Origin of the sequence: Gordonia sp. SGD-V-85 (genome assembly GCF_001456905.1) — a bacterium.
Classification (GTDB): Bacteria; Actinomycetota; Actinomycetes; order Mycobacteriales; family Mycobacteriaceae; genus Gordonia; species Gordonia hongkongensis.
In genome coordinates this window covers 1-57,671 of record NZ_LNQO01000022.1, presented here as the reverse complement: position 1 = coordinate 57,671, position 57,671 = coordinate 1, and the positions used below count along the sequence as shown (strand labels likewise).

Genomic DNA, 57,671 nt, shown 5'->3' with positions numbered 1-57,671 from the left:
AGAAGGAACAGAGCAATGAGCAAGAAGAGCAAGGCCTACGCGGCCGCGGCCGAGAAGGTCGACAAGACCAAGCTGTACAGCCCGCTGGAGGCTGTGGAGCTGGCCAAGGACACGTCGTCGAAGAACACCGACGCGACCGTCGAGGTCGCGATCCGGCTGGGCGTCGACCCCCGTAAGGCAGACCAGATGGTTCGAGGCACCGTCAATCTGCCACACGGCACCGGTAAGACTGCCCGTGTGATCGTGTTCGCCGCCGGCGACAAGGCCGCCGAGGCCGCCGCCGCCGGTGCCGACGAGGTCGGCGCCGAGGATCTGATCGAGCGCATCCAGGGCGGTTGGCTGGACTTCGACGCCGCGATCGCCACCCCGGATCAGATGGCCAAGGTCGGCCGTATCGCGCGTGTCCTCGGACCCCGCGGCCTGATGCCGAACCCGAAGACGGGCACCGTGACCACCGACGTCACCAAGGCCGTCAACGACATCAAGGGCGGCAAGATCAACTTCCGCGTCGACAAGGCTGCGAACCTGCACTTCGTCATCGGCAAGGCCTCGTTCGACCCGGCCAAGCTGGCCGAGAACTACGGCGCTGCCTACGACGAGATCATGCGCGCCAAGCCGTCGGCCGCCAAGGGCCGCTACATCAAGAAGGTCACCGTCTCCACGACGACGGGCCCGGGCATCCCGGTCGACCCGGCGGTCACCCGCAACTTCGCGGAGGCACCGCAGGCCTGATCTGATCAGGCGCACTGACACCCACGAGGGGCCCGGCATTCCGATGCCGGGCCCCTCGTGTCGTGTGCAATCACGCGTGGTCAGCGAGTATGCGTGCGAGTGCTGCTTCGACCGGGGTCAGCGGTGGGGTGGTGAGGTGCTCCGGCGGTGTTCGCGGATGGACCAGTTCGCGATAAGCGAGTTCGAGGCGCCGGCCGCGGTCGCCGTAGCCGACGGCGTCGGGGCGCGACCGGTTCGGGCGCGACTGGTCGCCGGACCTGGTGGCAGGTCTGTGGATCTCGTTGCGCACGGTGTTCAGGTGTTGTGCGAACCGCCGGGGTATGTCGGGTCGGCGGTTGAGGTGTTCGGGATTGGGTGGTACGCCGGGTTCGGCGTTCAATCGCCAGAGGCAGCGGCCTTCGTCGGGTCCGGATCGGGCGATGCGGGTGGTGTATTGGCCGGGTTGGTCGCCGACCATGCGGTTGTGTCGCGGGCAGGCGGGGGCGAGGTCGTCGATGTCGGTGAGTCCGCCTTTGGCCCAATCTTTGTGGGCGTGGTGGAGTTCGACCTGGGTGGCGGGCTGATCGCAGCCGGGTGCCGAACACACTTCCCCGTCGGGGCGGGCGAAGGAGACGAGGCGTTGTTCGCGGGTGGCCAGACGTCTGCCGCGCCCGAAGTGCAGGGGGACGGTGGTGGCGTCTTTGAAGATCGCCAACCATGGCTGGACGTCACCGGCCATCGCGATCAGGTCCCGGATGGGCAGCAGGGTTCCGGTGGCGGTGGTCGCGAGTCCGGCTTCGCGGATGAGGTCGCCGAGGTCGGCTTTGATGATCAGTTGCACGGGCAGGCCGCGGTGCGAGGTGCCGAGTGTTCCGTCGGCGAATCCGGCGGCGAGTGCGGCGTCGAGTGCGTCGTGATTGGTCTGGGCGAGGGTGCGGCCGTCGCGGTCGGCTGCGGTGGCCAGGGCTTCGGGGTCGGCGGTGCCGGCCGGGCCTTGGGGCGACTGTGGGTCGTCGGGGTTGTTGAGTCCGGGTTTGCCCCACACGGCGAACATCATGGTGAGTCGGGCGGCGAGTGCGGGTGTCAGGGTGCCCGATATTTTGGCGGTGCCGTCGGCGCGTTGCCGTCCGATCCACAGGCCGCGGCGTCGTTTCTGGTCGGTGTCATCGGCCAGGGTGCCGTCGGGGTCGAGGTGGGCAAGCAGCCGCGAGCCGAGTTGGGTGATGTCGGCCGGGGTGTGGTCGGTGGCGATCTCGGCCATCTGTCGTTCAGCGGCGACCTTGATGTCGTGGTCGACGGCGACCGGGATGCGGTCGAGGACGTCGAGGGTGGCCTGCACGTGCGCGGTGCCGACTGTTCCTTGTGCGAAAGCTTCGGCGAGGCAGGGGTATTCGGGTGGGAGGACCTCGCCGCCGAGGCTGGTGCGGTGGGCGGTGGCGTCCATCTGCTTACGGCGGCGCATCGGGTTCGAGACTCGTAGCCGGTGTGTCATGAACTGCATGAGGGTTCGGCAGCCGGCCTTGCGGGGTAGGTCGCGGGCCTCGACCTGATCGATCTGCCGGTCACCGGCAACGGTCAGACGCGCGATGGCGCGTTCGGTCTCCGCGGCGACGTCGATCAGTTCTTCGTCGGTGCACGAGGACAAGTCGACGGTCTGTAGTTCGTCGAGGTTCGCGTGGAGTTCGGCGACGAGTTCGGCCGCGCGGGACACGGGCGCGCCGTGGTCGGCGAGTGGTGTGGTGCTGGGCATGACGGTCACCTCCCCCGAAGAACCGTTGCTGCGAATGTACGTTCGAGTGTACACCCGCGTGGCCGGATGGCAATCCCAAAAAGCCATGTTGTGCAACGGTATTCGTCGGCTCGAACTTGTCGGTGCCTCATGGTAGGGGTGCGAACGCAGTCAGGTGTTGCGAACTTCGACGGTGGGTGCACTGGATTCCCATGGGCGGCGGCGCGACAATCGCCGCCGCCCCACGTGTTCAACGGGGCGTCCCGCGAATCACTCCAGCCAGTTGTTGCCCCCGAGGTCCAATTGTGCGACATCCAGGGACGGGGTGATACCGGATTCCGGTGCTAGGCCGTGGTTCTCGAGAACGCCGCGCATGATCTCGGCGGCGTCGATGTTGAGTGGGCTCGACACCCACATCGCGTACGGCAGGTTCACGAAGCGGTTCTCGCGCACCGCCTTCAGGTTCCGGCTCGCGGGATTCGATCGCAGGGCGGCGATCTTCTCGTCGACCGACTGGCCGGGATAGTCGACGAACACGATGACCTCGGGGTCCGCGGTAGTGAGGCGTTCCCAGCTCACGGCGGTCCAGGTGTCCTCGATGTCCTCGGTCGCGTTGCGCGCGCCCGCGGCGTCGATGATGCCCTGCGGGCCGCCGAAGGATCCGGAGGAGAAGATGGTGTCCGAGACGCTGTCGAAGACGAACACAGTCGGTTTCGCGGCGGGTTGTGGTGCGGCGCGCAGCTTCTCGAGGCGGCCGGCCACCTCGTCGGCCGCGGCGGCGCCCTGCTCGGGATTGCCGGTGATGTTGCCGATGTTGCGCAGATCGGTGTCGAGCGCGACCCACGGGTCCATGGTGCCGCGCTGCGCCTCGCCCTCGGTCTGCCGGCACGCCTCGGACAACTGGTACACGTCGATGCCGTGTCCGGCGAGGATCTCGGGTGTGATCCCGCGCGACTCGCTCATGCCGTAGTTGTATCCGGCATACAGCACTTGGGGTTTCGCCGCGACGATGTTCTCGAGTGTGGGACGTTCGGTCGCGACCTCGTTCAGGGTGTCGACCTGGGGTCCGTACTCGAGCCGCAGGACGTCCTTGTCCCGGGCGAGCGCGCTGACCGCCACCATGTTGTCACGGGCCCCGGCGGCGAGTGCGATCGCGATCATGCCGCCGTCGTTGACGAACAACCGGTCGAGGGGTTGCGGGTAAGCGACGTCGGCTCCGCAATTGGTCACGGTGACAGTGCTTTCCGACGCTGCGGTGCTGTCGGTTCCGCAGGCGGTGGCAGTTCCCAGGGTCAGAGCCGCCGCCACGATGGCGACGGTCGGGTGAACTCGGGACGTACGTATGGTCAAAGGATGTCCTCTCACGGGATGTCTTTCGTCAGAGTGCTGGGGGCGGGTGTGGTGGTGGGAGTGTTCAGGAGCAGATGGGGCAGGCCCGTCGACGGATGGTCGACGACGGTGCCGGACACCTCGAAGACGTCGGCCAGCAGAACCGGCGTCAGCACCTCGACCGGAGGTCCGTGCACGATGACACCGCCGTCGGAAACCACTGCGACGGCGTCGAAGTGACGCAGCAGCAGGTCGAGGTCGTGCATCGCCGCGACCACGGTGGCGTCGAGTTCGTCGAGGATCTCCATCAGTCGTAGTCGCCAGGCGGCGTCCAGGTGATTGGTGGGTTCGTCGAGCACCAGGATCGGGGTCTGCTGAGCGAGCGCGCGGGCGAGGACGACGCGGTGCCGTTCGCCGCCGGACAGCTGGGTGCACGAGCGGGTGCCCCAGCCGTCGAGCCCGACCTGGATCAACGCGCGATCGACCACCGTCTTGTCGTCGGAACTCCCGGTGGACCAGGCCGACCGGTACGGGGTCCGGCCGAGGCCGACCGCCTCGGCGACCGTCAGTTCCGCGGAGGGCTGTTCCTCCTGGCCGACCACCGCCATCGACATGGCGCGGCGTCGCGAGGGGATGCGGTGGAGGTCGTCTCCGTTCACCTCGACGTTGCCGGCGGCCGGGCGTTCGAGACCGCACAGCGTGCGCAGCAGGGTGGTCTTGCCGGAACCGTTGGGCCCGACTATGGCCAGTCGGGTGCCGGCGGGGACCGCGAGATCGACATCCCGCAGGACGACCCGGCCCCCTCGACGGCACGCAAGCGCGTTCGCGCGCAACGACATCGACGATGCGCGGGCGGGGTCGGTCACGAGCCTCCCCCGAACACGTACTGGCGTCGTCCCATGAGGAACAGGAAGATCGGTGCCCCGATCAGTCCGGTCACGATGCCCAGCGGCATCTCGCGCGGTGCGGCCGCCACCCGCGAGATCACGTCGACCCACACCAGGAAGAGCGCACCGCCGCAGACCGCCACCGGCAGCATCGCGCGGTGGGTGGCGCCGACCAGGAGTCGCGCCGCGTGCGGGACGATGAGACCGACGAAACCGATGCCGCCCGCCACCGCGACGAGCACGCCGACCAGGAGTCCCTGAACACCGAACAGCGCGTTGCGCATGGCGCGTACCGGCACGCCCAGCGACGTCGCGGTGTCGGTTCCGGCCGCGTAGGCATCGAGCCAGGAGTGGATGGCGAGCATGGCCACGACGGTGGCCAGCACGACCACCGCGGCGATCTGCACTTTCGCCCAGGTGGCGCCCGCGACGCTGCCGAGCATCCAGAACATCACGTTGTCGGCGGCGTGCGGGTCGGCGGCGGTGAACACCAGCAGCGACGACAACGCCATGAACGCCGACGACAACACCACCCCGGACAGGATGAGTCGCAGCGCGGTCAACCCGCCCTGGGCACGGGCCACCAGGTACACCGTGACGGTGGCGGCCAGCGCGCCGAGCAGCGCCCCGCCGGACAGCGCCCAGACGCCCAGACCCGCGAGCACGCCGAGGGTCATCACCGCGGTGGCCCCGACCGCCGCGCCGGCGGACACACCCAGCAGATACGGCTCGGCCAGCGGGTTGCGGACCAGGGCCTGCATGAGTGCGCCGGCCAGCGCCAGCCCGGCTCCGACCAGCGCGGCCAGCACGGACCGGGGCAACCGGAGATCCCAGATGATGACGGCGTGCGCGGAGTCGAGCTCGGCCCCGGTCATCCGGCCGACGACGGTGTGCCACACCTCGCCGACGGGGATGGTCTCCGCGCCGAAAGCGGTGGCCAGGGCGATGCTGAGGAGGGTGAGGACGAACAGTACTGCGGCTAGCGGCGTCGACGGGAGTCGCCGGACCGACGGGGCGGTCGCGCTCTCGGTCGTGCCGTCGGTACGACGGGACACGGGTGGTACTGCCTATCGGTCTGGGTATCTGTGCGCGAGATACACGATGGACTCGAGCGAGAACGGCCGGTAATCGGACTCGGGATCGTGGCGCCGGCGCCTTCCCGGGTCGCCCCGGTGTCCGCGCCGAATCCGTCCCCCATACCGTTGCGCGCCAGTCCCGGATTCACACCGGGTTCCCTGACACCCACGTGTGCGGGTGTGACCGTTCTCGGGGCTCACGCTATCAACATCGACCGCCGACCGAACGCGCGGTCGGCGGCGCAGCCCGGACAGCCGACACGCGAGCACCTACGCTGGGTGCCGACGATCGATGAACCCGACGCGGAAACGGTGAAGCGATGGACGTACGAGACACGAAGCTGGCCATCATCGGGGCGGGTGCGGTGGGCACCGCGATCGCCTACTCGTCCCTCATCCGAGGTGTCGCACGGACCATCGCCCTCCTCGACATCAACGCTGCCAAGGTGACCGCCGAGGTGCTCGACATGTCGCATGGCCTCGAGTTCGTGCCGCGGGCGGACATCATCGGATCCGACGACGTCTCGGTGTGCGCGGACGCCGACGTCGTCGTGTTCACCGCCGGCGCGAAGCAGAAGCCAGGGCAGTCGCGTCTCGAATTGGCCGAGGCGACAATCGGTCTGACACGCGCCATCCTCCCCGGGGTCTTGGCGGTGGCCCCGAACGCGATCTATGTGATGGTCACCAATCCCGTCGACATCGTCACCTACGCCGCCCAGGAGATCAGCGGGTTGTCACCGCACCAGGTCTTCGGGTCGGGCACGGTGCTGGACTCGTCCCGCCTGCGGTTCCTGATCGCGCAACACTGCGGGGTCGCGGTACAGAGCGTGCACTCCTACATCGTCGGCGAACACGGCGACAGCGAGATCCCGCTGTGGAGCTCGGCGTCGATCGGGGGCGTGCCGCTCACCTCGTGGACGCCGCTGCCCGGCCGTCCGGCGATGGACGCCGTTGCGCGCGAACGTATTCACCACGAGGTCGTACATGCCGCGTACACCATCATCGAGGGCAAGGGGGCGACGAACTACGCGATCGGTCTGGCCTCGACGCGCATCGTCGAGGCGATCCTGAACAACGAACACCGGGTGCTGCCGGTGTCGACGAGGGCGAACGGCATCGAGGGGCTCGACGGCGTGTGCCTCTCGCTGCCGACCGTCGTCGACCGCGGTGGTGCGCAAACCCGGCTCGATGTCCCGCTGTCGGACTCCGAGCGGGCGGGCCTCCTCGCCTCGGCGGAAACGCTGCGCGGGATGCAGGCGCGGTTCGGGTTCTGACGTCACACGGGGACGGTCCCGCGCAAGAACTCGAGCTGATCGGCGACCACCCGCTCGAAGTCGTCGCCGACGTAGATGTCGAAATGTCCTGCCGGATAACGAATTACCCGTGCTGCCGGGGCGCGGCGGGCGTACCGGGCAGTCGGTCCGGCCGGCGCCACGGTGTCGTCGTCGCAGATGCACACGAGCGTGGGGCAGGTCAGCCTTCGCAATGCCCGACCAGGCGTGTGCAGCGGGATCGTCAGCCCGATCCGGGCGGCGACCTCGTTGGTGAACTCCAGGTCGTCGGGCACCAGCGGCAAGTATCCCGACACCGCGTCGGGTGCCGTCATCAGGGCGGCCGAGCCGGACGCACCGGCGAGGCCGACGGTGACCGGCGGACGGCCCAGTGCCGAACCTGCAAGATCCGCGAGTGCGCGCACGGTCACCTTCGCCCCGGACACCACGCCCAGGGCGGCGGTGGAGGCTACTCCACTGGTGAAGGGGCACTGGGAGATCACCGCGGCCACCCGGCCGTCGCGTTCGCCCGCGACGAGGACGTGTCCGCCGCCGAAGGAGGTGCCCCACAGCACTATCCGTGAGGTGTCGACACCGCTGAGTGTTCGGGCGAAGGCGATTGCCGCGGCCCAGTCGTCGAGTTGGCGGCGGATAGACAGCAGCTGTCTCGGTTCGCCGTCGCTGTCACCGAAGTGGCGGTAGTCGAACACCAGGCACGAGTATCCCGCAGCGGCGAAGCGCTCGGCGAACGTGTCCAGGCGCATCCGCCGGACCGCACCGAGCCCGTGTGCCATCACGATGACCGGCGCCGGAGTGGTTCCCTCGGGCCGGTACCACCAGGCCCGGCATGTCGTCCCGGACGAATCGAACTCGACGTCGTTCCTGATCATCGTTTCCCCGCTGTCGGTGGTTTCCTGGCCGGACTGTACCAATACGCGTTGTCGAATGGCAGGCTTGCCGGAGGCTGTGGAAAGCGAGATGGAACCCGACGTCGACGCTGCTAGCGTCTGCCGTCGTGAAGAGATTGATAGCGGGGGCGTTGATCGCCGGAGCGGCAGTATTCGGATTGACTGTGGGCGCGGGTGATTCCGACGCCAAGATCAAGCCGGGCAACTACAAACAGCAGCAACTCATCTACGGATTCGTTCCGATGCCGGAGTCGAATGCGCGGGTCATCGGCAACGGCATGTACACCGACTACTACGGGATCGGGCCGTGGAATCTGCAGCGTCAGCAGATCCAGCAGACTCCACACGGCGGCGTCGTGGCGCACACTGCGGACCCGGTGATGCAGTGGTTCGCGCGTACGGAGTTTCGGCGCACCAAGAACGGATATGTCGGCACGATGTACAGCTGGGGCGTCCCGCTCGGCAGTGCGCTGCTGAAGGAACAGCCGCGTCGCTGACCCCGCGCCTTCCGATCCCGGGTCCGGCCGACGACGTGTCCGTCGGCCGGACCAATTTTCGCTTCTGATGCGTCCTTCGATGACCGGACCCCCTAGTGTCACCTCGTCACGATGAGGTGTCGGGGGACACACAGAAGAAGGTCAAACACGATGCGTTGCTCGCGAATGATGGTCCCCGGATTCCTGGCCGCGGCGTCGATGACGGTCGCTCCGCTGTTGGTTGCGGCACCCGCCTCGGCGGCCACCGATTACGCCAACTGCTCGGAACTCAACGCCGACTATCCCCACGGTGTCGGCCAGGCCGGCGCCGTCGACTCCACATCGGGTACGCCGGTCACGACGTTCACCGTCGACGACGATCTGTACGACGCCAACTCCGAGAGCGACCGCGACAAGGACGGCATCGCCTGCGAGAAGCGCTGAGCGTGAGTCACACTGGGTGACGTGTTCACCCAGGTCGAGGACGAGAACCGGCGGTTGCTCCGTGCGCGCGACGCCATCGACCGCTCCTACGCCGATGACCTCGACATCGCAACGCTCGCCCGCATCGCGCTGATGTCGCCGTCGCACTTCATCCGCCGGTTCCGGGCCGTGTTCGGGGAGACGCCGCACCGCTGCCTGCAGCGTCGGCGCATCGAGCGGGCCTGTGCCCTCCTTCGGACCACCGACGTCCCGGTGCTCGACGTCGCGTTGCTGGTCGGCTACGACAGTCCTGGCACGTTCGGCCGGACGTTCAGCCGACTCGTCGGCTTCAGTCCCATGGCCTACCGGCAGCGTGTCGCTCCGATTCCCGTTCCCGGTTGCTTCGTGCGCCGGTGGACCAGGCCGAGCGATGCTGCCACCGGGGTCCCGCGAGCGGCCGAAGTGAGCGATTTCGGAGAAGCGCCGACCGGGCCGCCGGTCGTATCGTCGGGCGCATGATCAACGGCATCGGTATCCATTCCGTCTACGTCCTCGATCAGGACGTCGCACTCGACTTCTACGTCGGCACACTCGGTTTCACGATCGACACCGACGTCGACATGGGTTTCATGCGGTGGTTGACGATCGCGCCGCCCGGTCAACCCGACCGGCTCATCCTGCTCGAGAAGCCCGGGCCGCCCGCGCTTTCCGACGAGACCGCCGCGAAGATCCGCGACCTCGTGACGCAGGGGGCGATGCCGGTGACGATCCTGTCGACCGACGATTGTCGCGGCACCCACGCGGCGCTCGTCGCACGCGGCGTCGAGTTCACCCAGGACCCCGAAGACCAGCCCTACGGCACCGACTGTGCGTTCCGGGACCCGTTCGGCAATGCGTTGCGAATGACCCAGCGCACCGCCGCCGACCGGCCGATCGGAGCCGACGACATCGGCCGCTGGGCGCCGGACGAGTGAGGTGGTCCGCCGAACATCCCGGCGGCCACGCAGGCGTTAGATTCGTGCCCATGGCGGTCCGACTCGACAAGTACCTGAGCAGCAACCACCCGGACATCGCGATCGCGGCGGCGTTGCTGTTCCTGGCCGGGCTGGTCGACGCCATCGCGTTCGTCGTGCTCAAGGGCAGCTTCGTCGCGTTCATGTCCGGCAATTCGACGATCCTGGGAGCGTCGACGGCCGCGGGCGGGTGGTCGACGATCGCGGTCGTCGCCGGACTCGTCGCGGCCTTCTTCGGCGGGGCCGTGGGCGGCGCGGCACTCGGTCGCTGGGGCGGACAGCACTCGCCGGTCTGGGTTCTCGTAGCCGTGACGGTGACGCTTCTCGCCGGCACCGTTGTCGCGCTGACCGCGTCGCCGACGGCCGGGATGATCGTGGTGGCGACGGCGACCGGCGCGATCAACTCGGCACTGTCGCACACCTCGACGGTGCCGGGCGGCTTGACGTACGTCACCGGCACGCTGGTGAAGTCCGCGCACGAGCTGGTCGCCTCGCTGGGTACCGATCGACCGTGGGCGTGGCTGGCGGTGTTCTGGTTGTGGCCGGTGTTCGTCCTGGGCGCGGTGTGCGGCGGTTTCGCAGAACGTCACTGGGGTGTCGCCGGGTTGTGGGCCGGGGTCGCGATCGCCGCCTGCACCCTCCTCCTTCGGGTTGCCGAGACGTTGTCTCGGGGCAATTCGCGCTCAGATGGAACCGATCTTGCCGCTGGATAGTCTGAGTTACATGCGCGACGACAAGCTGCTCACCCGGATCTCCGCCCTTCTCCGTCAAGCGGAGAACACCGACAACGAGCACGAGGCCGAGACCTTCATGCAGGCCGCCCAGCGGCTCGCGACGGCGTCGTCGATCGACCTGGCGGTAGCGCGGGCCCACGACCCCGCGGCGCGCAAGAAGGTCACCCCGATCAGTCGACAGATCGCGATCGGCGAGCCCGGCAAACGCGGACTGCGGACCTACGTGCAGCTCTTCGTTGCCATCACCGCCGCCAACGACGTGACCGTCGACGTGGCGAGCAACTCGACCTTCGTGCTCGCCTACGGGTACGAAGCCGACATCGACGCCTGCGAGGCCCTCTACACGTCGCTGATCGTGCAGATGGTCGCGGCCAGCGACGCCTACCTGCGGTCGGGTGCCTACAAGGGCGAGACGTTCGCGCGGGTCGTCACCCGCGGGAACGGGTGGCGAGCCCGGCGGGTGATCGAGGAGAAGCCGTTGTCGCCGATCACGGCGCGGCTCAACTTCCAGTCGGCGTTCGCCGAACGCATCGGCAAGCGTCTCGCCGAGGCCCGCGACGCGGCGCGTGCGGAGGCCCTGGCCGCCGAACGCGACTCCGGGGAGACCACGCGCTCGACGGCGGTCGCGTTGCGCAACAAGGAGATCGAGGTCACCGACTTCTACCGGACCGAGTCGAGCGCCCGCGGGACGTGGCGTCCGTCGAGCGCCTCGGCCGGCTACTCGGAGGCCGCACGCCGCGCCGGCGACCGCGCGGGACGTCGCGCGAAGATCGGTGCCGACCGCGAGTTCGGCGGTGCGCGTGGCGCTTTGGAGGGTTAGGGCTCCACGCGCGTGGGCGGGGCGTCCACCGGACTCCCGGGAGGCCGGTCGTACCAGGATGCAGACGGGTGCGGGACGAACGGTGTCGGTGTGCCGGCCCACCGCCGCACCCACCGGCCCAGACGACCCTCGTCCGTTGCCACGGCGTGCACGACGATGGCGGTGACGACGAGGATCAGCGCGAACACGAACAGCCAGCTGATCGCGACGAAGACGACACCGAGGGTGCCGTAACTGCGGATGGTGCCCGCCGCGAGCGTCGGCAGTGCGACGCGGCTGCCGGCGAGCAGGGCGGTGATGAGGATGCCGGTACCGAGGCCGTTGAGGACGAGCAGCTTCATCGGTACCTGCGACGACACCAGGAGCCGCGGGATCGCGGTGAAGGTGACCGACCAGATCAACACGGTCACGGCGACGATGAGCCCGATTCCCAGGACGCCCCGATCGCCGATGTGCATGCCAAACAGCGAGGTGGCCTCCACTCCGGTGGACAGACCCTGCACGGTGACCGCGGCGGGGATGAGGAAGACGACGACGACCCATCGCCAGAAGCTGCTCCACGGCAGTTTGGCGACGTCCCAGATCGACACATACATTCGGCCGAGAGCACGGGACAGGGAGGTGGCGCCGGCGATGGTCATCAGCGCACCGACGATGCCGAAGGTCGTCGCCGAGGTCGGGTCGTCGATCGTGGGCGTGTCGAGACTGCTGACGGGGATACCGAGCTGGGTCAGTGCGTCGTCGACGACGCTGGCGCCCGGCAGGGTGAGCACCAGGATCACGACCGGGAGGATCGAGGTGAAGGCCTGCGCGGCCAGGGTCATCGACCGGTCCGTGAGATTACCCCGAGCCATGTCGATGACGATGCGGAGCATCAGGGAGGCGCCGGGCAGTCGCATCACGCGCTCGCGTACGGCATCGAGGTCGGGACGGCGCATGAAGTCTCCCATCGGCTCCGGGGTGAGCTTCGGCCCGCTCGCTTCGCTCCCGGCGCCGTGGCTCCTCGGCCCGCTCGCTTCGCTCCCGGCGCCGGGTCTCTCATCATCGGCGATGCCGTGAGTGAACGGGACACCGGGCGCGCACGATTCTATGAGGCCGAGCACCTCGTGCATCGCCTGTTCGACAACGTGTCGTCGTCACGGACGGTGCAACTCGCCGGCACCGAGGTCACCCTCCCCGCGGAGGCGCGCTTCGCCTCGATCGACGCCGTCGACGACTACGTGGGCCGCGTGCTCGCGCTGCCGGGTGTGCGGTCGAGTTTCGAGCGCGCGTCGCACCCGGTATCGGTCCGCGAACGGCGCGGCCAGCGGTCCGCCCACTATGCGGCGCGGGTTCGCAGATCCGACGGTGTGCCGGTCGCCGCCGAGATCGCCATCCCGTCGGCGGCCGACGGACGCTGGGCGCTGCGTGAACTGGTGGTGCTGCACGAGCTCGCCCATCACCTCGACGGCACGACCGGCCCGGCTCACGGGCGCGGATTCGTGCTGACGCTCATCGAACTCGTCGGGCTCGTACTGGGGCCCGAAGCCGCGTTCGTCTATCGCGTCGTGCTGTCGGATTCCGGGGTGGGGTGAACGACAGGTCCACCCCGGTTCGGTGGTGGACCTGTCGATTCGCGGCGGATGTGTGCGCGATTCCTATCCCGCCTTCGCCTCCCGATCTGCGGCTCGCTGGAACTCGAGGTCGTCGGAGGCGCAGGCCAGACAGATCGGTGCGTGACCGGCGGAGGGGTCGCGGTCCATCTCGTAGGCGATGTAGCTGTCCTCGCAGCGGTGGCACCGGATGCGCGCCTCCCACATGTCGTCGACCTCGTCGCGGGGGTCATAGGGTCGCTGCATCGTGAACCATCCCTCGCGGCGGAACGCCAGGGCCGCCGCGTAGATGAGACCGGCCACGACGAAGGCGATGGGCGAGGCCCATACCGCACCGAACGTACCGCCGAAGAGGACGAGTGCGATGCCGATCACGGACGCGACCGCCCACGCGCCCATGCCTGCCGGGTTCACCGCCGGGACGCGACCCGGACGGAACTCCAGCGAATCGGCCGGGATCCTGCGCAGCCGCATCCAGCCGATGTGAGTCAGCGCGATGGCGACCCACCCCACGATGAGGACACCCTGGTACTGCAGGGAAGTGGTGATCCAGGACAGCACGTTTGTCAGCATCATCAGATAGACGATCACGGCGACGACGCCGACCCAGAAGGTCCGGGGCATCGAGAACTTGACGGTACGGGCGAAGAAGTTCTGGAAGTTGGTGGACGCCAGGTAGAAATTGCCGCTGTTGACCCGTGTCTGGCTGACGACGACCCAGAGCAGACCCCAGATACCCATCATGCCGACGATCCCGAGGATCGCCGACTCCTCCGAAAGAGGTCCGGCGATGGTGATGGTCTGTGCGAGGAACATGCCGACAGCCGCGTTGATCAGGAGCGTGACGACGTAGAACGGGGTGCCGAAGGACACGCGGGCGTTGAAGGTGGCATCCTGCGGGCGCCCGAATCGCGCGTAGTCCCAGGCCATCATGGTGACGACCCAGACGCCCATGTAGATCACGAAGGCGTACCACCAGCCCGGCACTCCCAGATCGGCCGCGGCCTCCGGCTCATAGGTGAGCCAGTCATTGCTGTAACCGTATTCAGCGATCGCCCACACCACCGAACCGACCAGTCCGACCACGTAGAGCGGCAGCAGGACCCCGTTGAGGCGGTCGAGCCAGGTGGCGACACCGCGCCATGCCAGCGGGGCCTGGTAGGCGACGACCACGAAGGCCCAGAACGCGATCGGCAGTCCGCCGAAGTAGGCGTGCAGGGCCGACGCGACGATCGCACCTTCGGCCACCACGTAATACGCGATGGTGATCCCGAACAGGGCTGCGGCGAAGGCGGATCCGGCGCGGCCGAACACGACGCGGGAGAACAGCGAGACGCTGGTGCCGGTCTGGTTGGCGAACTTGGCGGCGACGGAGTTGATGGCGCCGTAGGCCACCACCGAGAGTCCGATGCCGATGAGGGCGTCGGTGGCGCCCACGGACAGGGAGACAGTGGCGCCGACGACCACGAAGAACATCGCGCTCATCAGGCCGAACCAGGCCATCGAGACCGACGAACGAGACGTCCGCCACGAGTTGGGCACGATGTGCATGGAGTAGTCCTCGGCGGCGGCGCGTGCCAGGACCTGCGGATCGTCGGTGTAGGTGACGTCCAGGGGCGGAACTCCGCCCGCCCTGGAGGACGAGATGTCGAGAGTCATTGCTTTCCTTGGTGTTCGAGTGATGGTCAGATGCGAAGCAGCGGCGGGTGGATGGCGTCGATGCCACCACCCGCCGCTGGGTGTCATTCGGATTTCCCGGGAGTCGGGAGAGGTCAGACGGTCGCCGGCTCCGAGACCGTCAGCGTGCCGGGGACGAAATCGATGGTCGGGTCGTCGGTCCAGTGGATGACGGTGCGTCGCTGCAACATCTGCCGGAACTGAGACGTCGTGTTGGTCAGCACCTCACCGCTGCCCCAGTCGAGGATCACGCCGTACTGACGGACACAGTCCATCTCGTTGATCAGACCGGCGCGATACTCCTCGGAGACCGCTTCGGGATCGCGCTCGATCCATGCATGCCGATTGCTGCGGATGTACTCCCGCGCCCCGATGGTGGCTTCGAGATCGACCTCGTAGGCGAAGATCTCAGGATCGATCTCCCTGATGACCACGCCATAGTCCTTCTCCGCCCGGGCAATCGAGACATAACCGTCGATGACGTCCTCCAGAACCGCGTCGACGTCACGCTGGAGTGGGTCGCCGAGGCCGCCGCCACCGGCCGACGGGCGGGTGAACTCGTCGCCGGACTTGACGGGGACCGCGGCGAAGATCGAACCCAGATATTGCTCGTCGTCGGTGCCTTTGTTGAGCCAGACGCCGTGGGGGATGGATGGCAGGCCGCCCCACAGCCCCCAGGTCACCGACCGTTCGCGATCGCAGCAGTAGGACATGACGGTGTTGTCGCTGGCCCACAGTTTTCCGCCCTTTTCGGCACCGAGACCGCCGCGGAACCTGCCGGGCCCGCCGGAGTCGGGCACCAGGTCGTGGCACGACGTGAGAACCGGGGCGAGCCTTTCCTGTCCTTCGAAAGGCTGTGTGCCGTACTGGACTCCGAAGACGGCAGCGGATGCGTTGTAACCGTCGGCGCCGTTGCGGGCGCCCCAGCCGCCCATCATCCAGTCGTACCACATGAAATTCGGATTGCCTTCTCCGCGTTGATCGCGTCCGCCCACCAGGAGGTATTCCAGGTTGAACGTGCAGGCCATCGCGCGCTCGGGCTGGATGTCCGACCAGATCTCGAAGACCGAACTCATGATCTTCTCGAACGGGCCCGAACAGAAGCCGGCACACGGCGACGGCCAGTCGGCATTGACCACCGAACCGAGTGGCCCGAGGTCCGCCGCCACGACGCGGTAGAACCCGGAATTCAGTGGGATGTCCGGGAATTGCATCTTGGTGCCGGCGACGATGCCGGCGAACGACCCGCCGAATCCGGCGTTTAGCATCGACGAGATCGACGCGTGCGACTCGCTGAGGTCGTAGTGCACGGTATCTCCGGAGATCGTCATCCGCGTCTTGATCGGGATGAGGCCCTCCCCGCGCGCCGGGTCCTGGTCGATGTAGTCCTCGGTGTACCAGACCCCGTCGGGGAGCTCGGCGATCTTGGCGCGGGTGAGATCCTCGACGTAGTCCTGCACCTCCGCCATCGCGGTCTTGATGGTCTCGACGCCGTATTTGTCGCACAGGCGCTGGATCTCACGCTCGGCGACGCGGGTCGCCTCGGCCTGTGCCTGCATGTCGCCGATGATGTCGCGGGGATTCCGGGTGTTCTTCGCGATGAGATAGGCGACGTCGGTGAGGAACTGGTCCTTGCTCCACAGTCGGGTCGGCGGGATTCGCAGTCCCTCGCCCATGTGATCGAGTGCCTTGACGTTGAACGAGCCGGGAGTGGCGCCGCCGACGTCGGCCCAGTGACCGTTGGCCTGGGCGTAGCCGAGCAGTTCGCCCTGGTAGTAGATGGGTCGGATGATGCGGGTGTCGTTGAAATGGCTTCCGCCCTCGTAGACGTCGTTGATCACGAAGACGTCGCCGGGATGGATGTCGCCCTCGAACTGCCGGATGACCGCCTTGGCGGTGTAATGCAGTGTTCCGACGTGGGCAGCGATGTCGCCGGTACCCTGCATGACGGTGTTGCCCTCGGTGTCGCAGAGCGCCGAGGAGAAGTCCCGGGAGTAGATGACGAACGAGTAGCAGGTGCGCAGGATCTGCTCGGCCATCTGGTCGACGGTGTTGATGAAGGCGTTCTTCAGCACCTCGAAGGTGACCGGGTCGAGTGTTGTTGCCATGGTGTGGTTTTCCTGTTCTGTCAGAGAGGCTGGGAGATCACTCGGCGGCGGTGAGCAGGAGGTTGCCCCACTCGTCGACCCGCGCCGAGGTCTGTGGCGGGACCACCGTCGTCGAATCGAGCTGGTCGACGATGCACGGTCCGGTCAGCACGGCTCCGGGCGGCAGGCCGGCGCGGTCGTAGACCGGCGTCGCCAGACGGGCGACCTCGTCAGGGAAGAGCACGTCCCGCACCTCGAGGGGTTCCGGTGAGAAGGTCGCCGGATCGATCAGGTCGGCAGGCGCCGCGTCCATCCGGGGGGTGAGGCCGATGGCGCGCAACGAGATCCGGTAGATCTCGACACCGGTGTCCTCCGCGGCGAAGTTGTGCTCCTTCAGATGCGTCGCGTGGAAGGTCGCAACGACCTCATCCAGGCTCGTCAGCGGCATCGAGACCGGCACCGCGATCGCCCGCCACTGTCCCTCGTAGCGCATGTCGAGGTAGTACTCGAAGAGCATGTCGTCGGGGTCCACGTGCTCGGCCGTCAGACGCGCGCGTCCCTCCTCCTGCAACTCGGCGAAGGTGGCGGTCAGATGGTCGAGGTCGGCGCCCGCGGCGTCGGCGAGGTACATCCGGGTGATGTCGTGCTGGATGTCGACGAGCATGCAGCCCATCGCCGAGGTGACTCCCGGGTGCGGCGGGATGATGACGGTCGGGATGCCCAGGTCCTTGGCGAGATAGGCGGCGTGCAGCGGCCCGGCCCCACCGAAACCGACCAGCGCGAAGTCCCGCGGGTCGTGGCCCTTGCGGATGGAGATCAGCCGGATGGCGTCGGCCATGTTGGCGTTGGCGACCTTGATGATCGACTGGGCTGCCGTCTCGACGTCGAGACCCAGTGGCGCCGAGATCTTCTCCAGGGCGACCCGCGCCATCGACTCATCGAGCTCCTTCACTCCGCCCGCGAGCTTCTTGCCGACGGTGCCCAGGATCAGATTGGCGTCGGTGTTGGTGGCGAGCTCCTCGGAGACGCCGTAGCAGGCCGGCCCGGGGTCGGACCCCGCGGACTGCGGACCGTTGCGCAACGAACCGGCGTCGTCGAGCCAGGCGATCGAACCGCCGCCCGCGCCGATGGTCAGCACCTCGATGCTGGGGAAGCAGATCGGGTGGCCGAACGCGACGCTCCACATGTTCGTCGTCGCCAGCACGCCGTTGTCGGTGAGCGAGACATCGGTGGAGGTCCCGCCCATGTCGAACCCGATCGAGTTCTCGAACCCGCACGTGCGAGCGATGTGCCGGCTCGCGATGGCCCCCGCCGCGATGCCGGAGGCGGCCAGGCGGGCGCCGTACTTCTCGGCCATGGTCGGCGTCATGACCCCGCCGCCGGAATGGAGCAGCAGGACGTCGTTGTCGTAGCCGGCATCGGCGAGCCGGCCCTCGAGCGTCCGGGCGTAGGGGCCGATGATCGGGACCAGGGCGGCGTTGGCGACCGTCGTCGAGAACCGCTCGTACTCGAAGATCTCCGGCAGGACATCGCTCGACGTGGTGATGGACACACCCGGCAGTTCCTCGGCGAGGATCTCGGCCATCCGGTTCTCGTGTGCGGGGTTGGTGAAGGAGTTCACGAAACACACTGCCACGGTCTCGATCTCGCGTCGCCGCAGGATACGCGCGACCTCGCGCGCCGCGTCCTCGTCGAGCGGATCGAGGACGGTGCCGTCGTAACCGATCCGTTCGGGAACCGTCAGGCGGTGACGACGCGGGACCACCGGCGGGGCGACCTCCTGGTACGGGTCCCAGGACTCGCGGTCGCCACGCCGGATCTCGATCACGTCCCGAAACCCCTCGGTCGTCACCAGCGCGACCTTCGGGAACTTCCTCGTGATGAGGGCGTTGGTCGCGATTGTCGTTCCGTGCGAGAAGAATTCGACGTCCTCCCACGCGACGCCGGCCTGCTCCATGCCCGCCAGCACGCCCTCGATGGGATTGCTCTGGGTCGGATACTTGGCCGTGACGATCGCGCCGTCGGACTGCTGGATGAAGACGTCGGTGAACGTCCCGCCGATGTCGACGGCGGTGCGGACCTTGCCGGTCCGGCTGATGGCTTTCGTCATGGGCACTTCCTCGGGTGGTTCAGCGGTCTCGGTACGCCCATCACGAAACTCCGCGCGGCGGCGCTGAACAATTGGCTGACCTGCCAGTGGTGTGGCGCGCGGCGCTGGACGTTCACACGCGGGGGACCGCCCGCAGGCGCGAGACCTGCACAAACCGTCGTTCGCGGCGCGTAACGCGGAAATGTCGGACACGGACCGGAAACGTGATGTCACACAACGGAAACAACGACGACGATGCGCGGTCGGGTGGTGAGAACGACTGCGAGCGCCGATAATCGACGCATACCGGTGCGGCGAGGAGGCGAGGCGATGGCGACTGTGGGTGACGTCGTCGTCGGCGTGGGTCTGCTGGCGGTCACCCCCGGCGCCGCCGGTCGGACGCGACACATGGAGGTGTCCGGTACCTGCGAGGTCGGGCGGATCGAGCCTGCGGACGTCGGGGCGGGCGACATCGTGCACATGGGCTCGACGGGATGGCAATCGGCCGGGGCGCCGGAGGTGTTCGCGGCGATTCTGCGTCGATGCGCGGCGGCCGCCGTGGTGGTGGACACCGACGACGACAACCTCTCGGCCGAGTTCGTGTCGGCCTGCGTGAGCCACGGCGTGCCGATCTACATGCTCCCGAGGTCGAAGACGTTCCGCGATGTCGAGCTGCTCGTCGCGCCACATACCGCCGTCGACGACGCCGCTGACGAACACGGTCCGGTGGCGTCGATCCTGGCGTCCCTCGGGGCGTTTCACCGCGCGTCGGGAATCAGCGCGGCAGTGGTCCTCGACGGCGCGGTCCTCTCGGAGCCGTCGGCGGCCATCGACTCCGATCTCCTGCGGAAGTCCACCGCGTTGTCGCCCGCCGTCCTGCATGCGATCCCCGGGAACGCTGCGGCCCTGCACATCACCTTGCCGAGATCGAATGCGGCGCTGGTGCTCTCGAATCCGCGTCGCCGTCCACTCGAATCGACCCGGGTCCGCAAACTCGCGAACGACATCGACGCCCACGCGTACCTGCTGCGGGTGAACCGGACGATGCGCCGGCCGCTGGAGGGGGCTCTCGTCCGCGAGCTGATCGAGGCGCGCATCCCCTCGTCGGCGATGGATTCCTGGGTGGATTCCTTCGGTTACGGGTCAGGCGACCGCGTTCACTCGGTCGCGGTGATCATCGGGCCGCACGGTGACTCGTCGACAGCCCGGGTCGTGGACGCCCTCCACGATCTGGGTGCGGTCGCCGGCCTGGCGACCGTTGCGGCCGCACACGACTCGGTCGCGTACGCCCTGATCAAGACCGGCACGGAAAAAGACTCGGTGCCAACGGCTGGACGCGACTTCGACGCACATCTGCAGGTCTTCACCGACGTCTTCGTCGCCCGGCACCCCGAGCTCGCCGTCGGCGGCAGTTCCTACGTCATCCGGAGCAGCGATGACCTGACCAGGGGGCTCATCAACGCGCGGCAGATGGCCGAGCGGAACTCCCGCGCCGACGACGAGTCACCGGCCGCGATCGCACTGCCGGTGCCGCTCGCGGCGACGCTGCTGGCCGGTGATCCGGAACGGTCGGCGGCGCTGCGGCGTTCGCTGCTCGATCCCGTCCTGGCCTATGACCGGGAGAAGGACACCAGTTACGTGTCGACCCTCAGCACTTTCTTCGCACTCGACTGCCACTCCGGCGCGACGGCCAACGAACTGGGCATCCACATCAACACGTTGCGATATCGCTTGTCGCGCATCGAGAAGCTGACCGGACGCGGTTTGCAGTCGATGGTCGACCGCACCGACTACTACCTGGCCCTATGCGTCGGCGAGACGTCCCGCGGGCGGGGGGACCGGGGCCGGCGGCCGACTCCCTGACCACCACGGATCGGGCTGGCGTGCGGCGAAGTCGGCAATGACCTCGTACCTGCCACCCGCGGCACGACCGACGTAGGACGGATGCGAGCTGTAATGGTTGGCACGGAAGTAGAACGGCGCGCCTTCGGGATTGTCCTCGAAGCGGATGCCGATCAGAGCGCGGGACAGGGCGTCGACGTCGAGCGACTGGGCCTGCTCGGCGGCCATCGCGAGCGCGTGCACCGCGTTGAACGCCCCGACCTGGGCGGCGTGACTCCAGCGCTGACCCCGCACGTCGGCCAGCTCACGCCGGAACGTGTCGTTCACCTGCGACGAGAGCTCGGAGAAGTAGGTCGCGACCATATAGTGACCGTCGCTCACGGCGGTCGGCATGTGGGCCAGGTCCAGCTCGGTGGTGACGGTCGCCGCGATCGGCATCGTGTCCGGGCTCAATCCGCCGAGGTGGTACTGGGTGTAGAACGCCGTCGTCGAGTCGGTGCCGACGAGGTTGCAGACCACCACGTCGGGTCGCACGCGTGCGATGTCGTCGATGATCGATTCGAACCTGGTCTCGCCGAGGGGTGCGTAGCGGTCGCCGACGATCTCGATCCCGAGGTTTGGGGCGAGGCGGCGGATGGCCTCGGCCAGGACGCGCGGGTAGATGTAGTCCGAGCCGACGACGTACACGCGCCGACCGAGCGTGCCGGCGACCCACGTGAGATAGTCGGCGATGTACTGGTTGGGCGCCGCGCCACAGTAGAAGATCCGCGAGTCGGTCTCCTCACCCTCGAAGTAGGTGGGATACATCAACAACGAGGCGTTCGCGTGGATGGCCGGGGTCAGCGCCAGGCGGGCCGCCGAGGTGTACCCACCGACGATGGCGTCGACGTTCTCGGTGGTGCACAGATGATCCACCCCGCGGGCGGTCGACGACACCTCGGAGTGGTCGTCGTAGATCGCGACCTGGACGTCCGAGCCCAGAACGCCACCGCGCGAGTTGATCTGGTGGACCGCGAGCATCGCCCCGTCCAGGATCGACTGCTCCATCTCCGCCTGATTGCCCGACAGCGAATAGAGCATGCCGAGTCTCACGTCGGTCCCCGATCCGCGCGATCCGTGTGCATGGCAGCCACTATGCCAGCTGGGCCGCCCCTCGGCTCGTCCGGCGAACGACCTCAGCGCAGCCCGTCGCCGGCCAGCAGCGTCAGGTGGCTCGGGTGGTCGGGGTCGAGGACCAGGCGCTGGTGTCGGCGGCCGCGTGCCTTGATGAGGTCGGGCACGAGCGTCAGGTAGCGCGGGAGACTCGCGGCGTAGACGTCGACCCGGAGCCGATGGCCCGGCTGCAGGACCGCGTCGGTGGGGACGAGATCGACGTCGAGGCGGATCGGTTCGTCGGCGGGCACCGGCAGCTTGCGCTTGCGGGACAGATAGTGGTGCGCCGAGAGCAGGCTGCCGTCGTCGGCGTACGTCGACTTCGATTGGTCCAGTGCGCGATTCGACGCCGACAGCGCGCCGTTGGTCAGCACCACCGACGTACCGTCGGGTGCGACGTCGTTCACGGTCACCGCCCAGACGGCCTCGTGTGCCGTGGTGGCGACGTTGAGGCGCAGGTTCATCGCACCGCTGATCGGAGTGGCCTCTCCGACCGGCTCGGTGGTGAACGACAACGCGCCCCGCTCCTGGTATCGCGCGTCCCGGGCGAAGTCCGCGCCGAGGGCCAGCGTCGCCCCCGCGGTCACCTGGGTCATGTCCCGGGACCGGAGCCCCCGGGTGTCGGGCCGGACGTGTAGGGACGAAACACCCTGTGCGGGAGTGGTGCTCAGCGAACCGTCATGGACGCAATGGTCGGCGGTCGACGACGATTCGGCAGTCAGGTAGAGCCGCGTCGGGGCCACCCCGGGACGGGGGAAGCTCTGGCCCGCGGTCCACGCCCCGCCCTGCTGCAGCATGGTGACCGGCCCGTAGTACTCGATCCCGTTGCGGTGCCCCTTGAGCCAGCGGTCGAACCACGCGCGTTCGAGGACGTCCAGGCGCGGTGGAGCGAACTTGCCGCCGTATCCCGACCCCACGTCGAGGTGGTAGCCGTCGCCGACGATCATCTGCTTGCGGCCCGGCTCCATCTGCAGGCGTTCGTACACCCCGGTTGCGCTGCGGCCGAACAGATCATGCCAGGCACCGACGGTGAAGGTGGGAGCTTCGATGCGGTCGACGATCGGGTCGCGGTCGTCGAAGTACGGGTCGTCGAAGATGCGTGGATCGCGGGCGGTGAGGAACCCCCACAGCAGCGAGGGGATCTCGGTGGCCGGGGATTTCACCCGGTCGATCGCCCAGCGCACCGCGTCGCCGCGCACGAGGTCGCGGATCACGTTGGCGGGGTTGGGAACCCACTTGAGCATGTTGACCGCGGACAACCACACCGGGATGAAGGCCGACGGCATGCCGCCGGTGATGTAGATGTCGCGCACCAGGTCGTCGCAACCCTCCACGGCGAACACGGCTTTCAGCTGTGGCGGCCGCTTGTCCGCGGCCTGCAGCGAGTTGATCGCCGAGTACGACCAGCCGGCCATCCCGACGGTCCCGTCGCACCACTCCTGCTCGGTCACCCAGTCGATGACCTCCACCGAGTCCTGCTGCTCGCGAGGACCGAGGATCTGCCACTTGCCCAGGCTCGCACCGGTTCCGCGGACGTCGACAACCACCTGCACATATCCGCTGCGCACCAGGTTGCGGTTGATGCCGAAGACGTCGAAGACCCCGCCCGACAGGGTCTGAGTCAGCGTCGTGAGTCCCTCGAGGGCCGTGCCCGTCGCGTCCATCGACCGGGATGCGGTGTGCAGTGCCTTGCCGAGGACGGGGGCGTGGAGGGTCTGGTCGATGAAGTCGATGGCCGCGCGGTTGTACGGGTTGATGTTGATGACCGCGGGATAGGGGGTGAGGATCGTCTGCCCGAACCGGTTGGCGGGCCGGATGACCGTGGCGCGCAGGACCACGCCGTCGCTCATGGTGATGGAGACGTTCCGGTCGATGACGACGCGCGGGTAGAGCTGCTTGCCGTCGACCTGCTCGCGCCAGCGGATACCGTCGGCGCCGCCGGTGGGATCACCGAGGGGGAGGGTGCCGAAATGCGGCGCACCAGTGGTGCGGGTTCGCGTCGACGGAGCGACGCGGGCGCGCGGCTGTGTGGGATCCAGCTGGTACGTCATGGTGCATCACCCTGCCTGGGATGAGGTGTCGCACCCGCGAGTTGTTGCACGGATCGAGACGGCCGGGTGGACACCGACACCCCGTCGTGTCGGTCGCTTGCTTCCCGGCCCGTCCGCTGGCTGCGGATTACAGTGTGGTCCAGGTCACTTCACGTAGTCGCTGAAGGATAACTCAGCGGCGGTATCGGATGGCTAACGAGGGGGCGTCTTTTGGTCATGCCTGCGTGTGTTCCTGGTCACATTCAGGTAAACCCAGGTCGATGGCGGCCGCCGCCTCGAGCACCATCCACGCCGACAACTGCACCGACAGATCCCGCTCCGGGACCTCGGACGGATTGACGGCGCCCGCCACGAACTGGGCTTTCGTGCCGGCGTCGGTCGGGATCACCGCGGTTCGTCGCCAGTCGCTGGAGAAGATCACCCGTCCGGCGACCTCGGTGCGATGAGCCCACGCGGCGTCCGCGCTTCGGGTCACGATCCGGGCTGCCCGCGTACGGAGTTCATCCGAACCGTCGACCTCGGGCAGGTCGGTGGCGATGAGTGCGAGGTAGCGGGCCAGCACGCCGTGGAAGAGGCCGCCGTCGCCGCCGCCTCCGCCGTTGATCACCCCGTCTGTGCAGGAGTGGTGCTCGACGGCGCCGAGCAGCCGGGCCAGCCGGTCGAGGTGCCGGCGATCTCCGGTCGCCCGCAACGCCTCGAGTTCGGCGCCCAGCACGACGCCCTGGCAGTAGGTGTAGGTGCCGGTCTCGGGTTTCAGTGAACCGTCGGGCAGCTTCTTGAGACCGTCGATGACCAGATGGGTGTCGGGATCGACGAGGTTGGCGTCCATCCAGTCGCACATCGCCACGGCGCGTTCGACGTGACCCGTGCGTGCCAGCAGGATCGCGGCCGGGCCGTTGGCCGGTGCGTTGAAGAACTGATCGGCCTTGCGCCAGGGGATGCCGCCGCCGTCCGCGGGCACCCAGGCGTCGAGCATCTGCGCGGCGAGGACGCGGAGTCCGCTCGCATGGTCGAGGTGTAGATGCCGGTCGGCGCGTTCGATGGCCAGCCCCAGCCACGCCATGTCGTCGTAATAATTGTTGGTCCAGCGGCCGCCGTTGCGGATCCGGATGCCGCGCAGCAACCGGTTGGCGTCGTCGGCGACGTCGGGGTCGAAGGAGCGGTCCGAGCCGACACGGTGGATCGCGGCGTCGACGAGCAGGTCGACGAGGTGTGCCTGCCACCAGTAATGCCAGGATCCGAACTGGGCCTGCACGCGCCCGATGGGCCAGGCGACGGCTCCGGCACGTGTCCCCGGCAGCCAGAAGGCCCGCTGCAGGTGCCGGTCGTAGATGGCGTCCGCGGCGGCCTGTGCGCGGGCGTTGGGGTCCCGCAGGTCCGACGATTTGGATTGTTCGTCCACGTCCGCGTAGCCTAGTCGTCGATGTGATGCACACCCGTGTGTCGTATCGGTTCAACCAGAGACCGTTGGTCGTCGGGATTTCCCGGACGAAGGCGCGACGAGGTCGCCGGCCCACGCAGGATGAACGAGGAATGTCGCTCGACACGATCAGTGTGTGCGTTCACGCCCCGTGCCTGTGTGCCGGGGCGTTTGTCGTCTCCGCCCTCGATCGCCTCCCGATGCCCGTCGCTCTTTTGTTGGACTCGACCAACTCATAGTGACGAGGAGAGGAGGCGAAGTATGGCCAAGTCCGAAAAGGTCGCCGCAGTTGCGGAGATCGCGGAGCAGTTCAAGAGCTCCACGGCGACGGTTGTCACGGAATACCGTGGCCTGTCCGTCACCCAGATCAGCACGTTGCGACGTTCCCTCGGTGAGGGTGCAACCTACTCCGTCGCCAAGAACACCCTGGTGAAGCGTGCCGCTGCTGAGGCGGGCGTGGAAGGGCTCGACGAGCTGTTCACCGGTCCGACCGCCATCGCCTTCATCGAAGGTGAGCCGGTCGTGGCCGCGAAGGCGATCAAGACGTTCGCCAAGGACAACAAGGCGCTGGTCATCAAGGGCGGGTACATGGACGGCCGCGCGCTGTCCATTGCCGAGATCGAGCAGATCGCCGACCTTGAGACCCGTGAGGTCTTGCTGGCCAAGCTCGCCGGTGCCATGAAGGGCAACTTGGCTAAGGCCGCCGGTCTGTTCAACCAGCCGGCTTCGCAGGTGGCGCGCCTGGCCGCGGCCCTGCAGGAGAAGAAGAACGAAGCCGGCGAGACCGAATAGGTCGTCCGCCGCACCACACCAATCCCCGAACCGTACGGGGATGAACACCAAAGCCCCGTACGGGGACTGACAGGAAGGACGCCAACCATGGCGAAGCTCACCGCTGACGAGCTCATCGATCAGTTCAAGGAACTGACCCTGCTGGAGCTCAGCGATTTCGTGAAGAAGTTCGAAGAGGTCTTCGAGGTCACCGCTGCGGCTCCGGTCGCCGTCGCCGCTGCCGGTGCCCCGGCTGCCGGTGGCGCCGAGGCCGCTGCCGAGCAGGACGAGTTCGACGTCATCCTCGAGGGTGCCGGCGACAAGAAGATCCAGGTCATCAAGGTCGTCCGCGAGGTCGTCTCGGGCCTGGGCCTGAAGGAAGCCAAGGACCTCGTCGAGAGCGCTCCGAAGGCCCTGCTGGAGAAGGTCGACAAGGAGGCCGCCGAGGCTGCCAAGGCCAAGCTCGAAGAGGCCGGCGCCAAGGTTTCGGTCAAGTAAGACCGACTCACGCGCAAGCGTTTCACGAGCCCGGGACAGCATCGCTGTCCCGGGCTCGTTGCTGTCTGCTGTCTGCGCCCCTCGCCCTCGGTCCGCGGCGAACTCGTCGGCCTGCTGCGGCTTCGGCCGGCGGTCTCCCCGGATTGAAGTCGCACGCGACATCGATCCGTCGGTGCGACCTCGATCGAAGTCGCACCGACGGACTGACATCGCATGCGACTTCGATCCGGGGGCTCGGCGCACGGTGCGCAGGGGGAAATCCGGAATGGGATGCAACCGAGACGGGGTCGTGTGCGTCCAAGACGCATGGCCTGGTTCCCTGCTGACAGTTTTCCCACCGACCGCCACGGGCTGATCCGTCGAGAGGCGACACTCCGGGCGGGTATCGGCGATGGCGTGGTCACCACTGCAGTCGCACGGGGAGCACTCGTCCGTCTCGCGCCGGGCGTGTGGATCGCCGCGTCGGCGGAGTTCGACGGCCCCGACGGCGCCGACAGGCTCTATCGGAAGCGGTCGATCGCCGTCGCCACCTCCGCGCGAGACCGCGGTGTCGCGACCCTCAGCCATCAGTCCGCTGCCGCTCTTCTCGGCCTCGCGACACTGCATCCTCAGCGTGAGACGGTCCACCTCACCAAGCCGTCGAGTTCGAGCGGCGGGTTCGTCCGTGGGCACCGCCACGTCCACAACGGCCCACTGGGCAGAGATGAGACGGTGGTCGTCGAAGGTGTCCTGGTCACCCGCGCCGAACGCACCGCGGTGGACATCGCCATGTCCGGCGACTTCGCTCAAGCGCTCGTCGTCTTCGACCAGGCGCTGCGCATGGGGGCGGATCCTGGGCTGATGTCCGCGATGGTCGACAGCCGCGCAGGCTGGCGCAACGTCGGTGTCGCACGTCAGGCGCTGGATGTTGCCGACGCGCGCGCCGAGAGTGTCGGTGAGTCGTGGAGCCGAGCGCAGATGGTTCTGGCCGGACTGCCGACGCCGCGCCTGCAGCACACGTTCCAGACGCCGCACGGCGAGGCGCGGGCCGACTTCGACTGGGATGGACGAATCATCGGCGAGTTCGACGGTCTTCAGAAGTACGGACTCGTGGGTCCGGGCGAATCCCCGCGGGATGTGTTGATCCGAGAGAAGCGGCGCGAGGACGCCCTCCGCGCCCAAGGGATCGTCGTGATCCGTTGGACGTGGGCGACACTGGAATCCGGCGAGCTCGTCGGCCTCTTGCGGCCATGGCTGGCGAAGTTCGGTCACACAGCTGCCTGAGCCGCACCTCCGCGCCAACGCCGGAGACCGAGCAACCGATATCGTTTCCGACATCATTCCGACGCCACCGCCCATCGACTTCGAGGGTGGTCATCGGGCGTCGGATCGTGTTCCACAGGTGGAGCCCAGGTCTGCGGTGGCCGTCACATCGAGGGGCCGGCCCGACTTCCCTCACCGCGAACCATCGGATATTGTCATCGTCGCGGCGAGAGTTACCGGGCGGTAGGTTTCCCGCAGCCATCACCGAGAACCACGCGGCGGCGTTGTGGGCGGGGACGGGTCGGTTAGAGTGACCCCAACCACAGATGCCGCCGGTTGGTGCGCGGTCACACCGTGGCCGCCTCGGGGGCAGCGATCGTCTGGAGGAAGTTGTGGGTGTTGAGGTCAGCGTCGAAGGACTCACCAAGTCGTTCGGTTCGCAGAACATCTGGCGTGATGTCACTCTGACCCTGCCGGAGGGGGAGGTCTCGGCGCTGCTGGGGCCGTCGGGTACCGGTAAGTCGGTCTTTTTGAAGACCCTGATCGGTCTGCTGCATCCGGAGCAGGGGTCGGTGATCATCGACGGGACCGACATCACGCAGTGTTCGGCCAAGGAGCTCTACGAGATCCGCAAGCTGTTCGGTGTGTTGTTCCAGGACGGTGCGCTGTTCGGTTCGATGAGCCTGTTCGACAACATCGCGTTCCCGCTTCGTGAGCACACGAAGAAGAAGGAGAACGAGGTCCGCGACATCGTGATGGAGAAGATCGACCTCGTCGGTCTGACCGGTGCCGAGGACAAACTCCCGGGCGAGATCTCCGGCGGTATGCGCAAGCGCGCCGGTCTGGCGCGCGCGCTGGTCCTCGACCCGCAGATCATCTTGTGCGACGAGCCGGACTCGGGTCTGGATCCGGTGCGTACCGCCTACATCTCGCAGCTGCTGATCGACATCAACGCCCAGATCGACGCCACGATCCTGATCGTGACCCACAACATCAACATCGCGCGGACGATCCCGGACAACATCGGCATGTTGTTCCGCAAGGAACTGGTCATGTTCGGTCCGCGGGAGCAGTTGTTGACCTCGGAGCAGCCGGTGGTCAAGCAGTTCCTCTCCGGTGACCGGTTCGGTCCGATCGGTATGTCCGAGGAAAAGGACGAGGCCCTCGTCGCACAGGAGGCGGCGATGGCGGCTGCGGGTATCTCCGGTGGTGGTACCAAGGAGGACTTCACCGAGATCATCCCGCAGGTGCAGCCCAATCCCGGTATGCCCGAACGCAAGGCGATCGCCCGGCACCGCGAGCGTGTGCACGCGATGCTGCCCGACCTGCCCCAGAACGCCCAGGAGGCGATCCGCCGCAGCCAGGAGCAGGAAGACCAGATCCGCGAGGAGAGCCGCGCGCACGCCGACAACATGACGAACGGCAATGGCCCGTCCGGCAACAACGGTTCCGGCAGCGAGTGGACCACCGCGCCGGGCAACGTCGCCGTCGCGGACTCCAAGACCGATGTCATCGACTACGGCGGCAGCGATGCCCCGACCGAACAGTGGCACACACCCGGTGATGCACTGACCAAGCCCAGCCATCGTGCTGATGGGAACGAAGGGCGGACACCCTAGGGATGAGCAGTGCCACCACGCGTGGCGTCGACCGAATCGCGCAAGCCGGGACAGGTGCCCTGTCACAGACCGGCAATATCGTTCAGCTCTTCGTCGATGTTGCACGCCAGACCTTTGTGCGCCCGTTTCAGTGGCGGGAGTTCATCCAGCAGGCGTGGTTCATCGCCAGTGTGACGATCCTGCCCACCGCACTGATCGCGATTCCGTTCGGCGCGATCGTCTCGCTGCAGACGGGTTCGCTCATCAAGCAGCTCGGTGCGGAGTCCTACACCGGCGCGGCCAGCGTGCTCGTCGTCATCCAGCAGGGTTCACCGCTGGTGACGTCGTTGCTGATCGCGGGTGCGGCCGGGTCGGCCGTCGCCGCCGACCTCGGGTCGCGCACCATCCGCGAGGAGATCGACGCGATGGAGGTGCTCGGCATCAACCCGATCCAGCGCCTCGTCGTACCGCGTGTGCTGGCCATGGTCCTGGTCGCGATGCTGCTCAACGGACTGGTCGCCGTCATCGGCATCGGTGGTGGCTACTTCTTCAACGTCGTCGTCCAGGGCGGAACGCCGGGCGCCTACCTCGCGTCGTTCGGCGCGTTGGCGCAGCTGCCCGACCTCTGGGTGTCGACCCTGAAGGCCGCGATCTTCGGTGTCCTCGCCGGTGTCGTGGCGTCGTACAAGGGCCTCAACCCCAAGGGCGGTCCGAAGGGCGTGGGTGACGCGGTCAACCAGAGCGTCGTCATCACGTTCCTGCTGCTGTTCCTGGCGAACCTGATCATCACTGCGGTCTACCTGCAGGTCGTCCCACCGAAGGGGAGCTAGACGTGACCGAAGGTGGGGGCGGTGTGACCATCGCCAAGAGCCGGCCCGAGTACTACATGTACGAGGCCCGCAAGCAGCTGGGCAAGCCGCTGAAGGTGCTCGACGGCGCCGGCGAGCAGATGTCGTTCTACGGCCGGACGCTCGCGTGGATGCCGAAGACGATCGTGCATTACACGCGCGAGGTCCTGCGCCTGCTCGCCGAAGTCGCGTTCGGATCGGGCGGACTCGCGGTCATCGGCGGCACCATCGGCGTGATGGTGCTGATGTCCGGGTTCACCGGCGTCGTGGTCGGCCTGCAGGGGTACGCCGCGCTCGACCAGATCGGGTCGCAGGCCCTCACCGGCTTCCTCTCCGCCTACGTCAACACCCGTGAGGTGGCGCCGCTGGTGGCAGGTCTCGCGCTGTCGGCGACCGTCGGCTGCGGCTTCACCGCCCAGCTCGGCGCCATGCGGATCTCGGAAGAGATCGACGCGCTGGAGACGATGGCCGTGCCGTCGATCCCGTTCCTGGTGTCGACCCGCGTGATCGCCGGTTTCATCGCGGTCATCCCGCTGTACGTGCTCGGCCTGCTGTCGGCGTACCTCGCCTCCCGCGTGGTGACGACGGTCTTCAACGGCCAGTCCGGCGGCTCCTACGACCACTACTTCAACCTGTTCCTGCCACCGGCCGACGTCTTGTGGTCGTTCGGCAAGGTGCTGGTCTTCGCGTTCGTGATCATCCTCGTGCACTGCTACTACGGCTACTACGCCTCGGGCGGTCCCGCGGGTGTGGGAGTGGCCGTCGGGCACGCGGTTCGAGCGGCTCTGGTGCTGATCGCGGTCCTGGACTTCTTCCTCGGCCTGGCGATCTGGGGCACCACGACAACGGTGCGAGTGGGAGGTTAGCGTGACGCTGCTGCGTAAACGGTTGCTCGGACTCGTCTTCTTCCTCGTCGTCGCGTTGTTCCTCACCTTGACGATCACCAAGTTCAACAAGACGTTCACCGAGTTCACCGACGTCACGTTGCTGACCGACTCGACCGGCAACGCGCTGCCGGCGAACGCCGACGTCAAGGCCCGCGGCATGACCGTCGGCGAGGTGCGCGAGGTCAAGCCCGGACCCGACGGTTCCGTCGAAGTCGTGTTGGGACTCAACCCCGATCAGGCGTCGACGCTGTCGGCCGAGACCACCGCGCGCATCCTGCCGAAGACCCTGTTCGGCGAGCGCTACGTCGCCCTGCAGGTGCCGGAGGACAACTCCGGGCCGACGCTGAGCAACGGTGCGACGATCCAGACCGACCAGAGCGGCAACGCGCTGGAGATCCAGCAGTTGTTCGACAAGCTGCTCCCGGTCCTCGAGGCGATCCCGCCGCAGGATCTGAACGCCACGCTGACCTCGCTCTCGTCGGCGTTGTCTGGCCGCGGCGAGCAGCTGGGCACGACGCTGGAAGAACTCGACCAGATCTTCGGCGAGATCAACGAGAACCTGCCCGAACTCGAGGGCACCCTCGAGGGGCTGGCCAGCTTCTCGCAGACCTACTCCGAGGCGCTGCCCGACGTGGTGGACGCGCTCGACTCCCTGCGCACGACGACGAACACCATCGTCGAACGTCAGGACGACCTGCGGACCCTCATCGCCACCCTGGGTGTCGCGTCCGACGACCTGACCGGCTGGCTGCGTGCCAACCGCACCGACCTCATCGACCTGGCCGTCGACTCCGAGGAACTCCTCGTCGGGCTCGCCAAGCAGTCACCGGCGTTCGTGTGCACCTTCCGCAACTTCGCGGGTCTGATCCCGGAGTCGCGCAAGATCGTCGGCCAGGGCACCGACAATCCGGGTGTGCGGGTGAACCTGCAGTTCGTCAACCCCCGTGGCCGTTACCTACCGAACCAGGACGAACCCCGCTTCATGGACCTCGATCCGCCCGCTGTGTGTTACGACCCCAAGATGGGTGGCGACCGCCCGTTCCCGCGGTACCCGGGTGGTTCGCTCGCCGACGGCAGCTACCAACCGCCGTCACGTAACCCCGGTCCGCGCACGATGCCCGAGTTGCCGCAGCCGCAGTTCAGCGGCGTGCCCGCGGGGTCGGTCTCGGCCGCGTCGGGTGCGAAGCCGGTCGCGGTGGAGTCCAACCCGTTCGACGACCCGGACTACCGCAAGCAGCTGCAGGTCATCTACGGCGCCACCTCGGGCAAGGCGCCCGAAGAGGTGCCCACCTGGGTGACCATGATCGGCGGCGGTGCGCTGCAGGGTGCGAAGGTCGACATCAAATGAAGTCGATCGTCGGACCGCTGATCAAGTTGGTCATCTTCGGCGTGGTCACGGTGGTGACCACGAGTCTGCTCGCCGTCACCATCGCCAATGCGGGCGGTGACGGGGACGCGAAGTTCAACGCCGTCTTCACCGACGCCACGCTGCTCAACCCGGGCGACGACGTGCGCATCGCCGGTGTGCGTGTGGGACAGGTCGAGAGCGTCGAGGTCTACGACCGCAACAAGGCGAAGGTCGCGTTCAACGTCGACCGCGACCGGCTGCCGGACGGGACCCAGCTCTTCATCCGCTACCGCAACCTGACCGGGCTCCGGTACCTCGCGCTCGAGCGCGGGGCGGGCGATCCGTCGCAGACGGTCGCGCAGGGGCACACCTTCGGCCTGAACCCGGGCGTCAAGGACACCCACCCGCCGGTCAACCTGACCGAGCTGTTCAACGGATTCCGTCCGCTGTTCCAGCAGCTCTCGGCCTCCGACGTGAACAAGCTGACCGAGCAGATCATCGCGATCTTCGACGGTCAGGGCGGTTCGATCACCCGTCTGGTCAGCGACACCGCCGATCTGACGAACGCGATCGCCGACAAGGACAAGGTCATCGGTGAGCTGATCACGAACCTCACCAAGGTCCTCGACACCGTCAACCGCAACGACGAACAGTTCACCAGCCTGCTCGACAACACCGAGAAGCTCGTGACAGGCCTTGCGGCGCAACGCGGTTCGGTGGGTTCGGCGATCACCTCGGTCTCCAACCTGACCTCGGTCACGGCGAACATCCTCGGTGCGACACGGCCGTCCATCCAGGGCGACATCGCCGGCCTGAAGTCGCTCGCCGACCAGATCAACGCGCGCGACGAGGACATCGAGGAGACGCTGACCAATCTGCCGATCAAGCTCCAGAAGATCGGCCGCGCAGCGACATTCGGTTCCTGGTTCCAGTTCTACCTGTGCGGTATCGACGTGGTGGCGGGCAACGGCAAGTCGCCGGTGCTGACGCAACCGCTGGTCCCGCTGCCCGACATCAACCATGTGCTCTACACCAGTGCGGCGACGCGCTGCTGGGCCGACGACCGGCCAGGGGGGTGACCACGATGGCAGACAACAACGATCCGAACCCGCGTGACCCGAATGTGAACGACGACGAACGCGACGCGGCTGACGCCCCGGTGCAGCATCCGCACCGGCGCTTCGGCGGCCGGCGCAGCCCGGTCAGCATCGGCGCCATCGGCATCCTCATCCTGATGATGCTCGGACTCAGCTCGTTCTATCTCGCCGAACTGCCGCTGCTCGGCGCGGGTGCGCGCTACACGGCGAAGTTCACCGAGGCCGCCGGCCTCAAGCCGGGCAACGAGGTCCGCGTCGCGGGCGTGAAGGTGGGCGAGGTCGACGACGTCACCCTGGACGGTGACCGCGTCAACGTGACCTTCCGGGTGGAGAACACCTGGATCGGTGACCAGACCCAGGCGACGATCCAGATCAAGACGATCCTCGGTCAGAAGTTCCTGTCGCTGAATCCGCGTGGCAGCGAGCCCGCCGATCCCGACGTCCCGCTGACCGACACGGTCGCCCCGTACGACGTCATCGAGGCGTTCTCCGGTGCGGCCGAGCAGATCGGCGAACTCGACAACGACCAGCTGGCCGAGTCGATGCGCGTGCTGTCGGACACCTTCTCGGGGACCGCGGGTACCACGGGACCGGCGCTCGACGGCATCGCCCGTCTGTCGCAGACGATCTCGAGCCGCGACCAAGAGGTGCAGCGACTGCTCGCCGCGACGAAGGACACCTCGAAGATCCTGGCCGACCGCAACGAGGAGTTCGTGCGCCTCATCGGCGGCGCCGGTCAGTTGCTCGACGAGCTGAACAACCGCCAGCGCAACATCTCGGCGTTGCTGGCCAGCACCACGAGCCTTGGTGATTCGCTCACCGGCATCGTGCGCGACAACGAGGAACAGATCGGACCGGCACTCGACGCGCTGAAGGGCGTGAACGAGCTGCTGCAGCGGCAGAACCAGAACATCCGTGACTCGATCAAGTACATGGCGCCCTTCTACCGCCTGTACGCGAACGCGCTCGGCAACGGTCGATGGTTCGAGACGTCGGTCGTGAACCTCCTGCCGCCGGCGCTGCCGCAGCAGAACACGACGCGGCCGCCGAACAAGCAGGCCATGGAGAACCAGGCCGGAACGGGGGTCGGCTGATGACCGCACCAGACCTGACCCAGAACTCGGGTCCCGGTCGATGGTTCACGCCGCGGCACATCGTGGTGCTCGTGATCGGGCTGATCCTCGCTCTCATCGTCGCGGGTGCGCTGTGGTGGGTGTTCACCTCGGTCGGCACCACCAAGATCACCGCGACCTTCAAGCGGTCGGTCGGCATCTACGAGGGCTCCGATGTCCGGGTGCTCGGGGTGGCGGTCGGCAAGGTCGACTCGGTCACGCCGGAGGGCGACACCGTCAAGGTGACGATGACCGTCGACCGCGGTGTCGAGCTGCCCGCGGATGTTCGTGCGGTGCAGATCATCCCGTCGGTCGTCGCGGACCGCTACGTCCAGCTGACCCCGGCCTACACGGGTGGGGAGAAGGCGCCGCGCGACCTCACCCTCTCCGTCGACCAGACGATGGTCCCGGTGGAGGTCGACCAGATCTACGCGAGTGTCAAGGAGCTGTCCGACGCTCTCGGACCCGACGGCGCCAACAAGACCGACGGCACCGGCCGGCAGGGTGCGGTGAGTGAACTCGTCACCACCGGCGCGGAGAACCTCGAGGGCAACGGCGAGAAGCTCGGCGCGGCCATCGAGGGATTGTCGAAGGCGTCGACGACGCTCAGCGACTCGCGCGGCAACCTCTTCGACACCGTCAAGAACCTGAACGTCTTCGTCGGCGCGCTGCGTGAGAACGACGCCCAGGTGCGGCAGTTCAACACGCAGATGGCCTCGTTCAACCAGTTCCTCGCCGGTGAGCGCGAGCAGCTCGCGGCCGCGCTGAACAAGCTGTCGATCGCTCTCGGCGACGTGGCGACCTTCCTCGCCGACAACCGTGAGCAGATCGGGGAGACGGTGAAGGACCTGCAGCCGACGACCCAGGCCCTGCTCGATCAGAAGAACAACCTCAAAGAGGTCCTGACCGTGCTGCCGATCACGGTGAACAACCTGATCAACGCCTACGACGCCGAGTCGGGCACGCTGTCGATGCGCCTGACGATCCCGGACCTGCAGGATCTGATCGGTGCCCAGTGTCGCCTGCTCGACCTCGGCAAGCTGCTGCCGGGCAACCCGGCCGCCGATCAGTTCAGCGACACCCTGCGGCCGCTGATCAGCCAGTGCGAGGAGATCGGTGAACAGATCCAGGAAGGCGTCCTCGAGCCGCTGCTGCCCGTGCTGCCCTTCGGCATCATGAGCAACAACAAGCTGCAGCGTGCGCCGGTGCCGGGCACCGTCCCGGGCAACCCGGATCCGGAGATCGGCAACCCGCCGTCGGAGCGGGCCCCGGCCTCCTCGTCGACCACCCCGCGACCCCGGGGAGGCAACTGATGAACCGCACGTCGATGCGTACGGCGATGGCCGGCGCCGCGCTGTCGCTGACCCTGCTGGTGACCGGTTGTATGTCCAACGGCATCCAGTCGATCCCGCTGCCCGGCGGCGTCAACACCGGCGACAACGCGCGCACGTACAAGATCCAGTTCGACGACGTGCTCGACCTCGTACCGCAGTCGATGGTCAAGCGCGACGGTATCCCGGTCGGGCGCGTGACCAAGGTCGAGGTGCCCAACGATCAATGGTTCGCCCAGGTCACCGTCGAGGTGCAGAACAACGTCGACCTGTCCGACGAGGCCGAGGCGAGCGTGCAGCAGACCTCGCTCCTCGGTGAGAAGTTCGTGTCGCTCACCGAACCCGACGGCAGTGCCGACGCGCCGCGCCAGAACCCGGACCAGCCGATCCCGGTGTCGCGGACACGGACCGCCACCGATATCGAACAGGTCTTGGGAGCGCTGGCGCTGCTGCTCAACGGGGGTGGTCTCAACCAGCTGCAGCCGATCGTCACCGAGCTCAACAAGGCACTCGACGGCCGGACCGACAAGGTTCGCGACCTGATCGGCGAGACCGAGGACCTGATCGCCGGCCTCAACCGTCAGCGCGACGACATCATCACCGCGATCGACGGGCTCGCAGAGCTGTCGACGCGTACCGCCGCGCAGACCGCGCAGATCGACCGCATCCTCAAGCAGTTGCCCGCGGGCGTCGAGGTGCTCGAGGAGCAGCGGCCGCAGTTCGTCGAACTGTTGACCAAGCTCGACGAGCTCGGTCAGGTCGGTACCGACGTGCTGGGCAAGTCGCGCAAGGCGCTGATCAACGACCTGAAGGCGTTGCGGCCGGTGCTGACGCAGCTCGCCGCGGCGGCTCCGGATCTGATCACCGCTGCGCCGCTGATGCTCACGCATCCGTTCCCGGACTGGTTGCTGCCGGGCGTGCGCGGTGACTCGACCAACCTGTTCATGACGCTGGACCTCCGCGTGCTCAATCAGCTCGAGGCGCTCGGTGTCGGCCAGGGGACCCCGAGGTACGTCCCGCCCGCTCGGGTGGACGTGCCGGTCGACCGGCGCAACCCGTACTACCGCGGCAACGGCCCGCGCTACGGCTGGCCGACGATCACGCTGCTCCCGCCGGCCCCGAATTCACGTCCGGGACCGAACACCCCGCCGTCGGGTGGCACCTACCCCGCCTCGTTCTCGCGGCCGGCCGATGCGGCCGGACAGATGCCGACCCCGGCGGTGCCCGGACAGGGCATCCTCGACGGTCCGCTGGCCGCCATGGGGCTCGCTCCGGCGGCGCCCGCCGGGAACCCGGCATCCGACCCGTCAGGAGGTGGACGATGATCGGCAAGCTCGTCAAGATCCAGCTGATCGTGTTCGTCGTCGTCGGCCTGGTGGCGCTGGTCTACGTGGGCGCGAAGTACGCCCGTCTGGACAAACTGGCCGGTGTCGGCATGTATACCGTCACCGCCAAGCTGCCCGACTCCGGCGGCATCTTCACCAACGCCGAGGTCACCTACCAGGGTGTGCCCGTGGGCCGCGTCGGCAAGCTGACGCTCACGCCCGACGGTGTGGACGTCGCTCTCGACATCGACTCGGGCGGGCCGGAGATCCCGGCGTCGGCGACCGCGGTCGTCGCGAACCGGTCGGCGATCGGTGAGCAGTTCGTCGATCTGCAGCCGACGTCGTCGGAGGGGCCGTACCTGAAGGGCGGCGACACGATCACCAAGTACGTGCTGCCCGAGCCGCTCGAGGACGTGGTGGCCTCGGCGATCGACTTCACCGATTCGATCCCGGTCGACGACCTGAACACGGTCATCACCGAACTCGGCAACGCGTTCAACGGCCAGGGCGAGAACCTGACCCGCCTCGTCGACTCACTCGGCAAGCTCTCGCGGGCCGGCGTCGACAACCTGAGCGAGACAGTGGCGCTCATCCAGAACTCGAACGTCGTGCTCGACACGCAGGCCGACCAGTCCGACGCGATCCTGACCTGGTCGCGCAACCTGAACCTGGTGACCGCGACCCTCGCCTCGGCCGATCCCGACCTGCGGCGACTGCTCACCACGGGCACGTTGTCGGCGACGCAGATCTCGGAGCTGATCCAGAAGAACGGAAACGACCTGTCGAAGGTCGTGAAGGATCTCGCCGAGGTGGCCCGCACGATCGAGCCGGCGACTTACACGACGTCGACGACGTTCGCGATGCTCTCCGCGCTGTCGGCGGGCAGCCACGCACCCGCGCCGGGCGACGGCCAGATCCACTTCGGTGTCGTCCTCGAGACGAACAACCCCGCGGCCTGTACGCGCGGATACGAGAGCACCGACGCGGTGTTGGCCGAGGCTCGTCGCCAGAACCCGGACTTCGACGTCCACTACGACGACTTCGCGTTCAACACCGAGGCGAAATGTACTGTGCCGTTTGGTAATCCGACGGGTGTCCGCAGTGCCGAGCGTGCCCAGTACGCCAACCCGGCGTACCCGCAGCCGTGGGACAACACCCCCAAGAAGGATCCCGACAAGCTCAACCTCAACCCGCTCGCCCAGCAGCTCGCAGCGCTGCTCGGCGTCCGGCCGCGCTAGACCCGACCACCCGACGAGCGTCGCCGCCCCTGATCGGACCTCCCACGGTCCGAACCTCGGCCTTGGCTTGCGCTCAGGAGCGATATATACAGTGTGTTCCCGATGACTGGCACCGCAGAACCGACAGAGAACAAGCCCGGCGGCCCCCGTCCCGCCCTGCGGCGGGCGGCGAAGTCCGCACCGTTCGCCCTGGCTGCCGTGGCGGTCGTGGTCGGCGTGGTGCTCGTCGCCGTGTTCGGTGTGCGGGCCTACAACGTCTACTTCGACGAGTACCCGGCGCAGGAGACGCGCGACGCCGCCACCCAGGCCGCCGAGCAGGCCGTCCTCAACATCACGACGATCGACCCGGCCGACGTCGACGGCTTCCGCAAGCGTGCGGAGGCGTCCCTGACCGGGAAGGCCAAGGACGAGGTGCTCGGCAGTGAGAAAGACGGTGAGGGCGGCAACGTGCTCGACATGCTCGGGACCGCCGGACCGAACACCGCCAAGCTGAGCGCGCGGCTGTTGCGCAGCGCACCGAGCGAGGTCGACGCCGACGAGCAGAAGGCCAAGGTGCTCGTCTACGTCGTGACGACGCTCGAACGCCCCGGCCAGCCCGGGATCGACGAGACACGCGGCTTCGACGTAAGCATGACCAAGGACGGCGACACCTGGAAGGCCGAGAACATCCTCGGTCTGGAGGGCATCGCCTACGCCGACGGCGGTGGCGCACCTGCCCCCGCGGCCCCGGCCCCGGCTCCGGAAGGGGGCAACTGATGGCACCGGACCGCGGTAAGAAGAAGCCCACCCCGAAGCGCCGCCCGACCCCGAAGGTCGCCGGCCGGACCTCTCCGCCCTCTGAGGTGCGAGAAGCCCCCCTGCCCCCTGAGGTGTCGGACGAAGCGACAACCCCTCTGCCCCCTGAGGTGCGAGGAGCGAAAGCCGCCGGGCCGAGCGAGCGAAGCGAGTCGAGGTCGACGAGCCACGAAGGGCCTGGTGACGGCACCGCCGAAGCCAACCCCGCCGAGGCCGACCCCATCGAGGCCGACACCGCTGGCGCCGACACCGTCGACCTGGAGAAGCCCACTCCTGCGGAGTCGACCACACCCGAGCCCACCAAACCCAAGACCAAACCGGTCGCGCGGGTCTCGACCCTGCGCCGCGGAGACACCCCGGCGCCGGCCGGATCGCCCGACAAGCCGAACCGGCCGATGGGCCGACGTCCCGGCAAGCGGGACCGGCGGGGGAGGGGTGCCTCCCGCAATCCCCTCGGCATCCGTACCGGAGTGCTGGCGGGCATCGCGGCCGTGTTGTTCGTCATCGCCGCCATCCTCGCGTTCCATCCGGGCGCCGAGATCGGGCCGAACAAGGCGTTCGTGGACCAGGAGTCGACATCGCAGCTCACCTCGCAGGCCCAGGAGCGGATCTGCGCGGTGTTCGGGTATGACCACACCGAACTCGACGAGTGGCAGCGGCGGGCGCAGGACGCGCTGACCGGGCAGGCCCGCACCGAGTTCGACGAGACGCTGAAGGCGCAGCGCGAGCTGATCACGCAGACCAAGACGGGTGCGGAGTGCCGGGTCGACGCGATCGGCGTCCGGGACCTCTCCGGCGCCGACGACGGCGCGACCGCGACCGTCATCGCGAACCTGGTGGTGAGCGAGACGCAGAACAGCATGGCCACCAACAGCGGTGCACCGCGCGCCCAGTTCGCGATGGTGCGTGAGGGCGACCAGTGGCGGATCCGGGCGGTCGAGCCCTTCTGATCGAGGTGCGTCGCCCCCTCATCACCAGGTCGGACGCCGAGTTCGACACCGACTTCGCGAAATTCGCGCGTAGCGCTTGACGTGGAGGCGATGTCGGGCCAGGCTGTGACCAGCGATCGACGTGCAGGCAGCCACCCGCGCGAAATCGCTTTCCAGACGGCTTGACAAAGTGCGTCTATTTTCTGCTACAGTTGGACGTTGCGCTGGCTGCCTCCTGTCCATCTATCGATCCTTCTTCGGCCACTCTCTAGACGTGTGTGCTGCGGTGATCGCCGATTCCAGGGTGTCACCAGCGAACGGCCCATCAAGCCACGTACTGCACATCTAGGTTGTGAATAACGTCGTGTTGGAAGGACGCATCTTGGCAGTCAACCGCCAGTCCACCTCAACAATCCCCGGCGCGCCGCATCGCGCGTCGTTTGCAAAGATCAGCGAGCCGCTGGAGGTCCCGGGCCTCCTCGACCTCCAACTCGATTCGTTCGAATGGCTCGTCGGTTCGCCGGAGTGGCGCGCGAAGGCGATCGCCCGCGGCGACGAGAACCCGACCGGTGGCCTCGAGGACATCCTCCACGAGCTGTCCCCGATCGAGGACTTCTCCGGTTCGATGTCCCTGTCGTTCTCCGAGCCGCACTTCGACGAGGTCAAGGCCTCCGTCGAGGAGTGCAAGGACAAGGACATGACCTACGCGGCGCCGCTGTTCGTCACCGCGGAGTTCATCAACAACAACACCGGCGAGATCAAGTCGCAGACCGTCTTCATGGGCGACTTCCCGATCATGACCGAGAAGGGCAGCTTCATCATCAACGGCACCGAGCGTGTCGTGGTGAGCCAGCTGGTCCGCAGCCCCGGCGTGTACTTCGACGCCTCGATCGACAAGACCACCGAGAAGACCCTGCACACCGTCAAGGTGATCCCGGGTCGCGGTGCGTGGCTCGAGTTCGACGTCGACAAGCGCGACACCGTGGGTGTGCGTATCGACCGCAAGCGCCGTCAGCCGGTCACCGTGCTGCTCAAGGCGCTGGGCTTCACCGCCGAGGAGATCACCGAGCGGTTCGGTTTCTCCGAGATCATGATGTCGACGCTGGAGAAGGACAACACCGGCAACCAGGACGAGGCGCTGCTCGAGGTCTACCGCAAGCTGCGCCCGGGTGAGCCGCCGACCAAGGAGTCCGCGGAGAACCTCCTGGAGAACCTGTTCTTCAAGGACAAGCGTTACGACCTCGCCCGCGTGGGCCGTTACAAGGTCAACAAGAAGCTGGGTCTGACCGGCAACCCGATGGTGGGCGAGTCCACGCTGACCCGCGAGGACATCATCGCGACCGTCGAGTACCTGGTGCGTCTGCACGAGGCCGACCCGCACACCACCACCTACATGACCGTCCCCGGTGGCGTCGAGGTGCCCGTCGAGGTCGACGACATCGACCACTTCGGCAACCGTCGCCTGCGTACCGTCGGCGAGCTGATCCAGAACCAGATCCGCGTGGGCCTCTCGCGTATGGAGCGTGTTGTGCGTGAGCGCATGACCACTCAGGACGTCGAGGCGATCACCCCGCAGACCCTGATCAACATCCGTCCCGTCGTGGCGGCGATCAAGGAGTTCTTCGGAACCAGCCAGCTGTCGCAGTTCATGGACCAGAACAACCCGCTGTCGGGTCTGACCCACAAGCGTCGTCTGTCGGCGCTGGGCCCGGGCGGTCTGAGCCGTGAGCGTGCCGGCCTCGAGGTGCGCGACGTGCACCCGTCGCACTACGGCCGCATGTGCCCGATCGAGACCCCTGAGGGTCCGAACATCGGTCTGATCGGTTCGCTGTCGGTGTACGCGCGGGTCAACCCGTTCGGATTCATCGAGACCCCGTACCGCAAGGTCGTCGACGGCGTCGTCTCCGATGACATCGAGTACATGACCGCCGACGAGGAGGACCGCTTCCTCATCGGTCAGGCGAACACCAACTTCGACGGCAGCGGACGCATCACCGATGAGCGTGTCCTGGTGCGCAAGAAGGGCTCCGAGGTGGAGTTCGTCGGCGCGACCGATGTCGAGTACCTCGACGTCTCGCCGCGTCAGATGGTGTCCGTCGCGACCGCGATGATCCCGTTCCTCGAGCACGACGACGCCAACCGCGCCCTGATGGGTGCGAACATGCAGCGTCAGGCCGTGCCGCTGGTGCGCAACGAGTCGCCGCTGGTCGGTACCGGCATGGAGCTGCGTGCCGCGGTCGACGCCGGTGATGTCATCGTGTCGTCGAAGACCGGTGTGGTGGAAGAGGTCTCGGCCGACTACATCACCGTCATGTCCGACGACGGCACCCGCGACACGTACCGGATGCGCAAGTTCGCGCGCTCCAACCACGGCACCTGCGCCAACCAGCGTCCGATCGTGGACGAGGGTCAGCGCGTGGAGTCCGGCCAGGTCCTCGCCGACGGCCCCTGCACCGAGAACGGTGAGATGGCGCTCGGCAAGAACCTGCTCGTGGCGATCATGCCGTGGGAGGGCCACAACTACGAGGACGCGATCATCCTGAGCCAGCGGCTCGTGGAGGAGGACGTGCTCACCTCGATCCACATCGAGGAGCACGAGATCGACGCCCGCGACACCAAGCTCGGTGCCGAGGAGATCACCCGGGACATCCCGAACGTCTCCGACGAGGTCCTCGCCGATCTCGACGAGCGCGGCATCGTGCGCATCGGTGCCGAGGTCCGCGACGGCGACATCCTGGTCGGCAAGGTCACCCCGAAGGGTGAGACCGAGCTGACCCCGGAAGAGCGTCTGCTGCGTGCCATCTTCGGTGAGAAGGCCCGTGAGGTCCGCGACACGTCGCTGAAGGTGCCGCACGGCGAGACCGGCAAGGTCATCGGCGTGCGCGTGTTCAGCCGCGAGGACGACGACGACCTGGCTCCCGGCGTCAACGAGCTGGTCCGCGTGTACGTGGCCCAGAAGCGCAAGATCCAGGACGGCGACAAGCTCGCCGGTCGTCACGGCAACAAGGGCGTCATCGGCAAGATCCTCCCGCAGGAGGACATGCCGTTCCTGCCCGACGGCACCCCCGTCGACATCATCCTCAACACCCACGGTGTGCCGCGGCGTATGAACATCGGCCAGATCCTGGAGACCCACCTCGGGTGGGTGGCCAAGGCCGGCTGGAACATCAACGTCGCCGAGGGTGTGCCGGAGTGGGCGTCGCGTCTGCCCGAGGACATGTACTCGGCCGAGCCCGACACCAACACCGCCACCCCGGTGTTCGACGGCGCCCGCGAGGAGGAGCTGACCGGACTGCTGTCCTCGACGCTGCCGAACCGCGACGGTGAGGTCATGGTCAACGGCGACGGCAAGGCGACGCTGTTCGACGGTCGTTCCGGCGAGCCGTTCCCGTACCCGGTGTCGGTCGGCTACATGTACATCATCAAGCTGCACCACCTGGTCGACGACAAGATCCACGCTCGTTCGACCGGCCCGTACTCGATGATCACCCAGCAGCCGCTGGGCGGTAAGGCGCAGTTCGGTGGTCAGCGCTTCGGTGAGATGGAGTGTTGGGCCATGCAGGCCTACGGTGCCGCGTACACGCTGCAGGAACTGCTGACCATCAAGTCGGACGATGTGGTGGGCCGCGTCAAGGTCTACGAGGCGATCGTCAAGGGCGAGAACATCCCGGAGCCGGGTATCCCCGAGTCGTTCAAGGTGCTGCTGAAGGAGCTTCAGTCGCTGTGCCTGAACGTCGAGGTGCTCAGCTCCGACGGTGCCGCCATCGAGATGCACGACACCGACGACGAGGACCTGGAGCGCGCCGCTGCCAACCTCGGCATCAACCTGTCGCGCAACGAGTCGGCCACCGTCGACGATCTCGCCAACTGATCTGACCCTCACCCGGCCGGGTTTCGCCCCGGCCACTGACAACAGAGCTCTGGAAAGGTAACAAGTGCTCGACGTCAACTTTTTCGACGAACTGAAGATCGGCCTGGCCACGGCCGACGACATCCACAACTGGTCATACGGTGAGGTCAAGAAGCCGGAGACGATCAACTACCGCACGCTCAAGCCGGAGAAGGACGGCCTGTTCTGCGAGAAGATCTTCGGCCCGACCCGCGACTGGGAGTGCTACTGCGGCAAGTACAAGCGCGTCCGCTTCAAGGGCATCATCTGTGAGCGCTGCGGCGTCGAGGTGACCAAGGCCAAGGTGCGCCGTGAGCGCATGGGCCACATCGAGCTGGCCGCCCCGGTCACGCACATCTGGTACTTCAAGGGTGTGCCGAGCCGGCTGGGCTACCTGCTCGACCTGGCGCCGAAGGATCTCGAGAAGATCATCTACTTCGCCGCCTACGTGATCACCGCGGTCGACGACGAGCTCCGTCACAACGAGCTCTCGACGCTCGAGGCCGAGATGGAGGTCGAGAAGAAGGCTGTCGCCGATCAGCGCGACGTCGACCTCAACGAGCGTCAGCAGAAGCTCGAGCAGGATCTCGCCGAGCTGGAGGCCGAGGGTGCCAAGGCCGACGTGCGCCGCAAGGTGCGCGACGGTGCCGACCGCGAGATGCGTCGTATGCGCGACGCCGCCCAGCGTGAGCTCGACGGTCTCGAGGAGATCTGGGACAAGTTCGTCAAGCTCGCCCCGGGCGACCTCATCATCGACGAGAAGCTCTACCGTCAGCTCGAAGAGCGCTACGGCGAGTACTTCCAGGGTTCGATGGGTGCCGAGGCGATCAAGAAGCTCCTGGAGACCTTCGACATCGACGCCGAGGCCGAGTCGCTGCGCGAGACCATCCGCAGCGGCAAGGGCCAGAAGAAGCTGCGCGCGCTCAAGCGACTCAAGGTCGTCGCGGCGTTCCAGCAGTCGGGCAACTCGCCGCTGGGCATGGTCCTCGACGCCGTGCCGGTGATCCCGCCGGAGCTGCGTCCGATGGTGCAGCTCGACGGTGGCCGCTTCGCGACCTCCGACCTGAACGATCTGTACCGCCGCGTCATCAACCGCAACAACCGCCTCAAGCGACTGATCGATCTGGGTGCTCCCGAGATCATCGTCAACAACGAGAAGCGGATGCTGCAGGAGTCGGTCGACGCCCTGTTCGACAACGGTCGTCGTGGCCGTCCGGTCACCGGGCCGGGCAACCGCCCGCTGAAGTCGTTGAGCGATCTGCTCAAGGGCAAGCAGGGTCGTTTCCGTCAGAACCTGCTCGGCAAGCGCGTCGACTACTCGGGCCGTTCGGTCATCGTGGTCGGTCCGCAGCTCAAGCTGCACCAGTGCGGTCTGCCGAAGCTGATGGCTCTCGAGCTGTTCAAGCCGTTCGTGATGAAGCGTCTGGTCGACCTGAACCAGGCGCAGAACATCAAGTCGGCCAAGCGCATGGTCGAGCGTCAGCGCCCCGCGGTGTGGGACGTCCTCGAAGAGGTCATCGCCGAGCACCCGGTTCTGCTGAACCGTGCACCGACGCTGCACCGCCTCGGCATCCAGGCCTTCGAGCCGCAGCTGGTGGAGGGCAAGGCCATTCAGCTCCACCCGCTGGTGTGTGAGGCCTTCAACGCCGACTTCGACGGTGACCAGATGGCCGTGCACCTCCCGCTGTCGGCGGAGGCACAGGCCGAGGCGCGCATCCTGATGCTGTCGTCGAACAACATCCTGTCGCCGGCGTCGGGCCGTCCGCTCGCCATGCCGCGTCTGGACATGGTGACCGGTCTGTACTACCTGACCACCCTCAAGGAGGGTGCGGCGGGCGAGTACACCCCGGCGAACGGCGACGACGTCGAGCGTGGTGTCTACTCGACCCCGGCCGAGGCCATCATGGCCGTCGACCGCGGTGTGCTGACCGTGCAGTCGCGCATCAAGGTGCGTCTGACCGACCAGCGTCCGCCGGCCGACATCGAGGCCGAGCAGTTCCCCGACGGCTGGAAGTACGGCTCGCCGTGGGACATCGAGACCACGCTGGGCCGGGTGCTGTTCAACGAGCTGCTGCCGATCGAGTACCCGTTCGTCAACGAGCAGATGCCGAAGAAGCGTCAGGCCGTGATCATCAACGATCTCGCCGAGCGCTACCCGATGATCGTGGTCGCCCAGACCGTCGACAAGCTGAAGGACGTCGGCTTCTACTGGGCCACCCGTTCGGGCGTCACGGTCTCGATGGCCGACGTGCTGGTGCCGCCGCAGAAGGCGGAGATCCTCGACAAGTACGAGGAGCGGGCCGACGGTCTGGAGCGCAAGTTCCAGCGCGGTGCCCTCACCCCGGACGAGCGTCGTGACTCCCTCGTGGAGATCTGGAAGCAGGCGACCGAAGAGGTCGGCGCGGCCATGGAGGCGCACTACCCGGACGACAACCCGATCCCGATGATCGTGAAGTCGGGTGCGGCGGGCAACATGACCCAGATCCGCTCGCTGGCGGGCATGAAGGGTCTGGTGACCAACCCGAAGGGTGAGTTCATCCCGCGTCCGATCAAGTCCTCGTTCCGCGAGGGCCTGACCGTGGCCGAGTACTTCATCAACACGCACGGTGCCCGAAAGGGTCTGGCCGACACCGCGCTTCGTACCGCCGACTCGGGTTACCTGACCCGTCGTCTGGTGGACGTGTCGCAGGACGTCATCGTGCGCGAGACCGACTGTGGCACCGAGCGCGGCATCACCACGACCATCGCCGAGAAGCAGGCCGACGGCACGCTCATCCGTGACGCGCACGTCGAGACCTCGACCTACGCCCGCACGCTGGCGCAGGACGCGGTCGACGCCGACGGCAACGTCATCGTCGAACGCGGTCACGACCTGGGCGACCCGGCCATCGAGGCCCTGCTCGCCGCCGGCATCACGCAGGTGAAGGTCCGTTCGGTCCTGACCTGTGGGACCGGCACCGGTGTGTGTGCGATGTGCTACGGCCGTTCGATGGCCACCGGCAAGCTCGTCGACATCGGCGAGGCCGTCGGTATCATCGCGGCCCAGTCGATCGGTGAGCCCGGTACCCAGCTGACGATGCGTACGTTCCACCAGGGTGGCGTCGGTGACGACATCACCGGTGGTCTGCCGCGTGTCCAGGAGCTCTTCGAGGCCCGCGTCCCCAAGGGCGTCGCGCCGATCGCGGAGGTCTCCGGCCGGGTGCGCCTCGAGGACGACGACCGCTTCTACAAGATCACCCTCATCCCGGACGATGGTTCGGAAGAGGTTGTCATCGACAAGATCTCGAAGCGTCAGCGTCTGCGCGTGTTCAAGCACGACGACGGTTCCGAGCGGCTCCTCGCCGACGGTGACCACGTCGAGGTCGGCCAGCAGCTCATGGAGGGCTCGGCCAACCCGCACGAGGTGCTCCGCGTCATGGGTCCCCGTCAGGTGCAGATCCACCTGGTCAACGAGGTCCAGGAGGTCTACCGCAGCCAGGGTGTGTCGATCCACGACAAGCACATCGAGACCATCGTGCGTCAGATGCTGCGTCGCGTGACGATCATCGATCACGGTTCGACCGAGTTCCTGCCCGGTTCGCTCGTCGAGCGCGCCGAGTTCGAGGCGGCCAACCGTCAGGTCGTGACCGAGGGTGGCGAGCCCGCCGCCGGACGTCCGGTCCTGATGGGTATCACCAAGGCCTCGCTGGCGACCGAGTCGTGGCTGTCGGCGGCGTCGTTCCAGGAGACCACGCGTGTCCTGACCGACGCGGCGATCAACAGCCGCAGCGACAAGCTGATCGGTCTGAAGGAGAACGTGATCATCGGTAAGTTGATCCCGGCCGGCACCGGTATCAACCGCTACCGCAACATCCAGGTTCAGCCGACCGAGGAAGCTCGTGCCGCGGCGTACGCGGTGCCGTCCTACGACGACACCTACTACAGCCCGGACGGCACCTTCGGTGCTCCGGCCGGCGCTGCGGTGCCGCTGGACGACTACGGGTTCTCCAACGACTACCGGTAGGCGCTAGGACAAGACGACGCGGCCCCCGCACTCATCGCGAGTGCGGGGGCCGCGTCGTTTCTAGGGAACGGGAAGAGTTGTGACGGTGCGGGTTTCGAGGAGCAGGTCGTAGTAACGGCCGCCGGGGTAGTAGGTCGGGGTCGCGGTGTCGGCCACCATGTCCGACGACCAGCCGGTGGCCAGCGTGCGGATCACCCGCCCGTTGCGGGGACGCGGCACGGCGAGCTCGGACAGTTCGCCGATCAGGTCGGTCGACTCGCCTTCGGCGTCGATGTGGATTCCGGTCACCAGGCGCGAGCCGACAAACTCCTGCCGCGTTGTCTCCTGGAGGACGGACACGCCTTGCCCGAAGTTGTTGGATACCGACGGTTGCGAGGCGATCACGCGAATCGGCAGCCCGGCGGCACTGAGAGATGCTGCGGCGGTGGCGAAGTTGACCCCGAAGAACGAGTTGACGGGATCGAACAGCATGAGGCCGGCCAGGCGTCGGTAGGCGACGGGGTCGGCACGGCGGAGTGCGTCGGCTGCCACGACGACGAACTCGCCGCCGGCCGAGTGTCCGGAGAAGATCATCCGGTACGGCATCGTCACGTCCGGGCGGTGGGCGGAATCGCGGGCCTCACGAAGGCTTGTCGCGAGCGGACTGCCGAGGTCCCGGCCGGAACCGAAGACCCCGCCGATGGTCCGCGCGAATGAGGCGTTGTCGGCGATGTTGTACGCGACGGCGCACCCGCCGAGGTTGACCGAGTCCAGCGTCGGGCTCACGACGAGGAACCCGGCTTGCGCATACGCGCGGGCCACGGAGTCGAGGTTGGCCGCAGTACGGGAGAAGCCGTGCTGCAACCACACGATCGCCGAGGGTTCACCGGGCGGGAAGTACCACCGGACCGCGACCCGGACGGGCTTGCCCGCACATTCGGTGGCGATGTCGGACGACGACACGGCCGCCGGCGCTGCTGTCACTGCTGACGGGGTCACACCGACGAACACCACGATCGCGGCAACAGCCGCGATGCACCAGCGGAACAATCTTCCCGACATCCGGCAAGTCTAGGACCGGCCAGATGCCACGGTGCGCGGTTTCAGGGAGCGCGACCCCCTTGCTCCTTGAGGTGCGAGGAGCACAAGCGACCGCCCACCCCTCCCTAATCCGAAAGGACCGCATACCCATGCTCCCTGAGGTGCGAGGAGCGCAAGCCTCCGGGCCGAGCAGGCGACGAAGGAGCGCGTCGAGGTCGACGAGCCACGAAGGGCCCTGACGAGACAAGTTGCGAAGACCCTTCGTGACCCTTCGTGACGGCCCTCCGCAGGCTCCGGGCCTCCTCAGGGAGCAGGCATCCACCCACTGCTACCTGATCCGGAAGAACCGCGTAATCATTGCTCCCTGAGGTGCGAGGAGCGTTAGCGACGAGCCACGAAGGGTCACAGCTTGCGCTTGACCAACTTCCCGGTCGGCGTGCGCGGCAACGTGTCCCGGAAGATGACCTCGCGCGGCAGCTTGAACTTCGCGATCCGCGGTCGGAGGTGATCCAACAATGCGTCGGCGAGCTCGTCGCCCCCGTCCTGTCCCTCGACCGGTTGCACGACCGCCGTCACCCGCTCGCCGAGATCGGGGTCGGGTACGCCGATGACCGCGGCGTCGAGCACCGACGGGTGGGCGAGGAGTGCATCCTCGATCTCCCGCGGGTAGATGTTGACCCCGCCGGAGATGATCAGGAACGAGTCGCGGTCGGTGAGGAACAGGTGACCCTCGTCGTCGACGTAACCGACATCGCCGGTGGTCGTCCATGTCGGATGCTCGGGATGCTGTGCGCCACGGGTCTTCTCGAGATCGTTGTGGTACTCGAACGGCAGCCGGTCGCGCTCGAAGTAGATCGTGCCGATCGTTCCCGCCGGCACCTCGGTGCCGTCGGAATCGCAGACCCGGATCGTGCCGAGGACGGCGCGCCCCACCGTGCCCGGGTACTCCAGCCACTCCGGGGTGTCGACGATGGTGAGACCGTTGAGCTCGGTGGACGAGTAGTACTCGGACAGGATCGGACCCCACCAGTCGATCATGGCCCGTTTGACGTCGACGGGACACGGCGCGGCGGCGTGCACCGCGACCTTCAGGCTCGACGTGTCGTACCGGGCACGCACCTCCTCGGGCAGGCGGAGCATCCGCACGAACATGGTCGGCACCCACTGGCTGTAGGTGACGCGGTGTTCCTCGATGAGGGCCAGCGCCCGTTCCGCGTCGAACCGCTCCATCACCACCACCGTGCCCCCAAGCGCCTGCACCGAGGCGCAGGTGCGAAGCGGCGCAGCGTGATACAGCGGTGCCGTCGACAGGTAGACGGTGTCGGGACCGACGCCCCACACGGACTGGTTCATCGCGATCATGGTGTCGCCGGGCTCGTCGACCTGCCGGTTCGGCAGTTCGGGTTTGATGCCCTTCGGTCGTCCGGTGGTGCCGGACGAGTAGAGCATGTCCGCGCCTCGCGGCTGGTCGGCGAGCGGTTCGATTGACTGCGTCGCCGCGGCGGCGTCGAGGTCCTCGTGACCCTCGATCCGGCCGGAGTAGGCGAAGCGAGTCTCGACGCCGGGGGTGAGCGGGATCAGCTCGGCGCCGAGGTCGGCGAGAGCGGCGTCGACGATGAGGGCCTTCGCGCCGCAGTCGGTGACGATGTAGGCGCTCTCGGCGGCGGTGAGGTGCCAGTTCACCATGGTCAGGTAGAGGCCCGACCGCATTGCCGCCCAATAGATGTCGAAGATCCGCGCGGTGTTGGTGGCGAGCACCGCGAGGTGGTCGCCGGGACGCAGGCCGCGGTCGGCCAGGGCCCGGGCGACCTGGATCGACCGGGTCTCCAACTGGGTGAAGGTGACCGTTTCACCAGAGTCGGCCATGATGACCGCGGGATCGTTGGGTCGGGTGGAGAGGTGGGCTCCGGGGTACATCAGAAAGCTCCTAGCGGGTCGAACCGGTCGATCAGTACAGGTAGTCCTCGCCGCTGGCACGCACGGTCACGTCGGAAAGGCTGATGCCCCACGGCTGGTCGATGACGTGGACGACGGCGTCGGCGAGATCCTCGGGCTTGATCAGCCAGTACTTGATCGAGTCGACGTCGGTGAGTTCGGCGGGCAGGTCGTCGTTCAGAAGGGCCGTGACGTGCTCGCCGTAGGAGGTGGCGCGCTGGCCGACGAGGCCCATGATCGCGGTGTCGTTGACGATCCAGCTGGCGAGGTTGGTGCCGGTGATGCCGGTCGGCTTGACGGTGGTGACCTTGATCTTGCCCTTGGCCTCGATGCGCAACGAGTCCGAGATGGTGGTGACCGCGGCCTTGGTCGCGCTGTACACGCCCGAACCCTCGATGCCGGCATTGCCGTAGATCGACGAGATGTTGACGACCTGGCCGCGACCCTGCGCGATCATCTGGTCGTAGACCGCGGAGATGCCGTTGACGACGCCCTTGATGTTGATGTCGATGGCGGCGTGCCACTTCTGCCAGGCGCGGGCGTGGTCGGCGAAGTAGGCGAGCGGCATGACGCCGGCGTTGTTGACGAGGACGTCGATGGCGCCGAACTGCTCCACGGTGGCGTTCGCCGCCGCGGCGACCTGCTCCATGTCGGTGACGTCGGCGACCTGGGCGAGCGCCGAACCACCGGCCGCGCGGATGCCGTCGACGACGGCGTTGACGTTGTCGGCGTTGACGTCGACTCCGACGACGTGCGCGCCGGCGGCCGCGGTCTTCTCCGCGATCAGCTTGCCGAAGCCGCTGCCGGCGCCGGTGATGACGATGACCTTGTCCTTCAGGTACTCGGACATGGGGGTACTCCGTTTCTGTTCTGGGTGAGACGAATTGACGTGGATGCGTCTGGCGATGAGTGAGGTCAGACGATGTCGACGGCGTCGAGGAGGCCTGCGACGCGCTGCCGGTCACCGGTGACGGTGACCGCCGACCGCCAGGCGCTGCGGGTGGTGCCCCAGCGCAGGAAGTCGGTGGCCGAGGAGGTGGCGACGTCGGCCGGCAGGTCGGCGGTCTCCCGCACGGTGACGATCGTGCCCGCGGTGTCGCGGTCGATGACGAACGAGCGGTCCGTCGCGCCGGTGAGCCGCAGGCCGATCGGGCTCTCGAGTGTGGGATACAGTGCCGCACCGTTCATCTGGGGCAGGCCGGCGATCATCCAGTCGATGGCGGGATCGATCGCCGCGCTCACCGACACCTCGGCGGCGTCCAGCGGTCCGAACGGTTGCATCAGGTCGCTGGTGAGATGCACGAGGTGGTCGAAGGCGACGGCGTCGCTGAGCTGGCGCAGCCGGTAGGTGCCCAGGTCGAGCATGTCCAGCGGCTGGTCACGAAGGTCCTCGCCCTGTAACGCGGCCAGGGTCGCGAGGCCGGCCTCGGACTGCGCGCGGTAGTAGTCGACAGCCTGTTCCGACGACCAGTCGGCCCGTTCGTGCACCGCGGCGTCGTTGAGTCGCTCGGACTTTCCGCTCGGATTGTCGGGGAAGACTAGGTCGGGGTCGGCGATGAAGTTGAAGAAGAAGCCCATGTGGGTGACGACGTCGTGGACGCGCCAGCCGTGGCAGGCGCTGTCGGCCGCCCAGTCGGCGGGCGTGAGCCGGTCGAGCAGGGCGAGGGTGTCGTTCACCAGTGCGTTGGCAGCAGTGACTCCGGCATCGGACATGGCCGATCGCCTCCTTGGAATATGTTGTGTACGAGTGTGAATGGACGAGACGGGTGTCAGGCGGGCAGGAAGATCGACTTGAGGTTCTGGTAGGCGGCCAGGCCCTCGGGGCCGAGCTCGCGGCCGATGCCGCTGGCCTTGACGCCGCCGAAGGGCGAACCCCAGTCGAGGTTGAAGTAGTTGACGCCGAACGAGCCGGTCTCGACGCGGCGGGCGACGTCGACGCCGCGATCGGGATCGGAGGTCCACACCGTTCCGCCGAGCCCGTACGACGAATCGTTGGCGAGAGCGATGGCGTCGTCGACGTCGTCGTAGCGCAGCACGGTGAGGACGGGACCGAAGACCTCTTCGCGGGCGATGGTGGCCGAGTTGTCGATGCCGGCGAAAACGGTTGGCTCGACGAAGAACCCGCGGTCGACACCCGACGGCGTGCCGCCGCCGGTGGTCACGGTGCCGCCCTCGGTGCGGCCGCGCTCGATGAGGGACAGCACCCGGTCGCGATGCCGGCCGCTGGCGAGCGGACCGACCGCGACGGTCTCGTCCATCGGGTCGCCGACGGGCAGCGACGCGCACATCGCGCTGATGGCGTCGAGGTACTCGTCATAGCGGCTGCCGGGCACCAGGATTCGGGTGGACATGTAACAGGTCTGGCCGGTGTTGAGCAGGGATGCGGTGGCGAGTCCGCCGACGGTCTGCTCGAGATCGGCGTCGTCGAGCACCAGCGCTGCGGACTTGCCGCCGAGTTCGAGGGTCACCGGACGGATGAGTTCGCCACAGACGCGGCCGATCTCGCGGCCGGCCGGGGTCGAGCCGGTGAACGCGACCTTGTCGACGTGCGGGTGCGACACCAGGTGACGGCCGATCTCGCTGCCGCCGTTGACGATGTTGAGGACACCGGCGGGCAGGTCGGCGGCGATGGCCGCCTCGGCGAGGACGTACGCGTCGAGGCTCGTCTCGGGCGATGGCTTGAGAACCACGGTGCAGCCGGCGGCCAGCGCGGGCGCGATCTTGAACATCGAGAGGATCGCGGGGAAGTTCCACGGTGCGATCGCCCCGACGACGCCGATGGCCTCGCGGCGCACGATCGTCGAGCCGGGCAACGGCTGGCTGGTACGCGTCTCCTCCACCGGGGTGGACTCGACGAGGTCGGCGTAATAGCGCAGCAGTTGGACCGGGGCGGCGCCCTCGGCGAACCGCGCCAGCGCGATCGGCATGCCGTTCTCGGACGTCACCGCCGACGCGCGATCCTCGGCGCGCTTGTCGAGCTCGTCGGCGAACCGGCGCAGGTGTGCGGCACGGTCGGCAGGGGACAGGTCGCGCCAGCCCGACGACCGGAACGCGGTGCGGGCGGCCTCGACGGCCGCGTCGACGTCGGCGGTGGTGGCTTCGGGTACCGAGCCGAACTGCTCCTCGGTGAGCGGGGAGATGACCGGGATCGTCGCCGAACCGGCCGGCGCGCGCCAGCCGCCGTCGATGAAGAAACTCGTGCGGACGGTGTCGATGGTGGTCATGGGTACTCCTCGCTGAGTGTGTCGGCCGTCGAGCGGTCGGCGGCGTGTGTCCATGATCACTCCCACCCAGATCGGATTTCTTGACATCTCATGACGACTTCTTGACAGTTGATGCCATGGCCGACCTGATCTGCGCATCCTCGCTCAGTCAGTTACCCGAACTGATTGCCGAACACGATGGCGATGCCCGCGCGATCCTCGGCCGCGTCGGCATCGACCCGGCCGTCGTCGGCGCGTACGACCGGTTCGTCCCGTTCACCGCTCTGTCGACGGTCATCGGTCTGTGCGCGGCCGAGTTCGACGTCCCCGACTTCGGGCTGCGCCTCGCCGCCCGGCAGGACCCCGACATCCTCGGCCCGGTCGCGATCGCCGCCCGCAACGCCGAGACCGTCGGCGACTCGTTTCGACAGGTCTCGGCCTTCGCGCACGTGTACAGCCCGGCCATCACCGCCCAGATGCACTACGGCGAGCGGGAGGTCGCCTACGAGTTCGATACCGTGCTGCAGCGTGTGCCGTACCGACCGCACGTCGTCGAACTCGCGATGGGCGTCACCCGGTCGACGTTCGCGATGACGCTGGGCCACGGCTTCCGCGCGAACCGGATCACCTTGGCGCACCCGGCGATGTCCGAGCCGCGCGTCTACACCGACTATTTCGGTTGCCCGGTCGAGTTCGAGGCGCCGGCCAACCTGGTGGTCTTTCCCCGCGGGGTGATGCAACAGACGTTGCGGCGGGTCGACCCCCTGGCCTACGACGTGGCCATCCGATTCATGACCGGACACGATCGCGAGAGGGCCTTCGGCGAGGCGGTCTCGGCGCTGATCGTGCGCGCCCTGCCGGCGGGGGCGGCCACGCTGGAGGCGGTGTCGAAGCTGCTGATGATGCACCCGCGTGCGGTGCAGCGGGGTCTGGCCGACGAGGGCGCGACGTTCGAGCAACTCGTCGACGACGCGCGCCGCGACCTCGCCGTCTCACTGCTGTCGAATCGGGGTGTCCCGCTGGCGGCGGTGGCGCGGCAGATCGGATACTCCGAGCAGAGCACGCTGACCCGCAGTTGCCGACGCTGGTTCGGCGTGCCGCCGCTGGCGAAGCGCCGCGAGCTGACTGCCCCGGGCCAGGACTCGTCCCGAGATCTCTAGGAGTCTCCGACGGTCGGGGCGTCGTCGCTGTCCGGGGTGTCGTCGCCATCAGAGAAGTCGTCGTCAGCCGAAGCGTCGTCGAAAATGTCATCGGGGTCTTCTATGCGGACGTCGTAGTCGTCTCCGAGGCGGCGGGCCACCTCGCCGATCAGTCGTCGGGCGGCGTCGTCCATCACGCGGACATGGGTCAGATCGAGGACGACGGCGTCGGTGCCGAACCCCTCGCACGCACGGTTGGCGAGGATTTCCGCACCCGCGAAGCGCACGTCGCCCTGCAGCTCGACGACTGTAGTGCCGTCGTGTTCGGTCACCGATCGCAGCGCGGGCCGACCGGTGGGGGCCACGTGCATCATGTGCAGTTCCATGTCGCGCGACAGCCGTTCGAAAACGGCGACGCCGCGCACGCTGTTGCCCTGTCTGTCGAGCTGCGGCGACCACACCGCGAGCCCTACCTGGCCGGGCAATACGCCCAGGATCGCGCCGCTGACACCGCTTTTCGCGGGGATTCCGACCGTCGCCATCCAGCTGCCGCTGCCGTCGTACATGCCGCACGTGGCCATGACCGACAGGACGTGCCGGGTGATCCAGCCTTCCAGGAGGCGCTCGTCGTCGCCGGTCGACAGTCCGCCGTTGGCGAGTACCGACCCCATGACGGCGAGGTCGCGGCAGGAGACCCGGATCGAACACTGGGCTGCGTACCCGTCGACGACCTCGTCGGGTTCGCAGTCGAGTTTGCCCGCCGAGCGCAGCAGGTAGGCCAGCGCGGTGTTGTGGTCGTCGGAGGCGAGTTCGGCGCGGTGGACCTCCTTGTCGACCGAGACCTCGCGTCCGGCGAGAGTGCTGACGAGGTCGATGACGCGGTCGACGCGTTCGTTGGGATCCGCGCCGTTGACCATCCCGTGCACGGCGACGGCGCCCGCGTTGATCAGCGCGTTGCGCGGCCGACCGGTCTCGGCCTCGAGCGAGATCTCGTTGAAGGCGTCGCCGGACGGTTCGGTGTCGACGCGTTCGAGTACGGCGTCGAGCCCGCGGTCGCGCAGGGCGAGCGCGTAGGCCGGTACCTTGCCGATGGACTGGATGGAGAACTCGTGATCGGCGTCGCCGGCGGTGTACACGGTGCCGTCGATGGTGGCCAGGGCGATACCGAACGACGACGGATCCGCCTGCTCGAGTTCACGATTGCCGGTCGCGACCTCACCGCCGTCGTCGTCGCGGCATTCGGAGAGTACGCGTTCGAGGTAGTCGTCGATGGGGGAGCGCATATCCCACGGTAGCCACCCGGGCTCAGTTCTGGCGGTACGGCATGTACTGCACCGACCAGTGGTTGCCGTCCGGATCGTCGAAGTACACGAAGTGGCCCCACGCCTGTTCGTCGATCTCGCCGGGGTCGACGCCGGCCGCGAGCAATTGTTCGCGGGCCTCGTTGATGTCGGTGACGACGACCTGCAGACCCTTCACCGATCCCGGTTCCGCGTCGCTCAGCCCCTTGCCGAAGGCGATGGAACACGCCGACCCGGGCGGGGTCATCTGGACGAACCGGATCTCGTCGGAGACGACGTGATCGTGGTCGACGTTGAAGCCGATCTTCGAGTAGAAGTCTCGCGCCCGGTCGACGTCGCTGACCGGCAGGATGACGAGTTCGAGTGTCCAGTTCACGGTTCCTCCTGTGATTGTGGTGTAGTACAAGCTTCTCAGGGCATGCGGACAGTTACGGTCCTTATTCGGAGACGTTCGCCCGCATCCGAAAGAACCTCAGAACCGCTGCTGTGTGGGGTGCAAGCGATGCCCTCCCTCTGCTCCCTAAGAGCCTGCTGAATTAGGGTCCAGCCTGGGTTGAGGTTCCTGCTGCGGGGATGTGTCGGTTCCGGGGTGTGGTCGTGGTGATCGATCTAGGTGGGGCGGCGGTGCCGCGGTTCAGGCGGTGGCCAGTGTCCAGGTGCCGTTGGTGATAGTCAGTCCGAGGGTGATCAGGCGGCGTAGGTTGATCGCGGCGGCGCGGTGGTGCAGCCAGTTGTTGTTGCGTTCGATTCCACGGTAGGGCACCCGCCGGTTACCGCGGGTGAGCCAGGCAATCGTCCGTTCGACCATGGGTCGATGCTGGCGGTAGGTGTCGGCAATAGTCTTGTCAGAGAAGTGTTGTCGGTGTTCGCGCTGG

Annotated in this window: 47 protein-coding genes and 1 riboswitch; of the genes, 27 read left to right on the top strand and 20 right to left on the bottom strand. The window is 67.3% G+C overall.

Going from position 1 to position 57,671, the window contains the following annotated elements:
* Positions 1-15 precede the first annotated feature (15 nt).
* Complete coding sequence (rplA, locus tag AS181_RS20390; protein WP_058253325.1) at positions 16-732, top strand: 50S ribosomal protein L1; 717 nt, start codon at positions 16-18, stop codon at positions 730-732.
* A 70-nt stretch (positions 733-802) separates the two neighbouring features.
* Here the strand turns inward: rplA and AS181_RS20385 are convergent, their stop codons facing one another.
* The 4 genes from AS181_RS20385 to AS181_RS20370 form a co-directional block, all read right to left on the bottom strand.
* Entirely contained in the window at positions 803-2,461 is a 1,659-nt protein-coding gene (locus AS181_RS20385) for an HNH endonuclease signature motif containing protein (RefSeq protein WP_058253354.1), read from the bottom strand.
* A 249-nt stretch (positions 2,462-2,710) separates the two neighbouring features.
* Complete coding sequence (locus AS181_RS20380) at positions 2,711-3,790, bottom strand: ABC transporter substrate-binding protein (protein ID WP_058253324.1); 1,080 nt, start codon at positions 3,788-3,790, stop codon at positions 2,711-2,713.
* Between the two features lie 11 nt (positions 3,791-3,801).
* Entirely contained in the window at positions 3,802-4,608 is an 807-nt protein-coding gene (locus AS181_RS20375; protein WP_058253353.1) for an ABC transporter ATP-binding protein, read from the bottom strand.
* Positions 4,609-4,631: 23 nt separating this feature from the next.
* Entirely contained in the window at positions 4,632-5,711 is a 1,080-nt protein-coding gene (locus AS181_RS20370; RefSeq protein ID WP_058253323.1) for a FecCD family ABC transporter permease, read from the bottom strand.
* A 47-nt stretch (positions 5,712-5,758) separates the two neighbouring features.
* Positions 5,759-5,936, bottom strand: a riboswitch (cobalamin riboswitch).
* Positions 5,937-6,052: 116 nt separating this feature from the next.
* Here AS181_RS20370 and AS181_RS20365 point away from each other — a divergent pair.
* Positions 6,053-7,006 (top strand): L-lactate dehydrogenase, encoded by a 954-nt coding sequence (locus AS181_RS20365; RefSeq protein WP_058253322.1) that lies wholly within the window; start codon positions 6,053-6,055, stop codon positions 7,004-7,006.
* Between the two features lie 2 nt (positions 7,007-7,008).
* Here the strand turns inward: AS181_RS20365 and AS181_RS20360 are convergent, their stop codons facing one another.
* Positions 7,009-7,893, bottom strand: coding sequence for an alpha/beta fold hydrolase (locus AS181_RS20360; protein ID WP_058253321.1), 885 nt, complete (start codon positions 7,891-7,893; stop codon positions 7,009-7,011).
* Between the two features lie 125 nt (positions 7,894-8,018).
* Between AS181_RS20360 and AS181_RS20355 the strand changes: the two genes are divergently transcribed.
* The 6 genes from AS181_RS20355 (at position 8,019) to AS181_RS20330 (ending at position 11,377) form a co-directional block, all read left to right on the top strand.
* Positions 8,019-8,408, top strand: coding sequence for a hypothetical protein (locus tag AS181_RS20355; RefSeq protein WP_139114240.1), 390 nt, complete (start codon positions 8,019-8,021; stop codon positions 8,406-8,408).
* 150 nt (positions 8,409-8,558) lie between these two features.
* The gene (locus tag AS181_RS20350; protein WP_058253319.1) at positions 8,559-8,831 is read left to right on the top strand and encodes an excalibur calcium-binding domain-containing protein; all 273 of its coding nucleotides are present in this window, start codon (positions 8,559-8,561) and stop codon (positions 8,829-8,831) included.
* 21 nt (positions 8,832-8,852) lie between these two features.
* A complete protein-coding gene (locus tag AS181_RS20345; protein WP_058253318.1) occupies positions 8,853-9,329 on the top strand; it encodes a helix-turn-helix domain-containing protein in 477 nt (158 codons plus the stop codon).
* Positions 9,326-9,784, top strand: a complete 459-nt coding sequence (locus tag AS181_RS20340) for a VOC family protein (protein WP_058253317.1) — start codon at positions 9,326-9,328, stop codon at positions 9,782-9,784. The genes AS181_RS20345 and AS181_RS20340 overlap by 4 nt, the downstream gene beginning before the upstream one ends.
* Before the next feature lie 50 nt (positions 9,785-9,834).
* Positions 9,835-10,536 carry a YoaK family protein gene (locus tag AS181_RS20335; RefSeq protein WP_231742583.1) on the top strand — a complete coding sequence of 234 codons (702 nt, stop codon included), beginning with the start codon at positions 9,835-9,837 and terminating at the stop codon, positions 10,534-10,536.
* Positions 10,537-10,546: 10 nt separating this feature from the next.
* A complete protein-coding gene (locus tag AS181_RS20330; protein WP_058253315.1) occupies positions 10,547-11,377 on the top strand; it encodes a DUF2786 domain-containing protein in 831 nt (276 codons plus the stop codon).
* On the opposite strand, the gene AS181_RS20325 is transcribed toward AS181_RS20330, so the two are convergent.
* Complete coding sequence (locus AS181_RS20325; RefSeq protein WP_058253352.1) at positions 11,374-12,315, bottom strand: YhjD/YihY/BrkB family envelope integrity protein; 942 nt, start codon at positions 12,313-12,315, stop codon at positions 11,374-11,376. The genes AS181_RS20330 and AS181_RS20325 overlap by 4 nt on opposite strands.
* 117 nt (positions 12,316-12,432) lie before the next feature.
* Here AS181_RS20325 and AS181_RS20320 point away from each other — a divergent pair, with 117 nt between their 5' ends.
* Complete coding sequence (locus AS181_RS20320) at positions 12,433-12,951, top strand: TIGR04338 family metallohydrolase (protein ID WP_058253351.1); 519 nt, start codon at positions 12,433-12,435, stop codon at positions 12,949-12,951.
* A 63-nt stretch (positions 12,952-13,014) separates the two neighbouring features.
* Here AS181_RS20320 and AS181_RS20315 read toward each other — a convergent pair whose 3' ends face one another.
* The 3 genes from AS181_RS20315 to AS181_RS20305 all read right to left on the bottom strand — a co-directional run bounded on the left by AS181_RS20315 (position 13,015) and on the right by AS181_RS20305 (position 18,843).
* Complete coding sequence (locus AS181_RS20315; protein WP_058253314.1) at positions 13,015-14,628, bottom strand: purine-cytosine permease family protein; 1,614 nt, start codon at positions 14,626-14,628, stop codon at positions 13,015-13,017.
* A gap of 113 nt (positions 14,629-14,741) precedes the next feature.
* Positions 14,742-16,754 (bottom strand): hydantoinase B/oxoprolinase family protein, encoded by a 2,013-nt coding sequence (locus AS181_RS20310; protein ID WP_058253313.1) that lies wholly within the window; start codon positions 16,752-16,754, stop codon positions 14,742-14,744.
* 37 nt (positions 16,755-16,791) lie between these two features.
* Positions 16,792-18,843, bottom strand: a complete 2,052-nt coding sequence (locus AS181_RS20305; protein WP_082652993.1) for a hydantoinase/oxoprolinase family protein — start codon at positions 18,841-18,843, stop codon at positions 16,792-16,794.
* A 309-nt stretch (positions 18,844-19,152) separates the two neighbouring features.
* On the opposite strand from AS181_RS20305, the gene AS181_RS20300 reads away from it, so the two are divergent.
* On the top strand, positions 19,153-20,685 hold the full coding sequence (locus AS181_RS20300; protein ID WP_058253312.1) for a PucR family transcriptional regulator: 1,533 nt from the start codon (positions 19,153-19,155) through the stop codon (positions 20,683-20,685).
* Here AS181_RS20300 and AS181_RS20295 read toward each other — a convergent pair.
* The 3 genes from AS181_RS20295 to AS181_RS20285 all read right to left on the bottom strand — a co-directional run bounded on the left by AS181_RS20295 (position 20,626) and on the right by AS181_RS20285 (position 25,269).
* Positions 20,626-21,744 carry a transporter substrate-binding protein gene (locus tag AS181_RS20295; protein ID WP_058253311.1) on the bottom strand — a complete coding sequence of 373 codons (1,119 nt, stop codon included), beginning with the start codon at positions 21,742-21,744 and terminating at the stop codon, positions 20,626-20,628. The two genes, AS181_RS20300 and AS181_RS20295, sit on opposite strands and share 60 nt — an antisense overlap.
* 95 nt (positions 21,745-21,839) lie before the next feature.
* Positions 21,840-23,867: a CocE/NonD family hydrolase gene (locus AS181_RS20290; RefSeq protein WP_058253310.1), complete on the bottom strand. Its 2,028-nt coding sequence runs from the start codon at positions 23,865-23,867 to the stop codon at positions 21,840-21,842.
* 214 nt (positions 23,868-24,081) lie between these two features.
* The gene (locus AS181_RS20285; protein ID WP_058253309.1) at positions 24,082-25,269 is read right to left on the bottom strand and encodes a glycoside hydrolase family 76 protein; all 1,188 of its coding nucleotides are present in this window, start codon (positions 25,267-25,269) and stop codon (positions 24,082-24,084) included.
* A 279-nt stretch (positions 25,270-25,548) separates the two neighbouring features.
* Between AS181_RS20285 and rplJ the strand changes: the two genes are divergently transcribed.
* The 16 genes from rplJ (at position 25,549) to AS181_RS20205 (ending at position 48,198) form a co-directional block, all read left to right on the top strand.
* Positions 25,549-26,079 carry a 50S ribosomal protein L10 gene (rplJ, locus tag AS181_RS20280; RefSeq protein ID WP_004019499.1) on the top strand — a complete coding sequence of 177 codons (531 nt, stop codon included), beginning with the start codon at positions 25,549-25,551 and terminating at the stop codon, positions 26,077-26,079.
* An 87-nt stretch (positions 26,080-26,166) separates the two neighbouring features.
* Positions 26,167-26,556: a 50S ribosomal protein L7/L12 gene (rplL, locus tag AS181_RS20275; RefSeq protein ID WP_004019500.1), complete on the top strand. Its 390-nt coding sequence runs from the start codon at positions 26,167-26,169 to the stop codon at positions 26,554-26,556.
* Between the two features lie 306 nt (positions 26,557-26,862).
* Positions 26,863-27,819: a hypothetical protein gene (locus AS181_RS20270; RefSeq protein ID WP_058253308.1), complete on the top strand. Its 957-nt coding sequence runs from the start codon at positions 26,863-26,865 to the stop codon at positions 27,817-27,819.
* A gap of 371 nt (positions 27,820-28,190) precedes the next feature.
* On the top strand, positions 28,191-29,417 hold the full coding sequence (locus tag AS181_RS20265) for an ABC transporter ATP-binding protein (protein ID WP_058253307.1): 1,227 nt from the start codon (positions 28,191-28,193) through the stop codon (positions 29,415-29,417).
* 2 nt (positions 29,418-29,419) lie between these two features.
* Complete coding sequence (locus tag AS181_RS20260) at positions 29,420-30,226, top strand: MlaE family ABC transporter permease (protein ID WP_004023366.1); 807 nt, start codon at positions 29,420-29,422, stop codon at positions 30,224-30,226.
* 2 nt (positions 30,227-30,228) lie between these two features.
* Positions 30,229-31,110, top strand: a complete 882-nt coding sequence (locus AS181_RS20255) for an MlaE family ABC transporter permease (protein ID WP_058253306.1) — start codon at positions 30,229-30,231, stop codon at positions 31,108-31,110.
* Between the two features lies 1 nt (position 31,111).
* Entirely contained in the window at positions 31,112-32,479 is a 1,368-nt protein-coding gene (locus AS181_RS20250) for an MCE family protein (RefSeq protein ID WP_058253305.1), read from the top strand.
* The gene (locus AS181_RS20245; protein WP_058253304.1) at positions 32,476-33,558 is read left to right on the top strand and encodes an MCE family protein; all 1,083 of its coding nucleotides are present in this window, start codon (positions 32,476-32,478) and stop codon (positions 33,556-33,558) included. Before AS181_RS20250 ends, AS181_RS20245 begins: the two co-directional genes overlap by 4 nt.
* A gap of 5 nt (positions 33,559-33,563) precedes the next feature.
* Positions 33,564-34,670 carry an MCE family protein gene (locus AS181_RS20240; RefSeq protein ID WP_058253349.1) on the top strand — a complete coding sequence of 369 codons (1,107 nt, stop codon included), beginning with the start codon at positions 33,564-33,566 and terminating at the stop codon, positions 34,668-34,670.
* Complete coding sequence (locus AS181_RS20235; protein ID WP_058253303.1) at positions 34,670-36,001, top strand: MCE family protein; 1,332 nt, start codon at positions 34,670-34,672, stop codon at positions 35,999-36,001. Before AS181_RS20240 ends, AS181_RS20235 begins: the two co-directional genes overlap by 1 nt.
* Entirely contained in the window at positions 36,001-37,344 is a 1,344-nt protein-coding gene (locus AS181_RS20230) for an MCE family protein (RefSeq protein WP_058253302.1), read from the top strand. Before AS181_RS20235 ends, AS181_RS20230 begins: the two co-directional genes overlap by 1 nt.
* Positions 37,341-38,582: an MCE family protein gene (locus tag AS181_RS20225; RefSeq protein ID WP_058253301.1), complete on the top strand. Its 1,242-nt coding sequence runs from the start codon at positions 37,341-37,343 to the stop codon at positions 38,580-38,582. The genes AS181_RS20230 and AS181_RS20225 overlap by 4 nt, the downstream gene beginning before the upstream one ends.
* A gap of 102 nt (positions 38,583-38,684) precedes the next feature.
* Positions 38,685-39,338 (top strand): hypothetical protein, encoded by a 654-nt coding sequence (locus tag AS181_RS20220; RefSeq protein ID WP_058253348.1) that lies wholly within the window; start codon positions 38,685-38,687, stop codon positions 39,336-39,338.
* Positions 39,338-40,327 carry a hypothetical protein gene (locus AS181_RS20215; RefSeq protein ID WP_058253300.1) on the top strand — a complete coding sequence of 330 codons (990 nt, stop codon included), beginning with the start codon at positions 39,338-39,340 and terminating at the stop codon, positions 40,325-40,327. The genes AS181_RS20220 and AS181_RS20215 overlap by 1 nt, the downstream gene beginning before the upstream one ends.
* Before the next feature lie 343 nt (positions 40,328-40,670).
* Entirely contained in the window at positions 40,671-44,177 is a 3,507-nt protein-coding gene (gene rpoB, locus AS181_RS20210) for a DNA-directed RNA polymerase subunit beta (protein WP_175404366.1), read from the top strand.
* Positions 44,178-44,241: 64 nt separating this feature from the next.
* Positions 44,242-48,198, top strand: a complete 3,957-nt coding sequence (locus AS181_RS20205) for a DNA-directed RNA polymerase subunit beta' (RefSeq protein WP_058253299.1) — start codon at positions 44,242-44,244, stop codon at positions 48,196-48,198.
* 60 nt (positions 48,199-48,258) lie between these two features.
* On the opposite strand, the gene AS181_RS20200 is transcribed toward AS181_RS20205, so the two are convergent.
* From AS181_RS20200 to AS181_RS20180, 5 genes are all read right to left on the bottom strand, one after another.
* The gene (locus tag AS181_RS20200) at positions 48,259-49,239 is read right to left on the bottom strand and encodes an alpha/beta hydrolase (protein WP_058253298.1); all 981 of its coding nucleotides are present in this window, start codon (positions 49,237-49,239) and stop codon (positions 48,259-48,261) included.
* A 381-nt stretch (positions 49,240-49,620) separates the two neighbouring features.
* On the bottom strand, positions 49,621-51,135 hold the full coding sequence (locus AS181_RS20195) for an acyl-CoA synthetase (protein WP_058253297.1): 1,515 nt from the start codon (positions 51,133-51,135) through the stop codon (positions 49,621-49,623).
* 31 nt (positions 51,136-51,166) lie between these two features.
* Positions 51,167-52,003, bottom strand: a complete 837-nt coding sequence (locus AS181_RS20190) for an SDR family oxidoreductase (protein WP_058253296.1) — start codon at positions 52,001-52,003, stop codon at positions 51,167-51,169.
* Between the two features lie 65 nt (positions 52,004-52,068).
* The gene (locus tag AS181_RS20185) at positions 52,069-52,866 is read right to left on the bottom strand and encodes a maleylpyruvate isomerase N-terminal domain-containing protein (RefSeq protein WP_058253295.1); all 798 of its coding nucleotides are present in this window, start codon (positions 52,864-52,866) and stop codon (positions 52,069-52,071) included.
* A gap of 56 nt (positions 52,867-52,922) precedes the next feature.
* Positions 52,923-54,377, bottom strand: a complete 1,455-nt coding sequence (locus AS181_RS20180) for an aldehyde dehydrogenase (RefSeq protein ID WP_058253294.1) — start codon at positions 54,375-54,377, stop codon at positions 52,923-52,925.
* A gap of 116 nt (positions 54,378-54,493) precedes the next feature.
* Here AS181_RS20180 and AS181_RS20175 point away from each other — a divergent pair, with 116 nt between their 5' ends.
* Complete coding sequence (locus tag AS181_RS20175; protein WP_058253293.1) at positions 54,494-55,516, top strand: AraC family transcriptional regulator; 1,023 nt, start codon at positions 54,494-54,496, stop codon at positions 55,514-55,516.
* Here the strand turns inward: AS181_RS20175 and glsA are convergent.
* The 3 genes from glsA to AS181_RS24705 form a co-directional block, all read right to left on the bottom strand.
* Positions 55,513-56,778, bottom strand: coding sequence for a glutaminase A (glsA, locus tag AS181_RS20170; RefSeq protein WP_058253292.1), 1,266 nt, complete (start codon positions 56,776-56,778; stop codon positions 55,513-55,515). The genes AS181_RS20175 and glsA overlap by 4 nt on opposite strands.
* 22 nt (positions 56,779-56,800) lie before the next feature.
* Positions 56,801-57,187 (bottom strand): glyoxalase superfamily protein, encoded by a 387-nt coding sequence (locus AS181_RS20165; RefSeq protein WP_269434045.1) that lies wholly within the window; start codon positions 57,185-57,187, stop codon positions 56,801-56,803.
* A gap of 243 nt (positions 57,188-57,430) precedes the next feature.
* On the bottom strand, positions 57,431-57,671 hold a 241-nt coding region (locus tag AS181_RS24705; protein ID WP_175404311.1), incomplete at its 5' end, for a transposase.

What these genes read in the sequence shown, in the direction of transcription:
- rplA (WP_058253325.1), top strand. Translation starts at nt 16, where the DNA reads ATGAGCAAGAAGAGCAAGGCCTACGCGGCCGCGGCCGAGAAGGTCGAC.
- AS181_RS20385 (WP_058253354.1), bottom strand. Translation starts at nt 2,461, where the DNA reads ATGCCCAGCACCACACCACTCGCCGACCACGGCGCGCCCGTGTCCCGC.
- AS181_RS20375 (WP_058253353.1), bottom strand. Translation starts at nt 4,608, where the DNA reads ATGTCGTTGCGCGCGAACGCGCTTGCGTGCCGTCGAGGGGGCCGGGTC.
- AS181_RS20365 (WP_058253322.1), top strand. Translation starts at nt 6,053, where the DNA reads ATGGACGTACGAGACACGAAGCTGGCCATCATCGGGGCGGGTGCGGTG.
- AS181_RS20360 (WP_058253321.1), bottom strand. Translation starts at nt 7,893, where the DNA reads ATGATCAGGAACGACGTCGAGTTCGATTCGTCCGGGACGACATGCCGG.
- AS181_RS20350 (WP_058253319.1), top strand. Translation starts at nt 8,559, where the DNA reads ATGCGTTGCTCGCGAATGATGGTCCCCGGATTCCTGGCCGCGGCGTCG.
- AS181_RS20340 (WP_058253317.1), top strand. Translation starts at nt 9,326, where the DNA reads ATGATCAACGGCATCGGTATCCATTCCGTCTACGTCCTCGATCAGGAC.
- AS181_RS20335 (WP_231742583.1), top strand. Translation starts at nt 9,835, where the DNA reads ATGGCGGTCCGACTCGACAAGTACCTGAGCAGCAACCACCCGGACATC.
- AS181_RS20330 (WP_058253315.1), top strand. Translation starts at nt 10,547, where the DNA reads ATGCGCGACGACAAGCTGCTCACCCGGATCTCCGCCCTTCTCCGTCAA.
- AS181_RS20325 (WP_058253352.1), bottom strand. Translation starts at nt 12,315, where the DNA reads ATGCGCCGTCCCGACCTCGATGCCGTACGCGAGCGCGTGATGCGACTG.
- AS181_RS20315 (WP_058253314.1), bottom strand. Translation starts at nt 14,628, where the DNA reads ATGACTCTCGACATCTCGTCCTCCAGGGCGGGCGGAGTTCCGCCCCTG.
- AS181_RS20310 (WP_058253313.1), bottom strand. Translation starts at nt 16,754, where the DNA reads ATGGCAACAACACTCGACCCGGTCACCTTCGAGGTGCTGAAGAACGCC.
- AS181_RS20305 (WP_082652993.1), bottom strand. Translation starts at nt 18,843, where the DNA reads ATGACGAAAGCCATCAGCCGGACCGGCAAGGTCCGCACCGCCGTCGAC.
- AS181_RS20300 (WP_058253312.1), top strand. Translation starts at nt 19,153, where the DNA reads ATGGCGACTGTGGGTGACGTCGTCGTCGGCGTGGGTCTGCTGGCGGTC.
- AS181_RS20295 (WP_058253311.1), bottom strand. Translation starts at nt 21,744, where the DNA reads ATGCTCTATTCGCTGTCGGGCAATCAGGCGGAGATGGAGCAGTCGATC.
- AS181_RS20290 (WP_058253310.1), bottom strand. Translation starts at nt 23,867, where the DNA reads ATGACGTACCAGCTGGATCCCACACAGCCGCGCGCCCGCGTCGCTCCG.
- rplJ (WP_004019499.1), top strand. Translation starts at nt 25,549, where the DNA reads ATGGCCAAGTCCGAAAAGGTCGCCGCAGTTGCGGAGATCGCGGAGCAG.
- rplL (WP_004019500.1), top strand. Translation starts at nt 26,167, where the DNA reads ATGGCGAAGCTCACCGCTGACGAGCTCATCGATCAGTTCAAGGAACTG.
- AS181_RS20270 (WP_058253308.1), top strand. Translation starts at nt 26,863, where the DNA reads ATGGCCTGGTTCCCTGCTGACAGTTTTCCCACCGACCGCCACGGGCTG.
- AS181_RS20260 (WP_004023366.1), top strand. Translation starts at nt 29,420, where the DNA reads ATGAGCAGTGCCACCACGCGTGGCGTCGACCGAATCGCGCAAGCCGGG.
- AS181_RS20245 (WP_058253304.1), top strand. Translation starts at nt 32,476, where the DNA reads ATGAAGTCGATCGTCGGACCGCTGATCAAGTTGGTCATCTTCGGCGTG.
- AS181_RS20240 (WP_058253349.1), top strand. Translation starts at nt 33,564, where the DNA reads ATGGCAGACAACAACGATCCGAACCCGCGTGACCCGAATGTGAACGAC.
- AS181_RS20235 (WP_058253303.1), top strand. Translation starts at nt 34,670, where the DNA reads ATGACCGCACCAGACCTGACCCAGAACTCGGGTCCCGGTCGATGGTTC.
- AS181_RS20230 (WP_058253302.1), top strand. Translation starts at nt 36,001, where the DNA reads ATGAACCGCACGTCGATGCGTACGGCGATGGCCGGCGCCGCGCTGTCG.
- AS181_RS20225 (WP_058253301.1), top strand. Translation starts at nt 37,341, where the DNA reads ATGATCGGCAAGCTCGTCAAGATCCAGCTGATCGTGTTCGTCGTCGTC.
- AS181_RS20220 (WP_058253348.1), top strand. Translation starts at nt 38,685, where the DNA reads ATGACTGGCACCGCAGAACCGACAGAGAACAAGCCCGGCGGCCCCCGT.
- AS181_RS20215 (WP_058253300.1), top strand. Translation starts at nt 39,338, where the DNA reads ATGGCACCGGACCGCGGTAAGAAGAAGCCCACCCCGAAGCGCCGCCCG.
- AS181_RS20200 (WP_058253298.1), bottom strand. Translation starts at nt 49,239, where the DNA reads ATGTCGGGAAGATTGTTCCGCTGGTGCATCGCGGCTGTTGCCGCGATC.
- AS181_RS20195 (WP_058253297.1), bottom strand. Translation starts at nt 51,135, where the DNA reads ATGTACCCCGGAGCCCACCTCTCCACCCGACCCAACGATCCCGCGGTC.
- AS181_RS20190 (WP_058253296.1), bottom strand. Translation starts at nt 52,003, where the DNA reads ATGTCCGAGTACCTGAAGGACAAGGTCATCGTCATCACCGGCGCCGGC.
- AS181_RS20185 (WP_058253295.1), bottom strand. Translation starts at nt 52,866, where the DNA reads ATGTCCGATGCCGGAGTCACTGCTGCCAACGCACTGGTGAACGACACC.
- AS181_RS20180 (WP_058253294.1), bottom strand. Translation starts at nt 54,377, where the DNA reads ATGACCACCATCGACACCGTCCGCACGAGTTTCTTCATCGACGGCGGC.
- AS181_RS20175 (WP_058253293.1), top strand. Translation starts at nt 54,494, where the DNA reads ATGGCCGACCTGATCTGCGCATCCTCGCTCAGTCAGTTACCCGAACTG.
- glsA (WP_058253292.1), bottom strand. Translation starts at nt 56,778, where the DNA reads ATGCGCTCCCCCATCGACGACTACCTCGAACGCGTACTCTCCGAATGC.